At 65.1% G+C, this 57671-nt stretch carries 46 protein-coding genes and 2 pseudogenes (1 of these 48 running past the window's edge); 14 read left to right on the forward strand and 34 right to left on the reverse strand.

Annotated elements, in window-relative coordinates:
• The 4 genes and pseudogenes from CR152_RS23325 to CR152_RS23340 form a co-directional block, all read right to left on the reverse strand.
• Positions 1 to 650: the 5' portion of a DUF4198 domain-containing protein gene (locus tag CR152_RS23325; protein WP_099878966.1), read on the reverse strand. It extends 79 nt beyond the left edge of the window; 650 of the gene's 729 nt are visible here — the first part of the coding sequence; it begins with the start codon at positions 648 to 650; the stop codon falls past the left edge of the window.
• Between the two features lie 18 nt (positions 651 to 668).
• Positions 669 to 1181, reverse strand: coding sequence for a TonB-dependent receptor domain-containing protein (locus CR152_RS34720; RefSeq protein ID WP_099878968.1), 513 nt, complete (start codon positions 1179 to 1181; stop codon positions 669 to 671).
• Positions 1168 to 2865, reverse strand: a pseudogene (locus tag CR152_RS23335) (TonB-dependent siderophore receptor); the annotation flags it as partial. The gene CR152_RS34720 and the pseudogene CR152_RS23335, both read right to left, overlap by 14 nt.
• A gap of 6 nt (positions 2866 to 2871) precedes the next feature.
• On the reverse strand, positions 2872 to 5049 hold the full coding sequence (locus CR152_RS23340) for a TonB-dependent siderophore receptor (protein ID WP_099878972.1): 2178 nt from the start codon (positions 5047 to 5049) through the stop codon (positions 2872 to 2874).
• A gap of 134 nt (positions 5050 to 5183) precedes the next feature.
• On the opposite strand from CR152_RS23340, the gene CR152_RS33205 reads away from it, so the two are divergent.
• Complete coding sequence (locus tag CR152_RS33205) at positions 5184 to 5390, forward strand: hypothetical protein (protein WP_157778684.1); 207 nt, start codon at positions 5184 to 5186, stop codon at positions 5388 to 5390.
• On the opposite strand, the gene CR152_RS23345 is transcribed toward CR152_RS33205, so the two are convergent.
• From CR152_RS23345 to nadB, 4 genes are read right to left on the reverse strand one after another with little or no spacing between them, the layout of a single operon-like run.
• A complete protein-coding gene (locus CR152_RS23345) occupies positions 5380 to 6210 on the reverse strand; it encodes an NAD-dependent protein deacetylase (RefSeq protein WP_099878974.1) in 831 nt (276 codons plus the stop codon). The two genes, CR152_RS33205 and CR152_RS23345, sit on opposite strands and share 11 nt — an antisense overlap.
• Positions 6200 to 6601 carry a PPC domain-containing DNA-binding protein gene (locus CR152_RS23350; RefSeq protein WP_099878976.1) on the reverse strand — a complete coding sequence of 134 codons (402 nt, stop codon included), beginning with the start codon at positions 6599 to 6601 and terminating at the stop codon, positions 6200 to 6202. The genes CR152_RS23345 and CR152_RS23350 overlap by 11 nt, the downstream gene beginning before the upstream one ends.
• 10 nt (positions 6602 to 6611) lie before the next feature.
• Positions 6612 to 7517 carry a DMT family transporter gene (locus tag CR152_RS23355; RefSeq protein WP_099878978.1) on the reverse strand — a complete coding sequence of 302 codons (906 nt, stop codon included), beginning with the start codon at positions 7515 to 7517 and terminating at the stop codon, positions 6612 to 6614.
• Between the two features lie 24 nt (positions 7518 to 7541).
• Positions 7542 to 9158: an L-aspartate oxidase gene (nadB, locus tag CR152_RS23360; protein ID WP_099878980.1), complete on the reverse strand. Its 1617-nt coding sequence runs from the start codon at positions 9156 to 9158 to the stop codon at positions 7542 to 7544.
• 182 nt (positions 9159 to 9340) lie between these two features.
• On the opposite strand from nadB, the gene CR152_RS23365 reads away from it, so the two are divergent.
• Positions 9341 to 10732, forward strand: coding sequence for a TIGR03013 family XrtA/PEP-CTERM system glycosyltransferase (locus CR152_RS23365; protein ID WP_099878981.1), 1392 nt, complete (start codon positions 9341 to 9343; stop codon positions 10730 to 10732).
• Positions 10733 to 10761: 29 nt separating this feature from the next.
• Positions 10762 to 12117 (forward strand): PEP-CTERM-box response regulator transcription factor, encoded by a 1356-nt coding sequence (gene prsR, locus CR152_RS23370; protein WP_099878983.1) that lies wholly within the window; start codon positions 10762 to 10764, stop codon positions 12115 to 12117.
• Here the strand turns inward: prsR and CR152_RS23375 are convergent.
• Complete coding sequence (locus tag CR152_RS23375) at positions 12109 to 12912, reverse strand: hydrolase 1, exosortase A system-associated (protein ID WP_099878985.1); 804 nt, start codon at positions 12910 to 12912, stop codon at positions 12109 to 12111. The genes prsR and CR152_RS23375 overlap by 9 nt on opposite strands.
• Positions 12909 to 13757 carry a hydrolase 2, exosortase A system-associated gene (locus CR152_RS23380; RefSeq protein ID WP_099878987.1) on the reverse strand — a complete coding sequence of 283 codons (849 nt, stop codon included), beginning with the start codon at positions 13755 to 13757 and terminating at the stop codon, positions 12909 to 12911. The genes CR152_RS23375 and CR152_RS23380 overlap by 4 nt, the downstream gene beginning before the upstream one ends.
• A gap of 256 nt (positions 13758 to 14013) precedes the next feature.
• Between CR152_RS23380 and CR152_RS23385 the strand changes: the two genes are divergently transcribed.
• Positions 14014 to 15585, forward strand: coding sequence for an acyl-CoA ligase (AMP-forming), exosortase A system-associated (locus CR152_RS23385; RefSeq protein WP_099878989.1), 1572 nt, complete (start codon positions 14014 to 14016; stop codon positions 15583 to 15585).
• 2 nt (positions 15586 to 15587) lie between these two features.
• On the opposite strand, the gene CR152_RS23390 is transcribed toward CR152_RS23385, so the two are convergent.
• The gene (locus CR152_RS23390; RefSeq protein WP_099878991.1) at positions 15588 to 16484 is read right to left on the reverse strand and encodes a polysaccharide deacetylase family protein; all 897 of its coding nucleotides are present in this window, start codon (positions 16482 to 16484) and stop codon (positions 15588 to 15590) included.
• A gap of 183 nt (positions 16485 to 16667) precedes the next feature.
• Between CR152_RS23390 and CR152_RS23395 the strand changes: the two genes are divergently transcribed.
• A complete protein-coding gene (locus CR152_RS23395) occupies positions 16668 to 17735 on the forward strand; it encodes a glycosyltransferase family 4 protein (protein WP_229413537.1) in 1068 nt (355 codons plus the stop codon).
• Between the two features lie 37 nt (positions 17736 to 17772).
• Here the strand turns inward: CR152_RS23395 and CR152_RS23400 are convergent, their stop codons facing one another.
• From CR152_RS23400 to CR152_RS23415, 4 genes are all read right to left on the reverse strand, one after another.
• A complete protein-coding gene (locus CR152_RS23400; protein WP_099878995.1) occupies positions 17773 to 18957 on the reverse strand; it encodes a TIGR03088 family PEP-CTERM/XrtA system glycosyltransferase in 1185 nt (394 codons plus the stop codon).
• A gap of 120 nt (positions 18958 to 19077) precedes the next feature.
• On the reverse strand, positions 19078 to 19854 hold the full coding sequence (locus CR152_RS23405) for an XrtA-associated tyrosine autokinase (protein ID WP_307718592.1): 777 nt from the start codon (positions 19852 to 19854) through the stop codon (positions 19078 to 19080).
• Between the two features lie 16 nt (positions 19855 to 19870).
• Positions 19871 to 21400: an XrtA system polysaccharide chain length determinant gene (locus CR152_RS23410; protein WP_099878997.1), complete on the reverse strand. Its 1530-nt coding sequence runs from the start codon at positions 21398 to 21400 to the stop codon at positions 19871 to 19873.
• Positions 21401 to 21755: 355 nt separating this feature from the next.
• A complete protein-coding gene (locus tag CR152_RS23415; protein ID WP_099879000.1) occupies positions 21756 to 22697 on the reverse strand; it encodes an EDSAP-1 family PEP-CTERM protein in 942 nt (313 codons plus the stop codon).
• A 306-nt stretch (positions 22698 to 23003) separates the two neighbouring features.
• On the opposite strand from CR152_RS23415, the gene CR152_RS23420 reads away from it, so the two are divergent.
• Both CR152_RS23420 and CR152_RS23425 read left to right on the forward strand, forming a co-directional pair.
• Entirely contained in the window at positions 23004 to 23771 is a 768-nt protein-coding gene (locus CR152_RS23420; RefSeq protein ID WP_099879002.1) for an N-acyl amino acid synthase FeeM domain-containing protein, read from the forward strand.
• Entirely contained in the window at positions 23758 to 25449 is a 1692-nt protein-coding gene (locus CR152_RS23425; RefSeq protein ID WP_099879004.1) for an FAD-binding oxidoreductase, read from the forward strand. The genes CR152_RS23420 and CR152_RS23425 overlap by 14 nt, the downstream gene beginning before the upstream one ends.
• Before the next feature lie 65 nt (positions 25450 to 25514).
• On the opposite strand, the gene prsT is transcribed toward CR152_RS23425, so the two are convergent.
• A complete protein-coding gene (gene prsT, locus CR152_RS23430) occupies positions 25515 to 28298 on the reverse strand; it encodes an XrtA/PEP-CTERM system TPR-repeat protein PrsT (protein WP_099879006.1) in 2784 nt (927 codons plus the stop codon).
• A gap of 364 nt (positions 28299 to 28662) precedes the next feature.
• Between prsT and CR152_RS23435 the strand changes: the two genes are divergently transcribed.
• Positions 28663 to 29721 (forward strand): SDR family oxidoreductase, encoded by a 1059-nt coding sequence (locus CR152_RS23435; protein WP_099879008.1) that lies wholly within the window; start codon positions 28663 to 28665, stop codon positions 29719 to 29721.
• Between the two features lie 156 nt (positions 29722 to 29877).
• Here CR152_RS23435 and CR152_RS23440 read toward each other — a convergent pair whose 3' ends face one another.
• Genes CR152_RS23440 through CR152_RS23450 form a run of 3 tightly spaced genes read right to left on the reverse strand, consistent with a single transcriptional unit; the run spans position 29878 to position 34408 of the window.
• The gene (locus CR152_RS23440; protein WP_099879010.1) at positions 29878 to 31257 is read right to left on the reverse strand and encodes a SpoVR family protein; all 1380 of its coding nucleotides are present in this window, start codon (positions 31255 to 31257) and stop codon (positions 29878 to 29880) included.
• Entirely contained in the window at positions 31254 to 32423 is a 1170-nt protein-coding gene (locus tag CR152_RS23445; protein WP_099879012.1) for a DUF444 family protein, read from the reverse strand. Before CR152_RS23445 ends, CR152_RS23440 begins: the two co-directional genes overlap by 4 nt.
• 20 nt (positions 32424 to 32443) lie before the next feature.
• Complete coding sequence (locus tag CR152_RS23450; RefSeq protein WP_229413539.1) at positions 32444 to 34408, reverse strand: serine protein kinase; 1965 nt, start codon at positions 34406 to 34408, stop codon at positions 32444 to 32446.
• Between the two features lie 235 nt (positions 34409 to 34643).
• Between CR152_RS23450 and CR152_RS23455 the strand changes: the two genes are divergently transcribed.
• Both CR152_RS23455 and CR152_RS23460 read left to right on the forward strand, forming a co-directional pair.
• A complete protein-coding gene (locus CR152_RS23455; RefSeq protein ID WP_099879016.1) occupies positions 34644 to 35147 on the forward strand; it encodes a pyridoxamine 5'-phosphate oxidase family protein in 504 nt (167 codons plus the stop codon).
• A 50-nt stretch (positions 35148 to 35197) separates the two neighbouring features.
• The gene (locus tag CR152_RS23460) at positions 35198 to 36394 is read left to right on the forward strand and encodes a DUF445 domain-containing protein (protein ID WP_099882695.1); all 1197 of its coding nucleotides are present in this window, start codon (positions 35198 to 35200) and stop codon (positions 36392 to 36394) included.
• Positions 36395 to 36426: 32 nt separating this feature from the next.
• Here the strand turns inward: CR152_RS23460 and CR152_RS23465 are convergent, their stop codons facing one another.
• The 5 genes from CR152_RS23465 to CR152_RS23485 form a co-directional block, all read right to left on the reverse strand.
• Complete coding sequence (locus CR152_RS23465; RefSeq protein WP_099879018.1) at positions 36427 to 36735, reverse strand: hypothetical protein; 309 nt, start codon at positions 36733 to 36735, stop codon at positions 36427 to 36429.
• Between the two features lie 3 nt (positions 36736 to 36738).
• Positions 36739 to 39141: a M66 family metalloprotease gene (locus CR152_RS23470; RefSeq protein WP_099879020.1), complete on the reverse strand. Its 2403-nt coding sequence runs from the start codon at positions 39139 to 39141 to the stop codon at positions 36739 to 36741.
• Positions 39142 to 39275: 134 nt separating this feature from the next.
• Complete coding sequence (locus CR152_RS23475) at positions 39276 to 40694, reverse strand: DUF3999 family protein (protein WP_099879022.1); 1419 nt, start codon at positions 40692 to 40694, stop codon at positions 39276 to 39278.
• A gap of 17 nt (positions 40695 to 40711) precedes the next feature.
• Complete coding sequence (locus CR152_RS23480; protein ID WP_099879024.1) at positions 40712 to 43969, reverse strand: DUF2339 domain-containing protein; 3258 nt, start codon at positions 43967 to 43969, stop codon at positions 40712 to 40714.
• 85 nt (positions 43970 to 44054) lie between these two features.
• Positions 44055 to 44579 (reverse strand): arsinothricin resistance N-acetyltransferase ArsN1 family B, encoded by a 525-nt coding sequence (locus CR152_RS23485; protein ID WP_099879026.1) that lies wholly within the window; start codon positions 44577 to 44579, stop codon positions 44055 to 44057.
• Between the two features lie 109 nt (positions 44580 to 44688).
• On the opposite strand from CR152_RS23485, the gene CR152_RS23490 reads away from it, so the two are divergent.
• On the forward strand, positions 44689 to 45462 hold the full coding sequence (locus tag CR152_RS23490) for a glutaminyl-peptide cyclotransferase (protein ID WP_099879028.1): 774 nt from the start codon (positions 44689 to 44691) through the stop codon (positions 45460 to 45462).
• 17 nt (positions 45463 to 45479) lie between these two features.
• Here the strand turns inward: CR152_RS23490 and CR152_RS23495 are convergent, their stop codons facing one another.
• Positions 45480 to 46880, reverse strand: a complete 1401-nt coding sequence (locus tag CR152_RS23495; RefSeq protein ID WP_157778686.1) for an MbnB/TglH/ChrH family RiPP precursor modification enzyme — start codon at positions 46878 to 46880, stop codon at positions 45480 to 45482.
• On the opposite strand from CR152_RS23495, the gene CR152_RS23500 reads away from it, so the two are divergent.
• A complete protein-coding gene (locus tag CR152_RS23500) occupies positions 46879 to 47175 on the forward strand; it encodes a hypothetical protein (protein WP_157778687.1) in 297 nt (98 codons plus the stop codon). The two genes, CR152_RS23495 and CR152_RS23500, sit on opposite strands and share 2 nt — an antisense overlap.
• 227 nt (positions 47176 to 47402) lie before the next feature.
• On the opposite strand, the gene CR152_RS23505 is transcribed toward CR152_RS23500, so the two are convergent.
• The 5 genes and pseudogenes from CR152_RS23505 to CR152_RS23520 form a co-directional block, all read right to left on the reverse strand.
• Entirely contained in the window at positions 47403 to 48134 is a 732-nt protein-coding gene (locus CR152_RS23505; protein ID WP_099879034.1) for an ATP-grasp domain-containing protein, read from the reverse strand.
• Positions 48122 to 48382 carry a DUF8594 domain-containing protein gene (locus CR152_RS35080; RefSeq protein ID WP_157778689.1) on the reverse strand — a complete coding sequence of 87 codons (261 nt, stop codon included), beginning with the start codon at positions 48380 to 48382 and terminating at the stop codon, positions 48122 to 48124. Before CR152_RS35080 ends, CR152_RS23505 begins: the two co-directional genes overlap by 13 nt.
• Positions 48345 to 48947, reverse strand: a pseudogene (locus tag CR152_RS23510) (DUF2310 family Zn-ribbon-containing protein); the annotation flags it as partial. The pseudogene CR152_RS23510 and the gene CR152_RS35080, both read right to left, overlap by 38 nt.
• A 26-nt stretch (positions 48948 to 48973) precedes the next feature.
• Positions 48974 to 50629: a TonB C-terminal domain-containing protein gene (locus CR152_RS23515; protein ID WP_099879038.1), complete on the reverse strand. Its 1656-nt coding sequence runs from the start codon at positions 50627 to 50629 to the stop codon at positions 48974 to 48976.
• A 74-nt stretch (positions 50630 to 50703) separates the two neighbouring features.
• On the reverse strand, positions 50704 to 52428 hold the full coding sequence (locus tag CR152_RS23520; protein WP_099879040.1) for a molecular chaperone HscC: 1725 nt from the start codon (positions 52426 to 52428) through the stop codon (positions 50704 to 50706).
• 163 nt (positions 52429 to 52591) lie between these two features.
• Here CR152_RS23520 and CR152_RS23525 point away from each other — a divergent pair, with 163 nt between their 5' ends.
• Positions 52592 to 53605, forward strand: a complete 1014-nt coding sequence (locus CR152_RS23525; protein WP_167399945.1) for a PAS domain-containing protein — start codon at positions 52592 to 52594, stop codon at positions 53603 to 53605.
• 83 nt (positions 53606 to 53688) lie between these two features.
• Positions 53689 to 54003 (forward strand): response regulator, encoded by a 315-nt coding sequence (locus CR152_RS23535; protein WP_370663861.1) that lies wholly within the window; start codon positions 53689 to 53691, stop codon positions 54001 to 54003.
• A 271-nt stretch (positions 54004 to 54274) separates the two neighbouring features.
• On the opposite strand, the gene CR152_RS23540 is transcribed toward CR152_RS23535, so the two are convergent.
• The 4 genes from CR152_RS23540 to CR152_RS23555 all read right to left on the reverse strand — a co-directional run bounded on the left by CR152_RS23540 (position 54275) and on the right by CR152_RS23555 (position 57501).
• Positions 54275 to 54871 carry a PEP-CTERM sorting domain-containing protein gene (locus tag CR152_RS23540; RefSeq protein WP_099879047.1) on the reverse strand — a complete coding sequence of 199 codons (597 nt, stop codon included), beginning with the start codon at positions 54869 to 54871 and terminating at the stop codon, positions 54275 to 54277.
• A gap of 304 nt (positions 54872 to 55175) precedes the next feature.
• A complete protein-coding gene (locus CR152_RS33215) occupies positions 55176 to 55652 on the reverse strand; it encodes a barstar family protein (RefSeq protein WP_157778691.1) in 477 nt (158 codons plus the stop codon).
• Between the two features lie 41 nt (positions 55653 to 55693).
• The gene (locus CR152_RS23550; protein ID WP_099879052.1) at positions 55694 to 56257 is read right to left on the reverse strand and encodes a cytochrome b; all 564 of its coding nucleotides are present in this window, start codon (positions 56255 to 56257) and stop codon (positions 55694 to 55696) included.
• 2 nt (positions 56258 to 56259) lie between these two features.
• Entirely contained in the window at positions 56260 to 57501 is a 1242-nt protein-coding gene (locus CR152_RS23555; RefSeq protein ID WP_157778693.1) for an erythromycin esterase family protein, read from the reverse strand.
• Between the last annotated feature and the right edge of the window lie 170 nt (positions 57502 to 57671).

Raw genomic sequence — 57671 nt, forward strand, 5'->3', positions numbered from 1 at the left:
GTGGTCACGTAGGTGGCCACGTCGTACGGTTTGCCGTCGCGCTGGCCCGCGGTTTTGTCGGTGTGGTGCGCTTCGAGCACATAGGTGCCTTTCCATGGCATGCTGAAGTTGACCATGCCTTCTTCATCGCTTTTCGCTTCCTTGGCCCAACCCGATTGCGCCACCGCGGCGACCTTGGTTTTCGCCAGCGGCTTGCCCTGGTAGCTCAGCTGGAACTGGCCGGCTTTGCCGGTCGGGATGATGTCGAGCGTCAGGCGCGCCTGCTGCGCGGCGCTGCCGTTGACCAGCCGCGCGGCCGGGGTCCAGATCGAACGCACCACGGTGTCGCCGGTCTTTTTTTCAATGGCCGGGTAGCTCGCTTCTTCGGCCACGATGCTCTGGCCTTCGGCGGCGCGCGCCGACAGCACGAACGCACCGGCGGTTTTGTCCAGTTTCAGCTTGCGGTCGGCGCCGGCGCCGATCAGCGTGGCGGTCGGCGCGACAAACTTGTCGAGCAGGCCGGGCGAGGCTTCGCGCAGGTTGTCGCCAAATTCGCCGAAGTAGACGGCGGCGGTCTTGCCATCCTGTTCGATCCAGATCTGGTGCGCATTCGCGCTGGCAAAGGCGCCGCACAGCAGCGTGGCGAGGAGGGTGGTTGCGAGGTTTTTCATGGAGTGTCCTTGTTGTGATTAATATTGATAGCGCAGATTCGCCGATACCGAACGCGGCTCGCCGTAATAGCCGCCGTTGTAGAACCCCACCTTGCGGTAGTAGGTCTTGTCGAGCAGGTTGTTGATATTGACGCTGGCCGAAAGCTGGCTCGTGATCTGGTAGCGGCCCATCAGGTTAAGCAGCGTGTACGCGGCCTGGCTGGTGCGCACCTTGCCGGCCGGCCCGGTGGCCGTGGTGTAGATTTCGCTCTGCCAGTTCACGCCACCGCCCACGGTCACATCGCGCCATTCGCCCGGCAGGCGCCAGGTGGTGCTGATGCGTACCATGTCGCGCGGCTGGATCGTATTGATCACTACACCCTTGGCGTTGCGCGACGTGCTGCGCGTGGCGCCGGCCGAAAGCTGCCAGCCCGGCATCGGCGTGCCCGATACTTCGGCTTCCACGCCCCGGCTTTTGGTGCCTTTGCCGGTCGAGACGTACGGGCGGGTGCCGTCGGGCAGGGAGCACGCCCAGTGGCACCGAGCTGTCATCCTCGCCAAGATTGTCCTGTTTGGCCTCGAACACGGCGACGGCGGCGTTCAGGCGGCCGCCGAAAAATTCGGCCTTGACGCCGGCTTCCACGTTGCTGCCGGTGACCGGGTCGAGGAAGTTGTTGTCCTTGTCCTTGTAGTTCTGCGGCTTGAACAAATCGCTGTAGCTGGCGTACAGCGAGGCAGTCGGCGCCAGGTCGAACACCACGCCGGCGTACGGGGTGAGCACGTCCTTCGACGCGTAGCGCCCGGTGGCGTTCACGAAGTCGCCGCTGGTGTTGAAGTTGTCGGTGCGGGTCTTCCAGGTGCTCAGGCGCGCGCCGGCGATCACCTGCAGCGGGTCGGCCAGGCGCAGGCGCGCCGCCAGGTAGGCGCCCGACTGCTCCGTGACCGCCGCCGCGCTGGCGCCCGTGCGCCAGCTGACCGGCTGCGGCACCTTGCCGGTCCAGTTGCGGAAGTCGGGAATCACCAGCGGGAACGGCAGCGGGGTTTCGGTGGCGATGGCCGGGGTCACGTCTTCGCGGCGCCAGCCGTTCCAGCCGGCCACCAGCTCGTGCTTGCGCCCGAACAGATTGAAGGCGCCGGTCGCGTACAGGTCCAGGTTCTCCTGCGTTTCTTCGTACGGGAAGGTGCCGTTCCACACGGCCAGCCCCGTACCGTCGCGGTTCGGGTAGCCGCTGCCGCCGTAGAACAGCGCGCCTTCGGAGGTCGAATCGAGCCGGTTGTACGAAACCTTCACCTTCCAGTCGTCGTTGATGCGATGTTCGAGGTTGGCGTACACATTGCGGTAGGTGCGTTCCCAGCTGCTCCATTCGGCCGCCGCGTTGAAGGAACGGGGCAGGTTGGCCGGCGTGCCGTCGCTGAAGAACAGCGGCGTGGTGCCCCAGGTCGTGCCTTTCGGCGTGTTGTGCTGGTAGTCGGCGCCCACGGTCAGCAGACTGTCCTTGCCCAGGTCCGCTTCGACCAGCACGCCGCCGACGATCTTGCGCTCCTTGTACAGGTCCAGGTGCGAATGGCGGTTCTGCACAACGCCGATGGCGCGTCCGCGCACGCTGCCCGATGCGTTCAGGGCCGCTGAAATATCGGCCTCCACGCGCCGCATGTCCCATGAACCGACACCGACCGAGGCCGAGCCGCTCAATTCGCGCGTGGGGCGCTTGTGCACCATGTTGATCGTGGCCGACGGGTCGCCCGCGCCGGTCACCAGGCCCGTGGCGCCGCGCACCACTTCGATGCGGTCGTACAGGGCGGTGTCGAACAGGGCGCTGTTGCCCGAGCTGTAGTTGGCGGCCACGCCGTCGACCTGGAAGTTACTGACCGTGAAACCGCGCGACGAAAAGCTGGTGCGTTCGCTGTCGTTTTCCTGCACCGTGATGCCGGGCGTTTGCACCAGCACATCGGCGATGCTGGTCAGGTTCATGTCTTCCATGCGCTGGCGCGTGATGACGGTGACCGACTGCGGCGTTTCGCGCAGCGACAGCTTGAAGCGCGTGGCGGTACTGACGGCGCGCGCGCCGTAGGATGTGCTGTCGTCCTGCTTGTCGGCGCGGATTTCGACCACGCTCACCGGTGCCGCTTCGTCGAGCGGGGCGTCGGGGGCGCGGCGCGGGCCACGCCCGCCATCGAGAAAAGCAGTGCCGAGCGGACGGCCAGCGCGAGGGGATGTAAGGTCATGTTCATTCACGGGTACTTAAAAAGTGTAGCGGGCGGTCAGGGCGACGGCGCGGCGTTGGCCATAGAAGCAGTCGCCGCGGGCCAGGCAGGTCGAAATCTGGACCTTGTCGGTCAGGTTGGTGACGTTGAGCGCCACGCGCAGCGGTCCGCTGCTGTAAGAGAGCATGGCGTCGAGCAGGGTGATGTCCGGCGTTTCGAGTTGATCGAGGCCGTCCATCGAGGAGCCCAGGTAGCGCACGCCGGCACCGGCACTGAAGCCATCCTGCTGCGCGATCGAGAAGCGATGCGTCAGCCAGGCCGACACGTTGTGCTTGGGGATGCCGCTCAGGCGCTTGCCGTTGTCGGCGCCATTGCTACGCGAGACGGTGGCGTCGGTGTAGGCATAGCCGGCGGTCCAGTCCCAGTCGCGGCCCAGCTTACCGGCGCTTTCCAGTTCGAGCCCGCGCACATGCACTTCGCCGATCTGGATGCTGTTGAGTGGATTGGCCGGATCGGCGGTTTTGCGGTTGGTGTCGCGCAGGTCGTACACGGCCAGGGTGGTCATCAGGGTGCGGCCGGGCGGTTGCCATTTCAGGCCAGCTTCCCACTGTTCGCCGCGCTGCGGCTGGAAAGCCTGGTCGTTCAAGTCGACGCCGCCCAGCGGCAGGAACGATTCGGCATAGCTGACATACGGCGACCAGCCGCCGTCGGCCAGGTACAGCAAGCCGACCCGCTTGGTGTTCGCGCTGTCGTCGGTGCGCGCGGCCGCGCGACCTTCGATATCGTTGGTCACGGCATCGTGGCGCAGGCCCAGTACCGCTACCCAGCGCGGGCCGTATTTGATCTGGTCCTGCACGTAGTAGCCGTTCTGGCGCAGATTGGTGGTCGGCAGGTGGGTCAGCGCCTTCGGTACGGTGTAGTTGCCGTAGACTGGGGCATACACGTCCAGCGGTGCGGCCACGCCGCGCCCGTTGGCCTGGCGCGTTTCCACCCGCTGCACGTCGGCGCCCAGCAGGATGGTGTGCTGCAGCGGCCCGGTGGCCAGTTTCGCCTCTAATTGCGTATCGACCAGCAGCGTTTCCAGGTTGTTCAGGTTTTGCACCACGTCGCGGTTGATGGTGCGCTGGTCGGGATTGAACACGGGCCGCGCCGGACGGCCGGTCGCCGCCACGGCGGTGAAGCTGGTGTAGGCGCTGCGGTAATCGACTTCGCTTTTGGTCTTGCGCAGGGTCTGGCGCACGCTCAGCGTATCGTTGAAGCGGTGGCTGAACAGGTAGCCGAGCGCGGTCTGTTCGGTGTCGTAGGCATCCCAGCCTGGCTCGCCGGTGAAGGTGCTGGTCGGGATCTGGCCGAACTTCGACGGCAGCAAAGTGGCCTGCCACGGGAAGAAGCCGATCATCGAGCCGCTGTGGTCCTCCTGGCGCAGTGCCAGCACCGTCAGCGAGGTGTTTGCGTTGGGCGCCCAGGTCAGCGAGGGCGCCAGCAGCTTGCGGTCGTCGTCGACCATATTGACTTGCGTGCCGCTGTCGCGGCCCACGGCCACGAGGCGCGCCAGCCAGTGGCCGTCGGCATCGAGCACCTGGTTGATGTCGAGCGAGAGCTGCTTGCGGCTGTTGCTGCCGATTTGTACCTGGACTTCACGCTGCGAGGACGCCATCGGCCGCTTGGAGACCAGATTGACCACGCCGCCGATGCCGCCCTGGCCGTACAGGACCGACGACGGGCCGCGCAGCACTTCCACGCGCTCCAGGGTGTACGGGTCGGGACGCGTGGTGTTGTAGCTGCCGAAGTTCGATTGCACGCCATCCTGCAGCATGGCCGGATTACCGCCGCGCGAAGTGACCGAATCGGCCCGGCTGTCGAAGTAGCTGGAGACCAGGCCTGCGCTGTAATTGAGCGTCTGGCGCAGCGTTTGCGCGCCTTGCTCCTCGAAGCGCTCGCGCGGGATGACGCTGATCGACTGCGGCGTTTCGATCAGCGGCGTGTCGGTCTTGGTGCCGGCGCCACTGCGTTTGGCGACGTAGCCGTTGTCTTCCCTGTTGCCGTCGACCGTGATCACCGGCATCGCCACGGCATCGTCGGCCACCTCGCTGGCCTGCGCTAGCGCAGCGGCGCCGGCAAGGGCGGCGAAGATGAGTGCCGAACGGACTGCGGCGGTCAAGGGAAGGGGAATGCAGCCGGCGTACGCCGGGCCGAAAGGTGCGTAGTGCGCCATGGAGCCATCCTGAATATGAGTGCAATGGCTGGCTACGGTCGTGCTGGCTGGCTGTTGAATGAGAATTATTCTCAATTATACCGGGAGGCGGGTAATTCGACAAGGCAACATTCATGCTTTAAGCATGATAGATCTTGCGTGTCAATACTCCCGAGTCGCACGGTTTGAGCCTGGAGGCGGAAACAAAACGAATGGAAAAGGCCCGATCCCGGCTCAACGCTTTCAGCGACCGGGCCGATTACGAGTGGTTGAGTGCCGATATCGAGCTCCGTCAGCAAACCATCGCATCACTTGCAGACTTTATGGCCGAGCGTGAACGGGAACGCGCGCTCAATCGCTAGCAAACTGCCTGAGCAGCGCTGGGAGGACATCTTCAGCGCTGGCTTCGACCTTCAACGATATCAACTCGTCAGCGCGGGTTTTGCCCAGATTGATCGCGGCGATCGGCTTGTCTGAGTCGGCAGCCATGCGGCAAAAGCGAAAGCCCGAATACACCACCAGCGACGAGCCGATCACCAGCAGGGCGTCGGCCTCCATCATGCGTGCCAGCGCTTCGCGGGTGCAGTCGGCCGGCACACCGTCGCCGAAGAACACCACGTCCGGTTTCAGCGTACCGCCGCAGTGCACGCAGTAAGGCAGGTGGAATTCGGCCAGCGCGTCCGGCTCCAGATGGGCGTCGCCGTCCGGCGCGGGCGTGGCCACGGCGCCGGCCAGCGCCGGATTGGCTTCGACCAGCTGACCCTGCACGAAGGCGCGTGGAAAACTGGCGTGGCAGTCGAGGCATACCACCTTGTGGATATTGCCGTGCAGTTCGAGTAACTCGGTGCTGCCGGCGCGCTGGTGCAGGCCATCGACATTCTGCGTCATGAGGGCGCCGAGCCGTCCCGCCGCTTGCAGCCCGGCCAGCGCGACATGACCGGCGTTCGGCGCGGCGGCCGACAACGTCGGATAGCCGACCATGCTGCGCGCCCAATAGCGCCGCCGCACCGCTTCGAGCTTGCGGAAATCCGGCCCTTGCACCGGCGTTTTACCGCGCCGTACGCCATCACGGTCGCGATAGTCGGGAATGCCCGAGGCGGTACTCATGCCGGCGCCGGTCAGCACCAGGATACGCCGGTGGCGTTCCACAAAATCGGCCAGGGCGTCGCTGTCAGCAGTCATGGGAATGCACCACCAGCTCGTCGAAACCGGACGCCGCGTCAAGCTCGCGCGCGAAGCGGTGGTCGGGCAGCAGGGCGATGAGGATTTCGGCCGTGGTGCGGATGGTGCAGCCGGCCAGTACGTGGCCGCCCAGCACGCGGCCGGAGGCATCGGCCACGGACATGTGCAGATGCGGGCCGTCCGGCGAGAGCGAGCCGGCCAGGGTAAGTATTTCGATGTCGCCTTCGACGTCGGTGGCCTGGGCGGCGCCGGCCAGGCGCAAACGCGCGCCACGCAGGCTGCCGATCCCCTGCAGCACAAAACCGGCCGCAGTGCCATGCGCGGCCAGCACGTCGGCCAGGGCAGCGCGCAGGTCCTGCCCCGGAACCAGCCTGAGTGGAAGTGTCTTCATGTGCCTGATTTTACCCGGCCTTGCGGCGCGACGAGAACACGATCCCGCCGACGATCAGCGCAAACGCCACGCCGTGGTACAGGTGCGGCAGTTCGCCCAAAAACGCCGACGACATCATGGCCGCGAACAGCGGGGTCAGATTGCTGAAAAACGCGCCCACGCTGGGCCCCGCGCGCTGCACGCCGGCGCCCCAGCAACGGAAGGCGATGATGGCCGGGCCGATGGCGACGTACAGCAGCGCCGCCGCGACGGTCCAGCTCCAGTGGACCGCGACTGCACCGCCGGCCCATTCTACGCCGGCAAAGGCGCCCGACCACAGCACGCCGTAGATGACCTGGGCCAGCAGGAAGGCGGCCCAGTCGGCCCGCACGGCGGGCGGATCGTTTTGCCGGGTCAGCAGCCAGCTGTAAAACGACCAGGCGATGGTGGCCAGGATCATGTACAGATCGCCGGCGACCAGGCGCATCGCGGCCAGCTGGCTCCACTCGCCGCGGCACAGCACCACCAGCACCCCGACGATCGACATGGCCGCGCCGATGACTTGCTGGCGGCCGACCTTCACGCCGAAAAACAGCGCGCCGATCAGCAGCATCCAGACCGGCATGCCGGCTGCCACCAGCGTAACGTTGATCGGGGTGGAGCTTTGCAGCGCCAGGTACTGAAGGGAGTTATACAGGCCGATGCCGAGCAGGCCGAGAAGGGCGAAGCGGCGCCAGTTGCTGCGCAGCGCATCGCTGGCGAACAGGCGCCGTCCCAGCGGCAGCAGGATCAGCATGGCGATCGACCAGCGCAGCAGGTTGAGCGTCATCGGCGGCACCGCGTCGCGCACCAGCCGGCCGACGATGGCGTTGCCTGCCCACAGAAGCGGGGGCAGGGTCAGTAAACCAATGGTCGCGGGCGTGAGCTTCTGGTTCATATCCGCGTCGTGGCGCGACCTGCGTTAGCGGCGCGGCGGTGTCAGCACGCTTGGCAAGGCTTTCGGCAAGGTGTTCGGATAGTCGCGGCTGAAATGCAGGCCGCGGCTTTCGCGCCGTGTCAGCGCGCTGTTGACAATCAGCGAGGCCACGTCGACCAGATTGCGCAGCTCCAGCAAGTCGTGGGTGATGCGGAAGTTGCGGTAGTACTCGTCGATTTCTTCCTTGAGCAGGGCGATGCGGTGCTGCGCGCGTTCGAGGCGCTTGGTGGTGCGCACGATGCCGACGTAGTTCCACATGAAGCGGCGCAGTTCATCCCAGTTGTGGGCGATGACGACTTCCTCGTCGGCGTTGGTGACGCGGCTTTCATCCCAGGCCGGCAGGTCGCGCGTTTCGCCTTTCGGCATGGCCGCGATTTCGTGCGCGCAGGCGCGTCCCACCACCAGGCATTCGAGCAGCGAATTGCTGGCCAGGCGGTTGGCGCCGTGCAGGCCGGTGCAGGCGGTTTCGCCGACCGCGTACAGGCCCGGCACGTCGGTGCGTCCGGCCAGGTCGGTGACGATGCCGCCGCAGGTGAAGTGAACCGCCGGCACCACCGGAATCGGTTCCTTGGTGATGTCGATGCCCAGCTCCAGGCAGCGCGCGTAAATGGTCGGGAAGTGCTCCTTGAGGAACTCGGGGCTCTGGTGGCTGATGTCCAGGTTGACGTAATCGAGGCCGCGCTTTTTCATCTCGAAGTCGATGGCGCGCGCCACCACGTCGCGCGGGGCCAGTTCGCCGCGCTCGTCGTACATCGGCATGAAGCGCGTGCCGGCCGCGGCGCCGGCTTCCGGCGGCAGTTTGAGCAAGCCGCCTTCGCCGCGGATCGCTTCGGTGATCAGGAACGACTTGGCGTACGGGTGGTACAGGCAGGTCGGGTGGAACTGGATGAATTCCATGTTCGAGACGCGGCAGCCGGCGCGCCAGGCCATCGCAATGCCATCGCCGGTGGCGGTGTCGGGGTTGGTGGTATACAAATACACCTTGCCGGCGCCGCCGGTGGCCAGCACCGTGTGCTCGGCTTCGAACGTGAGCACCTGGCCGGTTTTCTCGTCCTGCACGTACACGCCGTAGCAGTGCGGCTGGCCGGCGCTGGCGGCGGCAGGCTTGGGACCCAATTTGTCGGACGTGATGACGTCAATCGCGCAGTGCTGCTCGAACAGCGAAATGTTCGGATGGGCGCGCACCTTCTGCTCCAGTGTGACCTGGACCGCGTGGCCGGTGGCGTCGGCCGCGTGGATGATGCGGCGCTGGCTGTGGCCACCTTCGCGGGTCAGGTGAAAGCCCATTTCGGCGGTCGGGTCGCGCGTGAACGGCACGCCCTGGTCGATCAGCCATTCGATCGCTTCGCGCCCATGTTCGACGATGAAGCGGGTGGCCGCCTCGTCGCACAGGCCGCCGCCGGCCGCCAGGGTGTCGTCGATGTGCTGGGCGTGGCTGTCGCCCGAGTCCAGCACCGCGGCGATGCCGCCCTGGGCCCAGTTGCTGGCTCCGTCGAGCAGCGCCCGCTTGGAGATGATGGCAACGGTGCGCGTTTGCGCAAGATGCAGGGCAACCGACAGACCGGCCAGTCCGCTGCCGACAATAGCGACGTCAAATTTCATGTTGGGCGAGTAATTAGTGCAGAAGCATCACTATAGTCTATTTGGCTGCACTGTGTCTGGCCTTCAGGAAATGCCCGAAAATGCTTGTTCGTAGTCAATACCTCTTGTGAGTCTGTAAGCGATTATTTACCACGCCGTGCAGCGGGCACGGACGCGACGAGTATCGCTGGCATGGAGGGATCGTGATCCGGATTTTCAGTCACTACGTATCCAAGATGGCGTTCGTGCTGCTGCTGCTCGAACTGCTCATGCTGCTCACCTCGGCCAGCGTGGCCTCGGTCCTGTGGTTTTCGGACCAGAACGGCCAGTTCCGCGCCGATAACCTGTATCTGTCGTCGCTGACGTTCGCGCTGGTGATCATCTTCAGCATGAGCGCGCTGGGGATGTACCAGCACGGCTCGCGCGAGGGCATCCGCACCACCTTGATCCGCATCATGCCCTCGTTCGCGCTCGGTTTCGCGCTGCTCAGCGCCATGATCGCGGTGCGCCCCGAGATCTATTTCGGGCGCGGGATCAGCAGCGTGATTTTCGCCATCGGCGCCACCGCCGTGGTGCTTACGCGCCTGGTGGTGTTCAAGTCGGCCGAGTCGGCGCTGCTCGAAGCACGCCTGATTTTTGTCGGCAGCGGGCCGCTGGCGCGCGAGTGCATGGATCTGGCGCACAGCAAGAACGGCCTGCACCAGTTCAGCGTGGTCGGCTGCGTGCCCATCGCCGGCGAAGAAAGCTGCGTGCCCAGCGCCGCGCTGCTGCCGGTGGGCGAGTCGCTGCTCGAGATGGCGCGCCGCTACGAGGCGCGCGAACTGGTGGTGACGGTGACGAACCGGCGCAGCAAGGAGTTCCCGGTGCGCGACCTGCTGGCCTGCGCGCTGGGCGGGGTGCGCGTGATCGACGCCGCCACCTTTTTCGAGCGCGAGGCATGTCAGATCCGGCTCGATTCGCTGCAGCCGAGCTACCTGATTTTCGGCGGCGGCTTCGACCAGAGCTTTTGGCGCGCCAGCGTGAAGCGCTGCTTCGACCTGGTGGCCAGCGGCTGCATCACGGTGGTGTCGCTGCCGGTGATGCTGCTGGCCGCGGCGGCCATCAGGTTCGACGACGGTGGGCCGGTGTTCTATCAGCAGGAACGGGTCGGCAAAGATGGCCGCATCTTCAATGTGCTCAAGTTTCGCAGCATGCGCATCAATGCCGAGGCGCCCGGCGTGCCCACCTGGGCGTCGGCCAACGATCCGCGCGTCACCCGCGTGGGCCGCTTTTTGCGCATGCTGCGCATCGACGAGCTGCCGCAGATGCTCAATGTGTTCAAGGGCGAGATGAGCTTCGTCGGACCGCGCCCGGAACGCGCGTTTTTCGTCGACCAGCTGGCGCGCGATATCCCTTACTACAACGTCCGCCATAGCATCAAACCCGGCGTGACGGGCCTGGCCCAGGTGCGCTACCAGTACGGCGCCTCGGTCGACGACGCCGTCCAGAAACTGCAGTACGACCTCTATTACGTCAAGAACAACAGCCTGTTCCTCGATCTGCTGATCCTGATCGATACGGTGCAGGTGGTTTTGCTGGGCAAGGGAAGCCGTTGAACGTGAACCCTCTTTCAAGGAGCTGCACAATGGGCAAAAAGAAGCTGTTGGTGGTCGAAGACGACAAAGGCTTGCAGAAGCAGCTGCGCTGGAGTTTCGATGGCTATGATGTGCTCATCGCCGAAGACCGCGAGAGCGCCCTGGCGCAGCTGCACCGCCATCGCCCGGCCGTGGTGACGCTCGACCTGGGCTTGCCGCCCAATCCGGACGGCGCCACCGAGGGCCTGGCCACCCTGAAGCAGATACTGGCCGAAGCGCCGGGCACCAAGGTCATCGTCTTATCCGGCAACCAGGACCGCGCCCATGCGCTCAAGGCGATCAGCATGGGCGCCTACGACTTTCACCAGAAGCCGTTCGACGCCGATACCCTGGGCCTGGTGGTGGAGCGGGCGTTTTATCTGCACGCGATGCAGGAAGAGAACCAGCGCATGCTGCAGATCGGCGCCGACTCGCCGCTGGCGCGCATCGTCACGCGCGACCCCGGCATGCTGCGCCTGTGCCGCAGCGTCGAAAAACTCGCGCCGTCGTCGGCCACGGTGATGCTGCTGGGCGACTCGGGCGCCGGCAAGGAACTGTTCGCGCGCGGCCTGCACGACCTGTCGGCGCGCCACGAAAAGCGCTTCGTGGCGATCAACTGCGCGGCCATTCCGGCCGACCTGCTCGAGAGCGAATTGTTCGGCCACGAAAAGGGCGCCTTCACTGGCGCCGGCCAGCAAACCCTGGGCAAGATCGAAATGGCGCAGGGCGGCACCTTCTTCCTCGATGAAATCGGCGATATGGCGATGGCCCTGCAGGCCAAGCTGCTGCGTTTCGTGCAGGAGCGCGTGATCGAGCGTATCGGCGGACGCAGCGAAATCGCCATCGATGCGCGCATCGTGTGCGCCACCCACCAGGATTTGCCCAAGCTGGTGCGCGAAGGGCGCTTTCGCGAGGATTTGTACTACCGCCTGAGCGAAGTGGTGCTGGCCATTCCGCCGCTGCGCGAGCGGGTAGGCGACGCGGTGCTGCTGGCGCACCACTTCAAGCACCAGGCTTGCCTGACCGAACGGCGCAGCGTGCCGGCGTTCACCGACGACGCGGTGCTGGCGATCGAGCAGTATGGCTGGCCGGGCAACGTGCGCGAGCTGGAAAACTGCATCCGGCGCGCGGTGATCATGTCGGAAGGGCCGCAGATCAGCGCGCGCGACCTGGGCCTGGCCGAGGTGCCGCAGTCAGGCACGCCCGTCAATCTGCGCCAGGTGCGCGACGCCGCCGAGTACAAGGTGATGGTGACGGCGCTGGCGCGCACCAACGGGTCGATCGTCAAGGCGGCCGAGCTGCTCGGCGTGAGCCGCCCGACCCTGTACGACCTGATGCACCATCACGGCATCAGGATTTCACCATGACGCAATCCAGTTTGCGCTGACCTCCGCCACCGCGTCGCGCCAGGCGCGGCTGGCGAAGGTGCGGTCGGCGCCGGCGATGGTGACGCACTTGCAGCGCACCTCGTGGCGCTTGAGCAGGGCGTCCACGTGCTGCGCGCCCGGTTCGTCGCCACCGAGGATCACCAGCGCCGCGCCGTCGAAGCCCGACAGGCTGGCCAGCACGCGCTGCGGCAGCGGCAGACTGGCGTCGGCAGCGGCGGCGCGCATGTTCTGGCGCCGCGCGGCCACGCTGGCCTGGCCGTCGCCGCTGTCGCTGGCCACGCGCTTCCAGAAATCGAGTTCACCGAGACGCGCCAGCAGTTGCGGCAAGCCGTCCGCGCGCGGCGCGCTGCCGGGCGTGTGCATCCAGGGATTGAGCAGCACCACGCCCGAGACGCGCGCGTCGGCCTGGGCATACAGCACGGCGGCCGTGGCGGCGTCGCCCAGGCCCCACAGCACCACGTCCTGCATGCCGGGCATCTGGGCGAAGAAGGCGCGCATGGCGGCCTGCGTGTCTTCACCCAGCGCGTCGATGGTGCGCGCCTCGCCTTCGCTGTCGCCCATGCCGCGGTGGTCGAAGCGCATCACCGGGATGCCGCGCGCGGCCAGCAGGCGCGCCAGCAGCGTGAAATGGCGATGGTTGCCGATGCGGTATTGCGGCGCGCTGGTGACGACCAGCACGCCGCGCGACAGCGGCCGTTCGGGCAGGTCGAGGATGCCGACCAGCGAACTGCCGCCGCAGTTGAATTGCAGTGCGCGTTGGGTGGCTTCCATCATGCCTCCGGTGCGAAGACGGCACTGGTGGCGGCCAGTAGCGCCGGGCACTCGACGATGTCGTTGGCGCCCCAGAACGGCTCTCCTTCGACGGCATGAAAATGCAGGGTGGCCCCGCGCGCGCTCCAGCGGTGGGCGATGCGGGCGGCGCTGGCGGCCAGCCGCGACGGGGCCGGCGAGGCGCTGGCGAACCAGTGCACCTGGCAGGGCGGCAGCGGCAGCGCCGCCGCGTCGCAGGCGTCGATGGCCTGGATCAGCGGCGCGGCCAGTTCGTAGCCGCCCACTTCGATCATGCCGCGCGTGAGCAGGTCGGCGCGCAGCTGGCTGGTGGTGCCGAACAGCGCCGGGTCGCCGGCCCGCATGCGCGCCGCCAGGCCCTGGCGCAGGAACTGGTTGATGCAGGTGCGCCCGTTCAGGAAAGGCTGCCACAGGATGACGCCGTCGACCGGCGCGTTGCAGGCGAAATCGAGCGCCAGCAGGCCGCCCAGGCGGATGCCCCACAGGTGCATCGGCCCGCCGCCGGCACGCTCGGCGAGCCAGGCGCGCGCGATCTCGAGATCGCGCTTCCACAGTTCCCAGCGCGCCGAGCTGAAATCGCCGCAGCTGTCGCCGCAGCCGAACATGTCGATCTGCAGCACCGCGTAGCCGGCGGCGGCGAAGCGGCGCGCCTGCAAGGTGGCCATGCGGCGCGATTTGTTCAGTTCATCGGCAAACGGGTGCACATACAGGATGGCGCCGCGCGTGCGCACCTGCGGCGCCGGCGCGTGATACAGGCTGAAACGGGTGCCCGGCTCGGCGTCGAAGAAAAACGGCAGCACGCGCGGAAGGGACAGCAGGGGAGCATTCATGGTGTTCTTATCTCCTGTACGCACCCCGGGCTGGCCGGGACGCAAGATTGCGGGCGCACTGATGAAGGAATGGTCGGTTCCCTCGCCCCTGTCCTGTCCGCGGAACCGGTTTCATTAAACACCCCGCAAATTGCGGGCTTATTGAGCGCGCACAAGAGGAAGAGTGCCGTCGCATTGCTTGATTCCCGTCAATGCCGAGTAGGCCGTTTTTCTCAATCATGAATGCCATTGGGAAACAATTTACTCAGAGGAAAATATGGCCCAGCTCTTGCACGATCTGATCAACGAGGCTGCCTGGCGCACGCCGCATGCGCCGGCCTTGCGCTATCTCGACAATAGCCTCAGCTATGAAGAACTGGCCTGCTGCGTCGAGGTGGCCGCGCAGGGCTTGCTGGGCCTGGGGCTGGCGCGCGGCGAGCGCGTGGCGGTGTTTCTCGACAAGTGCGAGGAAGCGGTGCTGGCCCTGTTCGGCGCGGCCGCGGCCGGCCTGGTGCTGGTGCCGGTCAATCCCTTGCTCAAGCCGGCCCAGGTCGGTCATATCCTGCGCGACTGCGGCGCCCGCGTGCTGCTGACCTCGCCCGGGCGGCTGGCCACGCTCGACCTGGAGCTGGCCCGCTGTCCGGAGCTGTACTGCGTGCTGCAGACCGGGGCCGAGGATGGCATGCTGCCGGGCCTGGGCGTGCTGGCCTGGGATGGCTGGATGAAGCGCGCCGGTACCGGTCCGGCGCGCGACGCCCATCGCTGCATCGACAGCGACATGGCGGCGCTGCTGTACACCTCGGGCAGCAGCGGCGCGCCGAAAGGCGTGGTGTTATCGCACCGCAATCTGGTGGCGGGCGCCTGCAGCGTGGCCGCTTACCTGGGACACACGGCGCACGACCGCATCCTGGCGCTGCTGCCGCTCAGCATCGACTACGGCCTGAGCCAGCTGACCAGCGCCTTTGCCGCCGGCGCCGCCGTGGTGCTGATGAATCCGTTGCTGACGCGCGACATCCCGGTCATGGTGGCGCGCGAGCGCATCACGGCGCTGGCGGCGCTGCCGCCGCTGTGGATCCAGCTGGTCGAGCTGCACTGGGACACGCCGCACAACTTGCGCTACATCACCAGTTCCGGGGGCGCCATGCCGCGCGCGGCCTTGGACGCGCTGCGCCGGCGCCTGCCCGACACCCGGGTGTACCTGATGTACGGGCTGACCGAAGCGTTCCGCGCGACCTGCCTGGGCCCCGAGCAGCTCGACACCCGGCCCGACTCGATCGGCAAAGCCATTCCCAACGCCGACGTGCTGGTCCTGCGGCCCGACGGCCAGCCGTGCGCGCCGGGTGAGCCGGGCGAACTGGTGTACCGCGGGCCGCTGGTGGCGCTCGGCTACTGGAACGATGCGGCGCGCACGGCCGAGCGCTTCCGGCCGCTGCCGGCCCAGCCCGGGCTGCCGTTCACCGAGACCGGGGTGTGGTCGGGCGACACCGTGCGGATCGATGAGGACGGCTATCTGTATTTCATCGGCCGCAGCGACGAGATGATCACCACCGGCGGCTACCGGGTCAGCCCGACCGAAATCGAAGAGGTGCTGTACGCGACCGGGCTGGTGGCCGAGGCGGCGGCGCTGGGGCTGGCTCACCCGGTGCTGGGGCAGTCGATCGCACTGGCCGTCACGCCGCAGCGCGGCTGCCTGCTGGAGCCGGCCGTGCTGCTGGCCGCCTGCCGCGCCAAGTTGCCCGGCTACATGCTGCCGCTGCTGGCCCAGGTGCGCCAGGCGGCGCTGCCGCGCGGCCCCAACGGCAAGTTCGACCGGCGCCTGCTGGCCGCCCAGATGGCGGCCGGGATCTGATGTCAGGCGCGCGTGAACAGGTTGCCGGCGAGGCGCAGCAGGAAGGCGCCACCGCCGGCGTGCTCGCACGGGGCGATGCGCGGCAGCGCGAACAGGTCGCTGCCGCTGCGGGCCGCGCCACGGCCCATGCCGACGGCCGCTTCGAAGCCCTGGGCGCGCAGCATGAGGCCGTGACGGTGCTCGAAATCCTGGCCCGGCTTGCCGCTCGGATAGGCGAACAGCCGCACCGGCGCTTGCAGGATGTCTTCGATGCGCCCGCGCCCCTCGGCGATCTCGGCGCGGGCGGCGGCGTTGGACAGGCTGGCCAGCGCCGTGTGGTGCAGCGGATGGGCGCCGATCTCCATGCCGGCCCGGTGCAGGGCCAGCAGCTGGTCGGAACTGAGCATGGTCGGGGTGACGCGGCGCGCCATCGAGCGCGCGCGCGCCAGCCGTTCGTGCGGGGGCAGCAGGCGCAGGGCGGCCAGCAGCATCTCGATCACGGCGCGGCGGCGCTGCGGGCAGCCGATGTCGTAGCTGGCAAAGCCGCTGCGCGCCAGGTTCAGGCGCTCGCCGGGCGCATTGCGCACCACCTCGGTGACGATGTCGCTCCAGGTGCAGCCGCCGTCGAGGTAGCTGGCGGCGACGAAAAACGTGGCCGGCACGCCGTAGCGCTGCAGCAGGGGCAGGGCCACGGAGGCGTGCTCGGCGTAGCCGTGGTCGAAGGTGAGGCAGGCGCTGCGTGGCGGCAGGGTGCCGTCGGCCAGGTGCGCCACCGCGCGCGCGAGCGGCATCAGGCGGAACCAGCGGGTCAGCAGGCGCAGGTGCTGCTCAAAGCGGCGCCCGTGCAGGCACTCGGGAAACAGCGGATCGGGCGCGGCCAGCACGCGCTGGTAGATCAGGATGGAAAGCGGTGCGCGCATGTGATTTTCTTTGGCGAAACTAATTGACTTCCATCAATGAAGCGCCTGTGCCCATCGGTACACTGGACTTTTAAGCTGAGGCAATACTAAATCAGCGCACGTGGCGGCTTGTTGAGCATTCTCATGCCGCCCGCGTTGCTGATGCACTGGGGCCCGGCCCATGTTTGACAAACGGAGGCGTGCATGCGTATCGGTATCTTGTCTTATCCCATGCTGTTCGAACGCGACGATGGCGTTCAGCAACAGGTCCGCGAAACCATCCGCGCGCTGGTGCAGCTGGGCGCCCAGGCTGACGCGTCGGTCGAGGTGGAGGTGATCAATCCGCACGCCACGCGGCTCGACGACTTCGACCTGATCCATGTGTTTTCGGCCACCCAGGGCAACCACCGGCTGGTGGACGCGGCCGCGGAGCAGGGCGTGCCGGTGGTGCTCACCCCGCTGATCTCGCCCGGCTGGGACCGCGCCAGCGGCACCAGCGCGCGCGCCGGCGACCACCGCCTGGGCAACCTGACAGCGTGGAATGTGCAGACCGGCTATGCCCGCACCCGGCGCGCGCTGCAGCAGGCCAGCCTGATCGTGGCGCTGGGCGAGGCCGAGAAACAGGCCATTGGGGCCGGATTCCTGATCGATGGCGGGAAGGTGCGGGTGCTGCCGAACGGGGTCAATTCAGCCCTGCTGGAGGCCGATGGCGAGCTGTTTCGCAAGCGCACCGGGATCAGCGGGCCGTATGCGCTGATGGCCGGCCCCATTTCTCCGTACCAGAATCAGCTGGCGATGGCGCAGGCGATGGGCGCGCTGTCGCTGCCGCTGGTGCTGGTGGGCGAGGCGGGCGAACGCGATCAGGATTACCTGCGCCAATTGCGCGCCGTGCGCGGGGTGACTTGCTTGGGCGCGCTGCGCCAGGATGGGCCGATGCTGGCCAGTACGTATGCGGGGGCGTCGGTGTTCCTGCCGCCGGGCGAGGGGCAGGGCGCGCCGCTGGCGGTGCTCGATGCGCTGGCGGCCGGCACGCCGGTGCTGATGGCGCAGGATACGCCCTTCAGCCTGGCCGGCGGCGATTTCGCGCTGGTGCGGGTCGACTGGAACGATACCGATGCGCAGCAGCGCGCGGTGCTGCGCCTCTTGGTGTCGCCGCCGCCGCGCGAACAGGTGCGCGCGCTGGTGCGCGGCTGCACCTGGGAGCGGGTGGCGCGCCAGCTGGCCGCCTGCTACGCGGACGCGGGCGCGCTGCGCCAGGCGGCGCTGGTCTAGGCCGGGGCGGCAAACCGAGGCGGCAAGCCGAGGCGCGCTAGGAATGCGGCGCCGGCCCCGGGCACGGTCCGTGCGGATGGGTCAGCGCGTCGTACACGCGCAGGTAGCCGCGCGCCATTTCCGGCAGGCTATGGTCGGCGATGACGTGGCTGCGCGCGCGCATGCCGTGGCGCGCGCCCATGTCGGGGATGCGGCAATAGTCGGCGATGGCGGCCGCCATCAGCTCGGGCGAACGGGGCGGCACCAGAATGCCGGTGAAGCCCGGATGCACCAGCACCGGATTGCCGCCCACGGCGGTGGCCACCACCGGCAGGCCGCTGGCCATGGCTTCGAGGATGGTGTTGGAACTGCCTTCGGCCAGCGAGGGCAGCACGAACAGGTCCATGGCGCGCAGCAGCTGGGCGATGTCGGTACGCTCGCCCGGCAGCCAGGCACGGTGGGCGGCGCCGGCGCGGGTGAGCGTGTCGAGACAGGCGGCGCGCTGCGGGCCGTCGCCCACGATCAGGAGGCGCATGCGCTGGTGCGCCGGGTGCGGCGAGGCGATCAGGCGCAGGAAGGCTTCGACCAGGGTGCCGTAATCCTTGACTTCATCCATGCGGCCGACGCTGCCGATGACGAAGGCGTTATCCTGCATGAAGCCGGCCGGTCCGACCGCGGCCGGCGGGCCCAGGCGCGGGTGGAACTGGATGCTGTCGACCCCGTTGGCGATCTGCGAAACCTTTTGCGGCTCGGCGCCGACACTGTCGATCAGCCAGTGCTCGAGGTCGGCGCTGACGGCGATGAAGTGGCCGATCAGCGGGCGCAGCAGGCGGCGCAGCAGCTTGTACTTGAGGCGCTTGCCGTACAGGTCGCTCATGTCGCGGCCATGCTCGCCGTGCACACGCAGCTTGACCCCGGCCAGGGCGGCCACCAGCTGGCCTTCGATGCCGCACAGGTTGCGCGTATGGATCAGGTCCGGCTGCAGGGCGCGCAGGGCGCGGAACAGGCGCAGGTAATGGCCCCAGTCCTTGCCTTCGCGCTTGTTCAGGCTGATGATCTCGACCCCGCGCGTCTTGATGTGGGCGTGATACTCCGAATAATCCTTGAGGCAGACGATGGCGTGCCGGTAGCGGTCCGGCGGCATGTGCTTGATCAGATTGATCAAGCCGTTTTCGAGGCCGCCGATGTCGAGCTGGTGGATCAGGTGCACCACGAGACGGGGTGGTTCGAGGAAAGTTGTCATGGTCGACTCCGCAAAAGTTGATCGGGCGAACGGGGAGAATCGGGACGGGCGCGCTGCCAGGCCGCACGGTACCGGCCTGGTCCGGATGCCAGCGCCGGCAACGGCTGGCGCCACCGGCTGCTAGTCGTAATAGCCGTGGTAGTGCTCGCCCGGGAAGGCGCGTGCCTTGTTGCAAATGAGGTCGACGCGGGCGCAATTGTCGAGCCGGGCCAGCGCATCCTTGACCTGGCGCTGGGTGGTGGTTTCCGACTCGACCACCATCACCACCTGGCCCATTTGCGACGCCAGCACCCCCGCCTCGGTGGTCAGCAGCAAGGGCGGCGAATCGAAGATGACGATCCGGTCCGGATAGCGGCTGGCGATTTCGGAGAGCAGCTTGCTCATCGCATGGCTGGCCAGCAGTTCGGTGGCGTGCTTGTTGTTGCGGCCCGCCGGCAGCAGGCTCAAGGTCGGGATATTGGTCTTGAGGATCACTTCCGACAGGCTCAGGTCGTTTCCCAGCAAAATATCCATCAAGCCCAGTCCGGGCGCCAGACCCAGCACCCGCAGCACCGAGGGCCGCGCCACGTCGGCGTCGATCAGCAGCACCGTGTGGTCTTTTTCCATGGCGATGCTCATCGCCAGGTTGATCGCGCAGTAGGTCTTGCCTTCGCCGGGCAGGGCGCTGGTGACGACGATCAGGTTGCCGTGCCGCACGCCGCCGGAGACCGCCGCGCGCGCGTTGCGCAGCAAGGGCCGCTTGATGATGCGGAAATCCTCGGCCACGCTGGTGCGCCCGCCATCGTGGGTGACCATGCCCATCTGGTGCAGGCGCGCCAGGTTGATGTCGACGTCGCGCGCCGGCTCCGCAGGATGGCCGTCGGCCGGCGCGGCGGCCGCAATGAGGGAACTGTCCACGTTGTACTCCCTGAGGTTAACCCGTAAGAAATCCGGATAGCATGACCGCGCCGTACACGCTCAGCAGGCCAGCGAAGGCCAGCCCGAGCAGGTACTGGCCGCGCCGCAGCTTGCGCCGTTCGGTATCGGTCCAGCTCATCGAGACCGTGCCGATCACATTGAGCCCGGTGATTTCGCGCAGCGCGCTCGGGCTGACGAAGGTCGGACGGACCTGGCTGATCAGGAACGCCACGCCCAGCCCGGCGCACAGGGCGATGACCAGCACGCCGCTGTAGAACAGGCGGCGGTTGGGACCGACCGGGGCGACCGGCATGGTGGGCGGATCGATGATGCGGAAGGTCATCATTTCGGTCGAGGAACTCAGGTCGCCCGACAGCTTGGCCGACTCGCGCCGCGCGATCAGTTTTTCGTAGTTATCTTTGTTGATTTCATAGTCGCGGTTGAGCTGGGCCAGCTGCGATTCGACTTCGGGCACGGCGTTGCTCTGCTCCTGCAGGCGGTCGTGGCGCACGCTGTATTCGTGCACGCGCACGCGCATGGCGGCCACCTTGGCATCCGCTTCGGTCAGGGCCACCTTGAGCTGCTGCAGCATGGGGCTGTAGAAACGGCCGGGGTCGCCGTCGCGCTCGGCCAGCTTGCTTTCCTCGATCTTGCGCGCTTCGAGCTGGGCCAGCAGGCGGCGCGCGGCGATCACGTCGGGGTGCAGGTCGGTGTACTGCAGGCGCAGGGTGTCGAGATTTTTGTTGATCGCGGCCATGCGCGCATCGATGTCGGGATTGACGATGGTGCGCGCACGCGCGGCGGCGCCGGCCGGCTGCGGATCGCCATTGATGCGGGCCTGGATCGCCAGGCGCGCCTGTTCGGCTTCGAGCAGGTCGATGCGCGCGGTACTGAGCGCGTCGCTGGCGATGGCCAGCTGGGCGCTGTAATCGACGCCCTGGCGCGGCAGCAGGGCGCTGTTGCGCAGCTTGAATTCCTTGACCGTGTTTTCGGCCGCTACCAGGCGCTGCTCGTAGTTCTTGATCTGGTCGTCGATGAACCGGATGGCTTGCTGCGAATCGCCCTTCTTGCCCTTGAAGCTGCCTTCGAGGAAGATGGTCAGCAGCGATTGCACCACGTCGTGCACCTGCTTGGGATTATCGCCGCCGTACGTGATCGAATAGATATCGTTGGTGCTGGTGCCGGTGATTTTCAGGCGCGCGGCCAGCTCCTCGACCTGGCTTTCGCGCTGGCGCGGCGTGGTGGCGTCAACGTCGAGGTCGACCATGCGCAGCACGCGCTCCAGGTTCGGGCGGCTGAGCAGGGTGCGGCTCATGATCGAGACCTGCTGCTGCACGTTCGGGATGCTAGTCATGCCCGCCATCAGCGGCTTGAGGATGCTTTGGGTGTCGACGAACACGCGCGCCGAACTCTGGTAGTCGTTCGGCAGGCGCAGTACGACCACCCAGCCCGCGCCCGCCACCACCCACATGACGCCCACGGCGAGCCAGCGATATTTCCAGATGCCCCTTGCATGCAGCAGCATCTGGCTGATGAAGTCCTCCATATCGTGTGGGTCTCCGTAAGTCGGGCAGCGATCGGAAGGGCACCTGCCAGCTTCACTACGCGTTCGATTATATGTCTGAGGAAACAGTAAGATTCTGCTGATCACGGCCGCGTTGATTCGCGTCAACGGCGGCAAAAGCGGATGTCCGCGCCACCCTCGTGCAAGAAAAAACAGCCCGGCCAGGAGCGCTCCTGACCGGAAAAATGCAGGCTGCCAACGAGCCGTGCATCAGGGTCCCCGCCGGGCATCCGGCGCCCGCATCCCAGGCCGGCGCGGACGGCGCAGCAGCGGTTGCGGACCCTGCGATGGCTTCGGACCACCAAGCCATCTTCTTCTTGTTTGCATCGTGTCCGGCTTACTTGCGGCGGCGTGCCAGCAGCGACATGCCCAGCAGGCCGAGGCCGAAAATCGCCAGGCTGCCCGGTTCGGGCACCGCCACCGTGTCCTGCAGCGCATTGGCCAGGGTGGTCTGGTTGATCGTCAGCTGGTAGGTATCGACCTTGTTGAGCCAGGGCGTGACCGCCGAGAAGCTCATCTTGCCCGGGTTATAGGTCGACATGCCGGGGAAGCTGTCGGTGCGGCTGACATTCCCAAAGCTGTTCAGTTCGCCCGGCTGATAGGCGAACACGACCTGGCCGGTACTCATGTTCATGATGTTCATGCTCCACGACAGGCGCGCGATGGCATTGGTCTCCATGCCGGCGCCGGTGCTGGCATAGGCCTGGGTGAAAGGGGTGCCGTCGAAGGCGATGGTCATGGTTTCGCCCACGCCGAGGGTGAAGTTGAACGAGGTCGAGGTGCCCACGTCGGAGTCGCCGGCGGCCTCGCCATCGGTAGCCAGGGAAGCGTCGGCGCGCGTTTCGGCGCGCACGCCGGCTTCTTTCGTGCCGATGGTCATGGCGCTGCCGGTCATGTTCTGGTCGGCGTAGCCGAAGGTGCCGGGCACTGGCGGGGGGCCGGAAAAGGCGGTGAAGTTGTTTTCGGCGCGGGGCGGATTGGGCAGTCCGACAAACTGATGGGCGACGTCGGGTGAGGTGCCGCTGAGGATGCCGCGGTTTTGCGGTTTTGCGGCCAACACCACGCCGTCGAGGGAGGCGGTGGCATGGGCCGAATTGGTGCCGTCGAGCATAGTGAAATCCGTCGACTTGAAGGCAGCACCGCTGGAATGGAGCAGGCGGAAATTGTCGACAACGAGGACGGCCTGGGCAAATGCATCGGCGCGCGCACCGTTCATGGCGGCCAGGCAAAGGCCGGCAATCGCCGCGTTTTTCAACAGTGATGTCGGGACTAGTTTCATAGTGAACTCTCCGGTGGGGATGAAGTGGGGAAGCGTCGACAGCTTGCGGCGCCGCCGTGCCTACCCTGTATGCAGCAAGCGTGCCAGCTCGATTTCACTCATCAAATCAACGACTTGCGATTCCGAGCTCGGCAGTTACGGCGGTTCCGGGCGGGCCTGCAAAAATTCCCGACGTCGCGCGTTTGTTGCAGAACAATGGCGCGCGGGACAGCGTGAACTTCCGTACGGATGGCCCTGTCTGACCTACACAACTTTGCGCGCGGGCCGGCAGGCGGCACGCACGATCACGTGGAAGGAAAGAGAGCCATGTTTCAAGACGAGCTACCGATTGCAACGTTCGAGATGCCGGCGGGCTTACGCGAGCCGGACGGGGGCGTCGCCACGGCGACCGAGCCCGATCCGGGCCAGGCGATGCAGGAATTTCATATCCGCCTGGCCAACTCGGCGGGACGGCGCGAAGCCGCAAGCCTGCTGATCCGCAAGATGTACGGCTGGCGCGGCTATGCCTTCGAGCCCAGCCTGCATCACGACCCGCACAAGGTCACCCTGTATGCGGAGACGGGCGGGGTGCTGGTCGGCACCATGAGCCTGTGCCTGGACAGCGAATTCCGGCTGCCGGCCGATGACAATTTTCGCGACAAGCTCGACCTGCTGCGCAGCCAGGGACGGCGCCTGTGCGAGCCGTCGCGCCTGGCAATCGACAAGGGCGTGACCAAGCGCGTATTCGCCTCGCTGATCCACATCTCTTATCTGTACTCGCACAAGCTGCACGGGTTCACCGATTACGTGATCGAGGTCAATCCGCGCCACGTGATGTTCTACAAGCGCATGCTGGGCTTTAGCGACTTCGGCAGCGAGCGTCCGTGCCACCGGGTCGGCGCGCCCGCCGTGCTGCTGCGCCTGCCGCTGGCGGAGATGGGCGAGCAGATCCGCAAATGGGGCGGCCTGATGGAGCAGCATGGCGAGGAGCGCTCCTTCTATCCGTACTTCTTTCCGCAGCATGACGAGCCCGGCATTACCGCGCGCCTGAACGGCGGGTATCGCGCCAACGGAGGCCGCGATGCGTATTATTGAGGAGCAAAAATTCCGACACGAGCAGCCTGATTCCGGGTGGAAGCGCGGCGTGCTGGCGGCGCTGCGCCTCATCGTCGGCGCCGAGCACGCCAGCGACGACCCGGCCGCGCTGCGGCGCTACACCTGCAGCACGGCCGCGCGCAGCACCGTGCCGCTGGCGGTGGTGCGCCCGGGCTCGCAGGCCGAGGTGGTGGCGCTGGTGCGGCTGGCGGGGGCGCGCGCGCTGCCGCTGTATCCGCTCAGCACCGGGTGCAACTGGGGCTACGGCGATGCCTGCGCGGTAGGCGACGCCCAGCTCATCGTCGACCTGGGCAGGATGAACCGCATCGTCGAGGTTGACGCCGAACTCGGCTACGCGGTGATCGAACCGGGCGTGACCCAGCAACAGTTGTCGGATTATTTGCACAGCGAAAAGCTGAACTGGTGGATCGATTGCACCGGTGCCGGCCCCGACACCAGCTTCATGGGCAATATCCTGGAACGCGGCTTCGGTCACTCGCCGTACGGCAACCGGCTGCAGCACGTATCCGGCATGCACATCGTGCTGGCCAGCGGCGAGGTGCTGGCGACCGGCTTCGGCCACTATCCGCAGGCGCGTGCGGCCCATCTGTTTCCTTATGGTGTAGGGCCGTTTCTGGACGGGATGTTCACGCAATCGAATTTCGGCATCGTCACGCGCATCGGCATCTGGCTGCAGCCCGCCGCCGACTGCGTGAACCATTTTCTGTGCACGATGTCTGAACATGAAGATATCGGTCCTGTGGTCGATGCATTGCGCCCCCTGCGCATGAACGGCACGCTGCGCAGCATTGTTCATATTGGCAATGACTTGCGCGTGATCTCGGGCGGCCGCGTGTTTCCCCGATCGCTGGCGCCGGACCAGTCCAGCCTGCCGCCGGCGGTGCGTGGCAGCTTGCGCGAGGCGGCGGCGGTGGGCGCATGGACGGTGTCGGGGGCGCTGTACGGAAGTGCCGCGCAGGTGGCGGCTGCCCGCGCGGCAATCAAGGTGGCCTTGCGCGGCACGCGCGCGCGGACAGCGTTCTTGAGCGAACGCAAACTGCGCTGGGGCGCTGCCATGGCGCGGCTACTCGGATCGTCGCGGGCGGGCTTGCGCCTGCGCGCACAGGTCGGCCTGGGCGAGGCGCTGTTTGCCATGAATCGCGGCAAGCCGAACGGACGCTTTCTCGCCGGCGCTTACTGGCGTCGGCGCCAAGCGCTGCCGGCCGGCTTTCCGCACAAGGCCGATCCGGCACTGGATAACTGCGGCATGCTCTGGATTTCGCCGGTGCTGCCGATGCGCGGGAAGGATGTGCTGGACTTGCACGCGCTGGTCGAGCCGCTGTTCGCCGCGCACGGGTTTGATTTGTTCGTCACGTTCAGCATGATTAACGAACGCGCGCTGGGCGCGGTATTAACGATTGCCTATGACAAGGAGGATGCAGCCGAGGTGGCGCGCGCGAAGGAGTGTTACCGGGCAGTGTTCGAGAGCGTGATGGAGGCTGGCTATATCCCTTATCGGGTCGGCAACCAGTCAATGGCTGCGCTCGATCCGGGCGGCGATGTGTATTGGAACACCGTGGCCCGGATCAAGGCAGCGCTTGACCCGGAAGGGCTGATCGCCCCCGGACGCTACGAGCCGGGCCGCGCGAAGGGGCTGGTGGCGGGCGGCGCCGGCTGAACGGATAGCTTGCCGGTCCTTGTAAGGTCGCACCACGGACATGCCCGGCTGCGCATGGCCCGCGACTACAGCGTGCGCAGCAGCGCGGCTGCCTGTTCGTGATGCGCTGAACGCTGCGGTTGCGCCAGCAAGCGCTCCAACTCGCGCCGCGCAGCCCGTTTGTCGCCCGAGCGCGCCAGAGCCGTGCTGAAATGGAAGTGGATATTCCCGGCGGCGGGCGCCAGCGCGCTGGCCTTCTGCAACAGGGGAAGGGCGCGCGCCAGATCGCCGCGTTCGGTGTAGATCCAGCCCAGGGTGTCGAGCACGGCAGGGTTTCCCGGCGCCAGCGCGTGAGCCCGCTCGGCGAAGGCTTGCGCGCGGCTGTCGCCGCTCTGCTGACAAGCCCAGGCGAGGTCGTTGAGCGCGATGACATTGTCCGGCTCGACCTTGAGCACGGCTTCCAGATGGCCGATGGCGGCCTTGTAGTTGCCCGCGACGAGCTTGCTGCTGGCATAGTACAGCCGCGCCGGAACATCGGACGGCCGGTCGCGGAACCAGTTGGCCATGCGCACATCGGCGTCGGCGGCGCGGCCGAGTTTGTTCAGTGCACCGTGTATCTGGATCAGCAGAGCGCCATCGGGCTTGCGTTCGAACGCGCGCTCCCAGGCAGCGAGCGCGGCGGCGTGCTGGCCCTGGGCGGCGAGCGCGTCGCCTTCGAGCTTGTAGCCGTTGGCCGATTCCGGTTTGCGCTGCTGGACATCACGGGCCAGCGCGCGCGCTTCGGAAAATTTTTGTTGCCTGACCAAGATATTGAGCATGGTCATCTGGGCATCGAACAGGTTCGGGTCGATGGTGAGCGACTGGCGCAGGGAGGTGAGGGCGGCGTCATCCTCGCCCCGTTCCAGTTGCAGGCTTGCCATACGGACCAGCGGCACGGGCGAGGCCGGTACCAGTGCGGCGAGACGCGAGTAAGCGTCGAGGGCTGCGCCCAGATCCTGGTTGAGCACGTAAATCTGCGCCAGCATGGCAGTGGCTTCGGGGCTGGAGGGATTGGCAGTTTCCAGCGTGCGCGCCAGCTGCAGCGCTTTGGCCTTGTTGCCCGCCCGCGCATACAGATCGGCAAGGCGCAATCCGAGTGGCAGGGCGTCGGGTTCGATCTGGCGGGCGCGTACGAGCCAGGCGACGGCATCGGCGGTTTTTCCCTCGCGTTGCGCCAGTCCGGCCAGCGCTTCAAGCAGCGCGCGGTTGCGCGGCGCTTTGGCGAGTGCCGCTTCGTAGCGCCTGCGGGCGTCGGCCGGTTTGCGCTCGGTCAAGTCGAGCTGCGCCAAGTTGGCCAGCGCGGGCAGATACAGAGGTTCGAGCGCCAGCGCGCGGTTGAAGCTGGCGCGTGCCAGGGTGGCTTCGCGGCGGGCCAGATAAACGCCGCCTTTCAAGTTCTGGACCAGCGGATTGTCGTCGCGCCGTTCCATTTCCTGCGCGCTGGCAAGTGCTTTGTCCGTGTTCTTCGCCCGCAGATGCGCCATGACCAGCAGGATGCCGACGCGGGGCGCGTTGGCGTCGAGCGCGGCGGCGCGTTCCAGCTCGGCGACGGCGCGGCCGGTGTCGCCGCTGCCCAGACGGCTGAGCGCGAGCGAGGTCCGCAAACCGGCGACCTTGGGCTGCAGGGCGCTGGCCTGTTCGAACAGGGTGGTCGCGGCGCCGAACTCGCGCGCGCGCAGCCTCGCTTCGCCGGCCAGGGTCAGCAGTTCGACGTCGTTTGGATGATCGGCAAGCAGTGGCATGAGCAGGTCGAGCGCGGCGTGGGGCGCGTTCGCGCGCACTTGCAGTGAGCTCATCAGCTTGGTGGCATACACATGGCGCGGATACGCCGCAAGAAACTTCTGCAGATGCTGTTCAGCCTGGCCGGTCGCGCCCAAGGCCGACTGCACCGCGCCGGCCAGCAGAATTGCCGGGTAGTGGTCGGGCGCAACGCGCAAAACTTGCTGCACCGATTGCAGCGACGCCGCCAGTTTCTGCTCGCGGAAGTCGACCATGGCTTGTGCGTAAGTGACCGCCAGGGATGCGCCGGCCACCTTGCGCGCCGCGGCAATGGCTTCGCGCGCTGCACTGAAGCGGCCGGCATCGAGGTGCAGATTGGCCACGTCCAGCCGGGCTTGTACGTGGTGCGGCCGTTTTGCCAGAATGCGCTCGTGCGCCGCCAGGGCCTGATCGGGTTTGCCGGCAGCGCGCAGCAAGTCGGCGTGAAAGCGCAGGCAATCGATATTGTCGGGATTGGCGGCAAGCGCGCGTCGCATCAGCCGCGCCGCTTCGTCATGCTGGTTACCGGCCACGGCCAAGCGCGCCATGCCGAGCAGGGCGTCCGGCAAGTCGGGATGCAGCGACAGCGCTTGTGCGAACAGCGCCGTGGCTTTGGCGGGATCGTCGGTGCCCAGCAGGGCATGGCCGCGCAAGGCCAGGATCGCGGGACGCTGGGCCGGCGGCGCTGCCGGATCGACATCGCTCAGCAGGCGCTCATACTGGCCCTGCATCAACAGCGTCTGGCCGATGAGCAGGGGAAGTTCGGGAAGGGCCGCACCGAGGTCGCGCGCGCGCCGCAACTCTTTTTCGGCAGACGGGGCGTCAGCTTGCTCCAGGTAGACCTCGCCCAGCAGCAGGCGCGCGTCGCGGTCGGCGCTATTTTTCTGGATTGCATTCTTGAGCACGATGACCGCCGCCCGCGCATCGCCCTTGGCGCGAAGCTCCTTGGCCTGCTTCAGCATGGCGGCAGGGTCGGTCTCTTTGCAGCCACCGAGAAGGGTGGCGAACAGCAAGGCAAGGGCGACGGCGGTGGCGGCCAAGGGGCGTGGCCACCTGGATAAAGAGTGGGACATAACATTCTCCTGACGGGCCAGGGCACTGGCATCCCTCACAGGGTAGGGTGTCGGTACGGCAAGTCCTTGTGTGGTATCAACGTTTTTCGTTTGTGCAAATGACGGCCTGATCCGCGTGAAGTTGCTGTAAATCAAAAGTTGACAGGCGGTGCTCCGTAGAATTTCTTTGGACGCCGTTTTGTTGCGACCGGGCACTGCATTGCAAGGTCCGATTGTGCAAACGTGAGTGCCGCTGTTGCCGGCGTGGTTGGCCGGTTTCCCGATTATTGGCGTCGTGCCGGCCCCGGCCCCGGGGCCGATGCGATGCCGCAGTACGCCGCAGGCCGCGCCGCGATGGCGCGGTCTGCTCAGTCTGGAGACGTTGATGCCGAGCACCCCTGTAAATAGCCGCTACCAGCATGCCCTCGCCAGTCTGCGCGAGACGCCGCACCACTGGCTCATCACCGGCGTGGCCGGTTTCGTTGGGTCCAATCTGCTGGAAACGCTGCTCCGGCATGGCCAGCGGGTCACCGGGCTCGACAACCTGATGACCGGCTATCGCGCCAACCTCGCCCAGGTGCGCGCCGTCGTGCCGGCCGAAGCGTGGGCGCGTTTCGACTTCATCGAGGGCGACATCCGCTGTCTGGACAGTTGCCGGCGCGCCTGCCAGGGCGTCGATATCGTGCTGCATCAGGCGGCGCTCGGTTCGGTTGGCCGCTCGATCGCCGATCCGATCCTCACCAGCGACGTCAACCTGATCGGGTTCCTGAACATGCTGGTGGCCGCGCGCGACGCCGGCGTGCGGCGCATCGTGTATGCGGCGTCGAGCGCGACCTATGGCGACCATCCCGGCTTGCCCAAGGTGGAAGACCATATCGGCCGCCCGCTGTCCCCGTATGCGCTCACCAAGCACGTCAATGAAGTGTATGCGGAGATGTTTGCCCGCTGCTACGGTACCGATGCGATCGGCCTGCGCTACTTCAATGTGTTCGGCCCGCGCCAGGACCCGCGAGGCGAGTACGCAGCCGTCATTCCCCAGTGGTTCGATGCGATGATCCATAACCGCCCGCTGCGCATCAACGGCGATGGCGACAGCAGCCGGGATTTTTGCTTTGTCGACAATGCGGTGCAGGCGAACCTGCTCGCCGGCCTGGTGGACGATCCGGCGGCCGTGAATCAGGTGTACAACGTGGCGGTGAACGCGCGCACCAGCCTGAATGAACTGTTCGCCATGATGCGTGCGCTGCTGGCCGAGCGATTTGCGCACATGGAGGGCTACCAGCCGGAATATGGCGCCTTCAGGGCGGGCGATGTGCGCCACTCGCAGGCCGATATCTCAAAAGCTGCGCGCCTGCTTGGCTACCAACCGACGCACCGTCTGGAAGACGGCTTGCATGAGGCGCTCGAATGGTATGTTGCCCATACAGGTGCGCCAACACCATGAACGCAATGTCACCCCAGCCCACCCGCAGTGGACGCGCGTAGCCGGATCACAGATGGACGATACGCCAGGAACTGTCGACTCGGTACACATCTTGTGCTCGGCCGGCGTCTCGGGCCGCACCCCAATTGCGGCGCGCTCACTGCGGCCCGTTCATCGTCAAAGTTTTCGTGCCGGCAGCACACGCACCACCCCGCGGAAGTCGACGGTGTGCAAGGTCACCGGCTGGCGCCATACCCTTTTCACGTAGTCCATCACTTTTTCCGCCTGCGGCAGCTCGAGGCCACGCCCGTCGCGCAGGTAATCGTGGTGCAGCGCCAGGGCGCCGTCGGGCCCGACCTGGCTGACCGCGATGCACGGCGCGCCATAGTTGAATTTTGGCGCCAGAATCGCTTCGCGGATCTGGTGAATGTCGCGGCTGGCAATCCTGGTGTCGCCATCCTGGCGCGTTTCATAGACGAACAGGTCGAGCTTGTCGGCCAGTTCCTTGTCCAGGTAATTGCGCACGAAGCCAAAGTCATCTTCCTCGCGGCAAATCCGGCGCGCCTGTTCCAGGCCGTGCTTGTCGATGATGTGTTCCCACAATGAGAAACCGAGGTGGTACGGATTGAGCGACAACGCCAGCTGCTGGCCGCTGGCGAACGGGCGCACCACGTCCGAATGCGATTTGATCGCCGATACGTACAGATCGTGCGGCAGGAACGTTGCCTCGCGCAGCAGCCGGGCGTGCCAGTACGAGGCCCAGCCCTCATTCATGATCTGGCAGGCATGGATCGGGTGGAAGTAATAGGCTTCCTCGCGCACCGCCAGGAAAATGTCGCGTTCCCAGTCTTCCATCTCGGGCGCATACTGGGCGATGAACCACAGCAGGTCGTATTCGGGCTGGGGCGGCAGTGGCGTTCGCTGGGGCGGATCGTTGCGTGCGGGTTCGACATGCTCGCCGGGCAGGCGCGCGAAGCGGTCGTGGAAGTGATTGACCTCGGGACCGGTGCGCGGAGTGACGAATTCGGGATAGCGTGGCCGGTGCAGCGCTTGATTGATGTCGATATGCGTTTCGAGCGCGAGCGCGGCATCGAGCACCGCTTCGACCCGATCCTGCCCATGCGCGCCAAGCGCCCGTTCGAGGCGATGCGCCCGGGCCGCGCTTTGCTCGAGAATCTGACCGCCCGCCATCGCCATAAAGCGCGAAAACAATTGATTATTCTTGGCGAAATCGGCGTGGCCCAGCACGTGCGCGGTGACCAGCGTGTTCTCGGCCAGGGAGTTTTGTTCAAGCATGAACGCATGGCAGGGGTCGCCGGGGAACATGACTTCAAATATTTTCGAGTGGCCCATGTGCTGGCGCACCAGCTGGTGAATGTAGCGCACGCCAAAGGACCAGTGCCGCATGCGAACAGGCAAACCATAAACAGCAATCTCGACCATAAAATTGCTGGGCACCAGATCGAAGTTGACCGGATAGAAATCCATGCCGAGTTCGATCGCCAGCGCTTCCAGGCGCGCGGAGTAGTCGGCAAGAATGGCGCTGGCGTCGCTCATGGCGCCGCCTCCTTTGCCGCGTGCTCGCCTTCGCTGACAAAGAACTTGCGCAGCGCGCTCCAGACATCGTCCGGATTGCTGAGGACGGTGCTGCCGATGGCGACGCCGCGCCGTTGCAACTCATTGCACAGGCGCCGCATCTCGGTTTCCAGCGTGCGCGGCGCGCCAGGCAGCGTTTCGATGTAGCCGGTGTAGTTCAACAGCTTGCCCAGTTCGGTCAGGGCGGTGCTGGTCGCGGTCCGGTCTTCGGTAAAATTTTCACCATCGGACGCGTAGAACATGTAGAGATTGTTCTGGGCGGGATCGAGCTCGGTGCGAATCAGTTCCAGCACCAGGCGGAAGGCACTCGACGCCATCGTGCCGCCGGTGCCGGTGACTTGGAAGAACTCGCTCTCGGTAAATTCCCAGGCGTGGGTGGTATGGGCGATGAAGCGCGTCTCGACCCGGGCATACTGGCGCCGGATGCCTTGCAGCGCGAAGAAAAAGAAGGACTTGGCGAGCTTGCGCTCGTGTTCGCTCATGCTGGCCGAAACATCGATGACGAACAGGATGGTCGCGCCGGTACTCGGACGCTGCCGGGACACCAGTTGCCGGAAGCGCAGGTCGTCGTTCGTGAAGGGCACCGGATCGGCCTGCACGGCACGCCGCTTGATGGCTTCCTTGACGGTACGGCGCCGGTCCAGGCGCGAGCGGGCGCCGCGCTTGTCCCAGCCCTCGCGCACCAGTTCCACCTCGTCGATGCGCGCGCTGTTCCTCGGCTTGAGCTCGGGCAGTTTCAGTTCTTCCCACACCCAGTCCATGACGTCGTCGATCGGCAATTCGAGCAGCAGCCGCACGTCGCCTTCCTGGTTGCCGCCTTCGCCCGGCGTGCCGCCATCGTCCGCCTGCTCCGGCAAACCGGGCTGCAGCACATCGCCGGGCTGGCCCACGCCCTGGCCGGCGCCGGTCTGGCTGCGGCTGTCGGCGAGGCGGAAGCGGGCGTGTTCGAGCAAGCGCACGGGCACCTGGACGGTGCGGTCCTGCGGACCGGTGATCAGGTCGGGGCCGGCAATGAGCTCGGGCAGGTGGCTGTGCACGGCGTCACGCACCTTGTCGTTATGGCGCAGCCAGTCGCGCGCTCCGCGCGAGAACAGGTCGTACCACGCCGTGTTGATTGTCGCCGTCACGCCATATCTCCAGGACCCGGCTATTCTTGTGCCAGCAAGGTCGTTACGTAGTTGAGCGCTTCGCGCGCGCTGTGGCTGTCGTAGCCGTATTCATCGACCAGCCGCTTCTCGACGGCGGAAATCTTGGTGCGGATATCGTCATCGGGACGCTTGGCCGAGCTGACCAGCCGCAACACATCGCGTCGCTGTTCGAACAGATATTGTTGTACCGCGTCATTCAGTTGAAGATGGCTCTCCAGGCTGAACCTGGTGCCGCGCTTGTAGGCGCCCATCGCCTTGCGCACGACTTCCTGCCGGAACGATTGCTTGCCCGACTCCGAAATATGGATCTTTTCCTCGACCGCGCGCAAAAACCGTTCGTCGGGCCGCCGCTCTTCATTGGTGATCGGGTCCTTGATCTGGCGGTTGTCGAGCATGGCTTCAACCTCATCGAGATACTTGTTGAGCAAATCCTGGGCTTCCTGCTCGAACGATACGAACAGCGCCTTGTGGACGTCTTCCTTGACCCAGCGGTTGTAAAAATCCTTGCGCGTCAGCACCAGGTAGTCGACCCATTTGCGTTTTTTCTTGGGATCGATGCGGGCATCGCTCTCGATGCCATCTTTCAATGCCAGCAGTACGTCCATGGTCGACAGGCTCTTGCGGTTGGACTGAATGATCGCGTTCGACAGTGCATTGATCACGAAGCGAGGCGAGACTCCGGCCAGGCCCTCGTCCGGCGCCTTGTCCTTTTCTTTGACACGCCGGACATCGGCGCGGTTCACTCCTTCGACTTCTTCGTTGGCGTGAATGCGCACTTTCTTGACCAGCTCCACGTCTTTCTCGTCGCCGTCCTGGATGCGGCTCAGAATGGCGAACACGGCCGCCGCGTGCAGCACATGCGGGTCGAGGTGCACGTCGCGAAACGCCGGGGCCGCCGAAGAAATGAGTTTTTTGTAGATGCGCGCTTCCTCCTTGTAGTTGAGCGTGTAGGGAACCTGGATGATGACCATGCGGTCGAGCAGCGCTTCGTTTTCGCTCTCTTGCAGGAATTTGCGGAACTCGGCCAGGTTGGTGTGCGCCAGAATGGTTTCGTCGAGGTAGATGAGCGGAAAGCGCGACACCTTGACGTTCTTTTCCTGGGTGAGGGTGAGCAGCAGGTACAGGAATTCGCGCTTGACCTTGAGGATTTCGATCATTTCCAGCACGCCGCGGCTGGCCGCGTACACGGCGCCCGACCACGACCACGCGCGCGGATCGCCCTCGTCGCCGTACTGCGCCACCTTGGACAGGTCGACCGAGCCGACCAGATCGGCCAGATCGGCCGTGGTGGGGTCGTGCGGGGCATACGTGCCGATGCCGCTGCGCCCGGATTCGGACACGAAAAAGCGTTCGACCGGCATCTGCATGAAGTCGCCGGCGTACTGGTCTTCCAGCCGCGCGCGGCAATGCGGACAGACTTCGCCGCTGATCTCGATGCCGTAGGTGTTGCGGCAACTGGCGCGCATGGTGTGCGGCACCAGGTGCAGGGGCGATTCGTGCACCGGGCAGCCGCCGATGCCGTACAGCGCGCCGTCGTCGGTGTAGCTGTACTCTTCCAGCCCGCGCTTGAGCAGGATCACCAGGGTCGACTTGCCGCCCGAGGGCGGTCCGAGCAGCAAGAGCAGGCGGCGCCCGACCTCGGAACCGGCGGCGGCCGCCTTGAAGTAGTCGACCACCCGGTCGATGGCGTCGTCGATGCCGAACAGGTCTTCGCCGAACAGGCGGCAGCGGAAATGGCCGTCGCCCGCTTCGGTACAGGTGGCGCGGATCATGTCCCAGATGTATTGGTGCGAGCTGCGCGTAACCTGATGCGGCGCGCGCGGCAGCACCTGGTCCATGAACTGGGCAAACGTGCCCGACCAGTGGCCAGCCCGGTGCTGGCGCGTGAAGACGCCCAGGCTCTCGATGAATGAGGCATGTGGGTCTTGCACGGTCGTCACTGGATCATCGCCGGAAATACTCACGTTGGCTCCTTGTTGGTCTTTTTTCAGTATCAGCGCGCGCTCAATGCGCAGACTGATACACATCAATGTGCGTAATTGAACCTATGGGAAGTTTTTCGAGCTGATGTGTTGAACCGCTTCTGACCCGTGGATGCCGCCAGCGTGCGGGGTAAGTTCGCTTGCGCACAGAAGCGCATGACTATTGCGATTACGATATAGTTTCTTAATAACCTAGAACAGCGTGAAGGAAAAGCCCATGTCAGCATTTACCCATTCCGATCAAGTGGCTGAACTCAGGTCCAAGATCAAGTCGATTCGCTTCGCCATGTTCACCACCGTCAATGAACAGGGCCGCCTCATCAGCCGCCCGATGACCAATCAGGAAACCGACAACGACGGCAACCTGTGGTTCTACACGTCCACCGATACCGAACTGTGGGAAGACATCGTGTCGCGCCCGGAAGTGAACGTCAGCTTCGCCGAGCCGGAAGACCATGTGTATGTCTCGGTCAGCGGCCGCGCCGAGCGCATCGTCGACCGCGCCAAGATCAAGGCCATGTGGAACCCGGCGGTCCAGGCCTGGTACCCGCACGGTCCGGATGATCCGCATGTCGTGCTGGTGCGCGTCGTTTCCAGCAGCGCCGAGTACTGGGATTCCAGCGCCGGCAAGGTGGTCAGCCTGTTCGAGATGGCCAAGGCCGTACTGACCGGCACGACTCCCGACGTCGATCCGGGCGAACACGGGAAGATCAACCTCTGAGCCAGTTCCACTCCGTGCACGAAAGCGAGCAGCAAGCCAGGCTGACGCGCATGCGTCTGATCGCCACCGGCCTGCTGGTGGCGATGGCCGTGCTGTTCGTCGTCGCGCGCCTGCTGGAGCCGCGCCACGCGGCTTTCGCCTTCGTGGGCGCGTTCGCGGAAGCGGCGATGGTCGGCGCGATTGCCGACTGGTTCGCCGTCACCGCCTTGTTCCGCCATCCGCTGGGCTTGCCCATTCCGCATACCGCCATCATTCCCACGAATAAGGAAAAGATCGGCGAGAATCTGGGCAATTTTCTCGAAACGAATTTCATGAGCTATGACGTCGTGCATGCCGAACTGGTGCGCATTGACTTCGCCGGCTCGGCCGCGCACTGGCTGGCGCAGCCCGCCAACAGCCGCGCCGTGGCAGACCAGGCGGTCAGCGCGGTGCCGGTGCTGCTGCGCATGATCGACGACAAGGACGCCGCCGGCTTCCTGCGCGAAGCCCTGTCCGGCGCGCTGGAAGACGTCAAGCTCGCGCCCATCCTGTCGCAGGTATTGTCGGTGCTGGTAGCCGGGCGCCAGCACCATGTGCTGCTGGAGCGTTTGCTCGGGATCGTCTCCGGCGCGCTCGAAGCGCACCGTCCGTACATCCGCCAGAAAGTGCACGAGCACAGCCCGCGCTGGCTGCCACGGGCGATCGACGAGAAATTCTACGAACGCCTGATGGAAGGGGTGCAAAATACGCTGGAAGAAATCCAGGGCGAAGACAGCGAATGGCGCGTGCGTTTCCAGGCTGCCACCGAAGAGCTGATCGACAACCTGGCCCATTCACCCGAGTACGAAGCCAAATTGCGCGGCTTGCTGGAAAGTAGCCTGAGCCATCCCTTGTTCCGCACCTACGTCGGCCAGGTGTGGGAAGACGTGCGCGACCGCTTGCTGGCCGATGCCGAATCGGAAAATTCGCAGCTCTCCGCGCACTTGCAATCAGCGCTGCAAGCCTTCAGCCGCGCGCTGGAGCGCAATCCGGCGATCCAGCAGCGCATCAACGACTGGCTGCGCACCTTCGCCGCCGAGACCATCGTGGCCAAGCGCGAGCTGATCATCGCCCTGGTGCGGCGCGTGATCCGCAGCTGGGATGCGGAAACGATCGCGCGCAAGTTCGAGCTGCATGTCGGGCGCGATCTGCAATATATCCGCATCAACGGCACCATCGTCGGCGGGCTGGTGGGCCTGGCGCTGCATAGCGTGTCGCTGCTGTTTTAAGACTGGCGCGCGGCGCCTTGGCCGCGCGCCGCTTACTCCGCCACCACGCTGAAGAACACTTCCCCCTCGTAATGATCGTCCCAGTCGCCCGACCAGTCGCGCAGGCCGAACACGGCGTGCACGTTAACCCGGCGCGGCGCCAGAGGATCGATCTCCGTTTCCAGGCGTATTTCCAGATTGCCGAAATGATGGTCGTCGCGCGGCGAAAACGCCGCATCGAAGCCGATCAGCAAGGCCGTGGCCTGCGTGACCGCCGTCGGAAAAACAACTTCCGTACTTTCGCGCCGTGGGCCTTCGTTGCGCCTGCGGTTGAACGCGATATTGCCGTTGAGGATTTGCATGGCTTACTCCTTTGCGTCGTGAGAGGAAGGCTGCTTCAGATGCAGCAGGAATTGCCCGCCGCGCCGTACTTCGATGTCCCAGTCATGGCTGCCCGCTCCCTGGCCGGCGTCGAGCACGACCGTACTGATCGTGTGAAAACCCGGACTGAGCGCACGCAGGTCGAGCGTGCCGCCGCGTCCGATTTCGGTACCGCGATGGTCGTACCAGAACACCTGGGAGGCGGGCAGGGCCGCCCCGCGTTCGGTTCGGACGTTCGCGCGCAGCAAGGCCGGAATCGCGACCGTGCCACCGGCCGCCGAGGAAATGCCGGCCAGTCCGATCGTCACCCGCGCGGCGCGCAGGATGGGCGGCGGCGCCAACTGGCCTTCCCAGCGCACTTCGCCCGTGGCAATGCCGCTGCTGGCCAGCACCCGGATACCAACCGCCTGCTGGCGCCCGAACACCCATTTCGGCACCGTCAGCGAGCTCGCCGTGGTGCGCGGCGCCAGCCCGCGCCAGGTGCCAACGGCGTCGCGCCACTGCACCAGATACCAGAGCGGATGATCGGCGGCGGCGCTCCAGCGCAGGCTCAGCGATGGCGCCAGGGCATCCGCAGCGCCATCGACGACGAGTTCCAGCGGCGGCGCTTCGCCGATCGGGCACTCGAACACCGGCTCGCCGCATTCGTAGATCACCAGCCGCGTGGCGGCCGGATCGAAGCCGATCGCTTGCCGTATGCGCAGCGGAAATGCGTCACGCGCGCAGGCGCAGGCGTCCGCATGCGCAGACGCATACAGGCAGGCATGCTTGAGCATATTGCCCTTGTCGTCCTGCAATTCCACCTCGAAGCTGGTCGGCATCGTCCCCAGCGGTTGCGGATAGGCGGGAAAATGAAAGGCCGGCCCCATCCGAACCACGCGCTTGCGGGTGATGCTCATGACCAGGAACAGCTGCGGCGTCTTGATCTTGATCCAGTCGCCGCGGTCCTGGCCGATGCGGCTGGCGGCGGCCGGCGATGGGCCGGCGACGGCCGGTATGCGGCTCAGCAGGGCCTTGTAGGTGTACGGGCTGATCCATTTGTTGCCGGAGTAACCCATGATGTCGTGCGCGCTGGCGGGATCCTTGATGCTGCCGTCGGCGGTATCGACGCCGAACTCGCCGATGCTGTCGGAGTCAAATCCGCTGTAGCGCGGATAATCGTCGTCGGTATTGTGCGGCGTGGCGCAGCGCGTCACGTTGTCGCAGGGGGCGTGGTCGCGTCCGAGTGCGTGGCCGAGCTCGTGGGCCACCGTGCCGCCGCGTCCAGTGCGCGCGACGGCCGCGCCACCGCCGCCGCAGCCGCCCACCGAGCCGGTGCGCACGCCCGTGTTGTACAGGCCGAGCACGATGTCTTCCGAATCGCCGCGCAGCTCGGCCACGGCGTCGAGCAGGTCGTCGAATTTGTCGCAGCCCTCGTTAATGTCGGACTCGATTTCTTCATCGTAATCCATGGTCACGAAGCTGGTGATGTTCACTTGCGGAATCGGGAACAGCTTTTCGGTCGTCATCACCGTATTGACGAAGTCGGCCAGGCCGGGCGCGGCCAGGGAGGCCGGGGTGGCGCCATCGTTCACGTCCGGTCCGGTGTAATTGATGCCGACCGCCATCACCGGCAGCGCCGGAATGGCCTCGAAGGCCAGGGTGCGCTCGAACGTGGCGGAGAACTGGGTCGGGTCGAACGCGGAAAACACCCTGGCGCGCAGGGTCACCGTGCCCACCGAGCGTTCCTGCGGAATGATGAACGTCAAGGTATGGCCGGCCTGGCCGCGCGCAATCTGCGCATCGCGCCGAGGCACGATGGGGGCCAGCGGCGTGAGCGTGACCGTGCCGCCGGGGCCCGCCACGTCGAGCGTGCCGGTCAGGCTGGGGATGGGCGCCAGGCCGGAGCTGGCATCGTAGTCGACGTACAGGCGCACAGCGGTCGGCTTGTCGGCCACCAGCCGGATCGAGTTGTCCGGGAACACGTTCGCGCTGTTCAGATGGGCGCTGCTGCGAAAGTGCTGGATGACCTGGCTGATCTCGGCATCGGCGATGATCAGGTCGCCGCGCGGATTGCCCGGCGTCGGCGGCGTGACCCGTTCAAGCTCGGCCAGCACCACGAACTGCAGGTTGCCGCTGTAATCGTCATCCCACTCGTTGGACCAGTCGCGCAGGCCGAAGCTTGCGCCGACCAGCACGCGCGTGGCGTCGGCCGGATCGATGGTGGCGCTCAGTTCGACGGTCAGGCGCCCGATGTGGTGATCGCCGCCTTCGAACGTGGCCGAGTAGCCGGCCATGCCGGCGGTGGCGCGCAGCACCCGCCGCGGAAACACCACGGCCGTTTCCGCCGGAAGCGGTCCTTTGTCGGATGTGCGCGGAAAGTTAAATGAACCAGGACGGATTTCCATGCCGATTTCCTCCGAATGACTGACAGCCGTTGAACTCCCTGTCAGTCAGCGTAGGCGGCAAAGCCGGGGCCGGCACTGTCGCGGCGCAAGCGCGCGGCGCAAGCGCGTCGCGTAAGCGCTGCGGCACGTGATTCTTATTTCATTTGCCTGATCAGGCGCCACGCCATGAAGGAAAGCACGCCCACGCCGGCCAGCAAGGCGGCCCACAGGCCGAACATGCGGGTCCGGGCGGCAGCGGCTGCCTTCTCCGCAGCGCCGGGACCGTCGGCGGCGGCTGCCTTGGCCGATTCCAGCGGCCCGGCCACGGCGCTTTCGAGCGCGACAATTTCCGCCGGCGTGAATCCTGGTGCCACTTGCGCCAGCGAACTGGCGCCCGGTTTGGCGTCGGCCCGGCCGAAAGCGAGCCGGTACGGCGGCTTGCCGTTGGCCAGGAACACCACAGTGGCCGGCGACCATGCCAGGCGCAGCGCCGGTGCCGCCGCACCCGCTGTTTCGGTACGCAAAACCCACTCGGCCTGATGCGCTGGCGTAATGCTGATGTCGCCCGAGGCGCGCCGCTTGCCGCCCTGCGTCAGCTGATAAAAGGTGGCGGCCGCCAGCGGCTCGAAATGCCAGGTCGTCGTCCGGCCGCCCTGGCGGTCGGGCAATTCCACGTAACGGCCCAGCTGGGCCGGCATCACCACGTTCTGCTCGCCCAGGTCGAGCCCGATGCGCTGCACGGGAATGGCCAGCGAGGACGGATAGACATGGTCGTTGGGAAAACGGCCCGGCTTGGGCTGGATAACGAGGCGCTCCACGGCCGGCGCCAGCGCCGTATTCAAAGGCGATTCGGCGCTGATGGCGGCAAACTGCAGCGGCTTGCCCTGGCGCCAGCTCAGGCGCGCGTAGCGGAACGAGCGTGCCTCGAAGTCCATGCGGTCGCTGGCCAGGGTTTCGGTGCGCTCGTTGACCAGCCAGGAAAGATCGGTCTCGCCGACCGTATCCCAGCGCTTGAGATCGTCGCTCACTTCCAGCAGCACGCGCGCGCTGTAGCTGCTCACCCCGGCCGGCAGGGTGAAGCGCAGGGCATCGATGGTGACCGACGTTGCCGGCGCGCCCAGGTCGAGCACCAGGGTATCGAGGCTGGAAGCGGCCGCCGCAGGGCGCGAACGCGTGCTGACTGACAGCACCGAGCCGTCGCCGGAGCGCTGCACGTCGATGTCGATATCCGCAGTGGAACCGGCGGGCCGCGCCGTCTGCACCCCGAACAGGCGCACCGGCAGGTCGCGCCGCGAACGTTCGGCGCGCGCGGCCGGCTCCTGCAGGCTGAACGCCAGCTTGTTGCCCTGCGCATCGAACAGGCGCAGGTCGCGCAGGTCCGCCGTGCGGGCATGCAAGTAGACGTCTTTCGGCAGGCGCAGCTGCACCACCGATTCCTTGCCGCTCACGCTCAGCGGCAGCGCGTGGCGGTAGTCGTCCGGCCTGTCGCTGGCCGGCGCCTCGGCCGCAGCCAGCGGAGCGGCCGAGGCAGCCAGGGCGGCCACGCAGAGAAAGGCCAGTGGTTTATTCAGCATGGAGTCGGATCCTTGGTTCATGTTGCCGCCGCTTCCGGCGGCGGTTCGTGTTGGGTTGGAAACGGTGCAATATAGCCGATCACGACCATCAGCAAGCCGACGCCGACAAAACTGATGATGCGCGCCACCCCGCCCACGTTCGACAGGTCGAACAGGAACAGCTTGCCGACCACCAGGCCGAGCAGCACCGCGCCGACGATCCACTGCCTGCGCGATTCCTGCTTTGCCGCGCGCCACATCAGCAGCAGCGCCGACACGCTCCACACCAGCGACAGCATGGCCTGAACGAACTGCGACGCGAACAAGGTGTCAAAGTTGTACGGGATGCCCAGATAATGCGCCGCCGTGCGCAGCAGCATCAGGTTGAACCAGGCGTAGCCGGCCCAGGCCAGCGCCGTGGGTACGCGCGCAAGGAATATCTGTTCGCTCTCGCCGGGCTGGTCCGCCAGGCGCATGCGGTAGCACACCAACGCCAGCAGCACGGCGAAGCCGCTGGTCAGGTCGAGCGGATTGAGCACCGGCAGATAGGGCAGGGGAGCCATGGCGCCGTCCTGGGTCAGGTTCCACACGGCGGCCAGCAGCAGCGACCAGCCGGTCGCCAGCGGGATCAGCACGGCCCGGTGCCAGCTTGCCACGGGCGCTGTCGGCCACTTGCCGGCGCGCGCGCAGGCGCTCACCCAGACGATGGCCAGCATCATCAGCCAGGCCGGGATGAAATTCGCCCAGCTGCCGCTGGTTTGCCAGCCCGCCTGGCTCAGCAGGACTGCGTCGGCGTCGTCGACACCGTACAGCCAGCGCGATACCGCGATCGCGGCGGCCGGCCAGATCATCAGCCACGGGCCGGCGGTACGCAGCGTGTGCAGGGCCTTGAGCCACGGCGCGGGAATGATCCAGCCATTGAGCGGCCAGCGCTTGAGCAGGTATTCCGACGCCAGCCACAGGCTGGCCAGCGCAATCCCGGCTTCGAGCGCGATGGCGTAGCCTTCGTACAGTTCCACCAGGATGGTCACGGTCGCCACCAGCAGCCCGGCCCAGCCGGCAACGCTGAGCCAGCGCAGCGCGTGCCACGCCAGCCGGCGTGCCGCGGCGGCAAACGCCAGCGCCGACAGCGCCACAGCCACGCCATACACCGACAGCAGGGAAACGCTGGCCGACTCACCGCCGCCGATCAGCTGGTAGCGGCTGTTGAGCCAGGTGCAGAAAAACACCAGCACGGGAGCGAACCACCAGAGCGCCGACCACAGCAGCATGGCCTTGGACAGCCTCGGATACTGTTGCTCCGGCACGCGCTGCATGGCCCAGCTGATGAAGATCGCGCCGGCGAAAATGATCAGCGCGGCCAGGAACGGCGTGCGGAACAGGTCGGCCCGCGGCGAGTACGAGGTAAGCAAGAGGGCCAGCGTGAGCAGCACGAGGACGGCGCCGCCAGCGACTTGCACGCCCAGCGCCAGCTTGCGCGCCAGCGACCATTGCATGCGTTTGGCGATGAGCGCCAGGATGACCGATGCCGCCAGTCCGCTCGCGGCCATGAGCGCGGCCTGCGTGCTGCCGCTGGTGCGCAGCATGACTTCGGTCCACGCGCCGCCCACCAGCCACAGCGCCGCGACCGTGAGAAACGCTCCGGCCAGCCAGGCCGGCAACGGTGCCGGCAGGTCGCCGTCGCGCGAGCGGAAATTGGTGGCCATCAGGAAAGCGGTGCCGGTCAGCAGCAGGAAGCCGAGCCACAGATTGGCATTCGCGGCCTCGGCCTGGCCATCGATACCGCTGATGGCGGCAATAAACGAGATCCACGCACCGGCTTGCACCAGCAGGCCGAAGGCGCAGGTGAGCGCCTGGCGCTGGCGCAGGCCGACCCAGACCACGCCGGCGCCTTCCAGCGCCCATGCGGCCGAGGTCCAGCGGCCATCGAGCGCGAACGGCAGGGCCAGCGTGCCGAACACCAGGCCCAGGGCCAGGAACGATTCGACCAGCAGCCTGAAGTTTTGCGCGCCGCGCCGCCACATGGCCAGCGCCGCCGTGGTGTAGAACAGGCCCAGGCCGAGCGCCGAGAACGCCACGCCGAACCGGGTATCCTTGACCAGCCCGTACTGCAGGCCGAAGGCGACCAGCGGCACGCCGAACACCAGCGTGGCGTCGACGTAGTTTTTCAGCGCCGGCGCCTGGCGCGCGGCGTAAGCGATCGCAATGGCCACGTAAAAGAGCACGAAGACGATCAGGAACAGCTGGGTGGACAGGTAATTTTCCGGCGTGTAGCGCAGCACGCCCCAGGCCGTGCCGATCACGAAGGTGAAGGCGAAGCCGATCAGGTTCAGCGTGCGCCACGAGCGCTTGAGCGCAATGCCCAGGATGCCGGCATTTAACAGTGCGTAATACGAGAACAGCGCGATATGGCTGCCCTGGCCGGTGGAGGTCATGATCGGCGCCAGGAAGCCGCCGGAAATGCCGAACACGGCCAGCCAGAAGGCATTTTGCAGCACCGCCAGCAGGCAGGTGAAGAAGGTCAGCGCGAACAGCAGGGCGAACGCCATGCCGCTTGGAATGAGCTGGTACAGGCGGAACGCGCCGAAGGTCACCAGCATCAGGATACCCAGCGCGGCGCCCTGCACAGGCAGGCTGATGCCACGGCGCGTCTCGCGGATGCGCCAGCCCCAGACCAGCAGGGCGATATCGGCAATGACGATGCCAGCCAGGCGCAGTTCGATCGGCACCGTGGTGCGCTCGGCCGCATACTTGAGGAGGAAACTGACGCCGATAAACAGGATCAGCAGGCCGAGCTTGGCGACCAGATTGCCCGTGAACAGCCATTTCTTCGCTGCCAGCATCCAGGCCGGGGTCGGCGCCAGAGGCGGATCGACACGCTCCGGACGGCGCATCGCTTGCGCGGGCGCGGCGGGCTCCGGCGCAGGCAGGGGATCGGCAGGCTTAAACGGCGCAGCCGGAACAGGACGCGGCGCGGGCGCGCTGACCGGCGGTGGCGCCACCGGCATATAAGGTACCCTGGCTTCGTCGGAAGCGGCCCGCGCGGGCACGGGCGGCGCTGCGGGACGAGGAGCAAGCGGCGGCGCGGCAACCGACGCGGCCTCGGGCATGGCAGCCGTCGCGGTAGCCGACGCCACGGATGGACCCCGCGACCTGTCTTCCTTGAGCGCGATCACCTCGGCGGTCAATGCCGCGACGGTTTTCTCCAGCTCATCGGCCCGTCGCCTCGCCGCCTTGCGAAAGCGCAGGAAGTGATAATAGAACGCGAACGGCAGCAAAAACAGAATTACGTCCATCAATTTTCCTTGGGTTGCAAACTATGCAATTTTGCATGTTAGCATTCCAAGCGGAAATTGCTACCTTTCGATCGTTAGTCGCCTTTTACGCGCCTTGCAGTTTCAGTTCCCAGTACGCGACGTCGATCCAGCGCCCGAACTTGAAGCCGACTTCGCTGAAATGCGCGACCTTCTTGAAGCCGAGTTTTTCGTGCAGCGCAACGCTGGCCTCGTTCGGCTGCGCAACCCCGCCGATCACCATGTGCACCTCACCCTGTGCCAGGCGCGCCAGCAATGCCTTGTACAGCGTGGCGCCATGGCCTTTGCCGCCCAGCTCCGGCGCCAGGTAGATCGAGCTCTCGACCGCGAAGCGGTAGGCACGGCGCACCCGCCACTTGGTGGCGTAGGCGTAGCCGATGACGGTGTCGCCTTCTGTCATGGCAAGGAAGGGCAAGCCGGCTTGCTGGATATCGCTGATGCGGCCGGCCATTACCTCCTCGCTGACGCTCTCTTCCTCGAACGAGATGCTGGTGGTCAGGATATAGTGGTTATAGATGGCGACGATTGCGGCGGCGTCGTCAGCTCCGGCATCACGAATGTTCAATACAGACTCCCGCTGTTGGCTGTTCATTTTTATGGCAGCTCCGCGCTGGCGGCGCCGTCCCGCTACAATTGTATTAGTATTCATGTCTTGATGCAGGGCATGACTTCCGTTTCAGCGATTCGACCTGAGGTGTTATTTGAAGAGATTTCCAATTGCGGCACTGAGTTTGCTGCTGGCCTGTGCCGGCGCGGCGCAGGCTGCCATCCCCGTGTACGGCTTTGTGGTCAAGAACACGTATCCGCACGACCCGGACGCCTTTACCCAGGGGCTGTTCTACGCCGATGGCATTTTGTACGAGAGCACCGGCCTGAACGGAAAGTCGTCGGTCCGTAAAACCGACCTGAAAACCGGCAAGGTGCTGATGAAAACGGACATCGCGTCCGATTACTTCGGCGAGGGCATCACCGACATCGGCAACAACATCGTGGGCCTGACCTGGACCTCGCACGTCGGTTTCGTGTTCGATAAAACGACCCTGAAAATGAAGCAGACCTTTTCCTACCCCGGCGAAGGCTGGGGATTGGCGAACAATGGCAGCGACATTTTCATGAGCGACGGCACCGCCGCCATCCGCGTGCTCAATCCCAAAACGCTGGCCGAGGTGCGGCGCATCCAGGTTACGGCCGAAGGCAAGCCGGTCGACCGCCTCAACGAAATGGAATGGGTCGACGGCGAGCTGTTTGCCAATGTGTGGGGTTCCGACGTGATTGCGCGCATCGACCCTGCCAGCGGCAAGGTCGTCGGCTGGATCGACCTGGCCGGACTGCTGGACGAGAAAAGCCGGGCCGCCGGAACGGTCGATGTCTTGAACGGCATCGCTTACGACAGCAAGAAGCGGCGTCTGTTTGTCACCGGCAAGCTGTGGCCCAAGCTGTTCGAAATCGAACTGGTGCGGCGCCAGGGGCGCTGAGCGTCAGGACGGGGCGCTCAGGGGCCGATGGTCAGGGCGAATTCCCCCCGGTCGGTAAAGTCGGGCATGCGCGCGGTGCGCAGCGCCATCAGCAGCGGCAAGGGCGAACAGGTAAAGCGCACGGTTTTCGGCTGCCCGTACATGCGCACCTGGTGCGTGGCCAGTTCGAACGCCAGCACCTCGTCCAGGTGCGGAATGTGGAGCGCCTGCGTACGCAGGAATTCGGCGAAATTGAGCGCTTCTTCGGTGGCAAACGGCTCCGGCGGCCGGGTTTTCCAGAATGCCTGCAACAGCGCGAGAAACGCCGTTTCGCCGACCGTGAGCGAAATCAGGCGGTAACTGAGCGTGATCGAATCGACGATGGTCCCGCTGCGTACCGCCGCCACCAGCTGGCGCAGCACACGAATGCCTTCATCGGCATCAAGCGGCAGCGTGCAAGGCTCGTCCGCGGCGACTCCCAGCACTTTGCGAGCCAGTGCGCGTTCCCATTGCGGCGGTGACGGCAAGGCGCTATCGACTGGCGCCGCCTGGTGGAGAACGCCGCGCGGCGCCGCGGCTGCCACTTGCAGGGTGGTCTTGCGCTCATCCCAGAGGCGGTGCAACTCGTGCAGTTGCGCCGTCAGGTGGCGATGCGCGATCTCGCGCGCGGGCATGTACGCCGGCATAATTTCAAACATCAGTGCCTTGAGATTGGGCAGCCGTGGCAGCACCGCGTGGGCCAGCTGCATCAGGTCGGCCGGCACCAGTCCGGAATGCGCATCGAGATAATACCCGTCGAGATAATCGCCGCCCGCCAGATGGACTTCGCACACGCGTTCGAGCGGCATATCGGCGAGCGCCGCCAGCACGCTCTGGCGGCCATTGCGCTCGTTGCACCAGAGGTTATGCAGGTCGAGCAGGATGGCGCAGTCGGCTTCCTCGGCAATGGCGCCGAAAAACGCGCCGTCCGACATTTCGCCAGGCACCGGCTGCAGGTAATTGACGCCGGTCTCGAACGCAAACGGCACCGGTAATTGGCCGCTCAGGGTCCGGATATTGGCCGCGGCCAGCGCCACCGTTTGCGCGCTTTGCAGCGGCGGCAGCAAAAAGCCGGTATTGAAGACGCCGTCCGGCCCGCTGGCGCGCGAAAAACTCAGATGCTCGCTGGCCCATGCCGCATCGAGTGCCTTGACCACATCGACAAACAGCGCGACTTGCTCAGGCTCGGGCGGCACGCTGCCGCCAATCGGAAAACCGACGCCATGCACCAGTTTGGGATGAGGATCGGCGCGCAATTGCGCCAATACGTCGGTATTGATTGCGTATGGCACCCCGGCGGCCGCGGATTTGAACCACGGCGGCTGGGGCTCGATTTCGATGACGTCGATCAGGTCCTTATTGGCATCGATAAACGCTTCCAGGCCGGGAAGAGAGACCATGCCAACGCCAGATTCCGGTAAATCCCGCATGGTAAGGGCTCAGTTGCTCTGGCGGAGAATCGATTGCCTGTACCGCGAGATGGGTGTTGACGCGGAAGCGGCGCTGGAATTCGTCGCCGATATCGCATCCCGACGGGCAGGCCGGGCAGCAGGGTTGCCCCGGCAGTTCTTTCCGTACGCGTCGGAACCGGCCCAGGTCGGCATACTGCTGGGTCGGCAGGGGCGCATTGACAGTGCGGTTGACGGGTTGTGCAGCCAGGGTGGATCGCAGATCGTATTGGTATCCATTGCGTGACGCTCCGTGTGATGTCGGCAGTAACGTGTACTCTCGGGAAATGCGGCGCATGGTCCCGGCAGCACTGCCTTCATCATTAATGCTGAGGCTGGCTGCGGATTAAAGTATAGGCATCACCCACCGTGCATCCGGCGTCAAGTGCACCGACTTTGCGCGGCATCAAAGGCGGGCGCGGAACGTCCTTGATTTGCGACACTCAGCTGGCGGCGTTTTCGGCATCACCATTGTCAACGCTTGACCGAGGCACGCTCCAGCACGGCGAGAACACGTTCGGCATCGCAGCCGTAGATGCCCGCGCCCCAGGCCGCGTTTTGCTCCACGCAGGCCCAGCCGAGATCCGCGATGACGCCGACGTCGACCACGGTGGCGGCGGGAAGATCGACGGCCGGGTCGGCCAGCAGCCGGGCAATGAACGCCTCCAGTTGCGCATCCTCTTCAGGGGTGCTGTGAAAGCCGGCATCGCGTTGCAGCTCGCCCCAGCGCGAATAGATTGAATAGGTGCACAGGGTCCGGTCGAGAATAAAGCAGCGAAATTCCATTTCCCATGTGACCACGCCGGAAACGAGGACCGGCATGGCGTCGTCATATTCGGCAGGCAGTTCCGATCCGCGATAGACGGCCGCCGGAAAGCTCTTGTCATTGGGCGGCTTGATGAATGCCGGCGCCGCAAGCTGACGCGCGGCGCCCAGCGTGGAGAGGGTAATGTCGCGTTTGCGGTAGTCGAAGGGAAGCTGCACCAGCCAGTCTTCCTCCGGATTGAGCAAGGCCAGGCCGAGTTGCTCCGCGAGGGTCGGACCCAACAGTGCTTCACCGTACAGCACCGGATCGGCCAGCGATTGCAGCGCCGGCGGCACGCGCCACGCGGCCAGCCGCTCCACCTGCCAGCCGAGGCGCGCCGCCGCCTTCCACAGTATGTGCGAATCGTCGGTATGGCGCGGGGTCAGGATCAGGGTGGGCATGGGGCAACCGGGTCGGAAAAGTTATCGGGGTCTGCCATCATATAGCCGGCGCCCAGGTTAAAGGCAAGGTTCGACAATAGCCGGCACCGGTCGCACCGGAAATCGAACATTCCATGCGGTGTCGCGGGCGAATGCCATGATGCATCGCAACCCGGACAGCGTCGCCGCGCTTCCTGGGCAGCGCGGCGGCTTGCCCCGGTACAGATAATAATAGAATGGTTTCCCGGCCCGTTCGGACAAGGTGGCACAGCATGAACGGCCCGCTGCCGACAGTGCGCTATCGACCGCCGACATCTGGCGAGTGGCCGCTTGTTCCAGTACCGTGCAATTCATTTGCAACTGATCGCATGATTGATAGTTGGACTGCCACGACATCACGTCGTAAAAATCGGCATCGGGCGGCGCCGTGAAGCGATAGAGCGGCACCACACCGAAGCAGTCCATGCACTGCACTGGCGACTCCACCGTCAGATAGGTGGTGAACAAGAGGAAAGCGCTGGGATCGGCACAGCCGCATGCCTGAGCGGAGTCAGACTGCTCCCCGATCACCGACCAGGCAAAGGTGATGCCTGCCTGCTGCGCTTCAGCGATACGCTGCCTGACATGGGTGCCGTGATACCGCTCATCGAGCGAATCGGCCGCGGGCGCCAGGACGGTCGCGACGCAACAGCCATTTTCAATGACGATCGGCCAATCGCTGCCGCAGACCTGGCCGTTCATGCTCAGCGCGCCCAGGTACAGATTCATGTGCACCGCCGGGCCGTCAGCGGGCCGCTGCCCGGCGAAGCGCATGTCAACTCGTAGTACGTGCATGGTCGTCCCTCCGTGTGCGGCCGTGCTTACTGCGTGGTCAGCGGGTCTTCATTGGCCTCGTCGGGCGGAGGCGGCGCGGGACGCGGCTTGGTGTCCGCCGGCTCGGGTGCCGACGGCGCCTGCCCGAGTTCCCGCGAGGGCGGTGGAAACACCGGCACTGGCGGGGAAACGAACTGGGGTGGGCGAAGCACGCGTGTGATCCGGACCGAATGCGTCACGCTGAAGAAGCGCGTGGTCGACGCCGGAAACGGTTTCGTTTCCCTCATCGCCTTGGCGACGGCGTCCTCGTAGCGCTGATCGCCCGATCCGCTCAATTTTTTCAGCGACTTGACCTTGCCCTTGGCATCGAGAAGAACTTCAAACTCGACCGATCGAAGGCCGGGCGCGGCATCCTTGTCGACCTTGTAGTCGATGCGCGAGCCGATCTCGTCGAGCTGGGCACGCGTCAGCGGCTCGCCCTGGGGGCGCGCTGTCCCGGGCGCGGTTCGGGGATTCTTGTTCATCGCGGTGAGCAGGGGGGCGTAATCCTGTTCCTGGCCGAGCTTCGGAGTAGACGGCCTCCACGGAGCCTCGCTGAGCGACTCCAACGTGGGTGGCGGCGCGATCGGGATACTGGGGGATTTCGACCTCATCGTGTTGAACAGGGTGGAAAGCAATATCATCACGCCAATAATCCAACCGTACGACGCGCCTGACTTTTCCGTTTCGCCCGCTGCTGCCCATTCGCTCTCCTTGACGGTTAGCGGCGCGCCGCTCTTGGCAGTCAAGCCGGCATATGCCTCTTGCCAACGGCCGATCGCCTCCTCGTCGGCGACGATCCTCATCAACACCGGGAAACGCGCCATCATCGTCTGCAAATGCGGCATCATGCGGCGCACTTCGCCAAGCCGGGGCAGGGCCGGCCTGCGCAAGGCGGACAGCACTTCTTGCTGCCCGACACGATCGGCCTGGTCCTGGACGTGGAACATATTACGCTCGTCGATGGCGCGATTGACGATGGCGCCGGGATGGCCGAACCTTTCGAGGCGATGGCGGTCTGACATCCATCCAAACACACTGAGGGCGGCGAAGAACAGGGTTTCGTGACCGAGCTGGCGCGTACCGGCCAGGAAATAGGTAATGCGCGCCTCGAATACCATGCGGGCGGCAATATTGAGCAGGCGGTCGTCGTTCAGGCAGCGCTGCAGTTCGTCGGCCCAAAGGCCGTCGTCATAGAGCATGCGGCCTGCGCGCAGATTGGTCAGCGCGTCCAGGAACTGCTGGAAAACGGCGTCGGCCAACTGCTCGGGATCGGTTTCCATGCCAGCGTCGCGGGCGGACGGCGCTACGTCCGCATCGGCCCGGTAGGTAGGAACGTTGTATGCCACCGGGGCCTGGGACGGCGCGTACGATGGCTGTTGTGGTTCGGGTCCGCCATCGTTGGCGCGGCCGGCGTCGGCACTGGCGCTGCTGTTCTCGCCGCCGTCGTCGATGCCGTCATCGCCATCGTCCTCGTCCTCGTAGCTGGCCCATGAAAGCCATGCCAGGGCCGATTCGTAATCCGTGCGCAGGATCTGGAAGCGGTACGCTTCGGTTTCCTGGTCGATTTGCTTGAGCTGGCGGGCGTAGGCGCGCCGAATCGCGCGTTCGTCCGCGCTCCGGTCGAGGCCCAGGCGGGCGAGAAAAGGGGGTATGTGGGGCATTGGTCAGAAAAAAAGGTGCGCAGGAGCAGGCAAAGGGTGAAGCCGGGGCGCCGCCCGGAGGCGGCGCCGGAGCGTCACAGGTCGGCATCGCCGAAAGGGTTGCCGGCGTGCTGGTGTTCGACGTAATCGAGCACTTCCACGAAACGCTTGGCCGCAGCGTCGATGATGCGCTTGTCCTGGGTTTCCAGGTTGCCTTCGAAACGCGTCATTTCCACCGACAGCTGATCGCGCACGCTGCCGCGCAATTGCTGATAAAGGCGCTCGCCACGGGCCAGCAGCGTGCGCATTTCGATGCGGTCGCGCGGGTGGATTTTCAGCTGCGACAATGACGCCAGGCGCTCCTTGATTTCCTGCGGCGACATCATGCCCGGATTGCCTTCGATAATCAGGACGGCGCTCTCGGCACCCTTGCGGGCGCTCGCCTCGACCTGCAGCAGGCCGTTCACGTCGTAAGTAAAGCGCACCTCAACCGACCTGTCGTCGCGCGTGCCGGGTGGAACCGGAACGCTCAGGGTGCCCAGCTTGATGTTATCGGCCACCATGCGCGCTTCGCCCTGGTAGACATTGATTTCGATAACGCTTTGCTGATCGTGAATCGGCGAGTAGGTCTTGACGCGGCTGACCGGCACCACGGTATTGCGCTCGATTACGGGGTCGAAGTGGCCGCTGGAGTGACCGCCCGATTCGTAGTGCATGGCGATTTCGACGCCCAGGGAGTAGGGCGAGACATCGGTCATGACGACTTCGTCGAGGGCGGCATCCTTGCTTTTCAGGCCGGCCTGGACCGCCGCGCCGAGCGCGACGACTTCGTCCGGATTGATGTCGCAGGCTGGGAAGCGGCCAAACATGCGCGCCACCATGCGCCGCACCACCGGCATGCGGGTGGCGCCGCCGGCCAGCACGATATTGTCGAGCTGGGCGCCGACCAGGTTGGCGTCGCGCAGGGCCCGTTCGACCGGGTGGCGCAGGCGCGCCAGCAAGGGCGCGCACAGGGTCTCGAAGGTGGGCTCGTCGAGTTCCATCGAAAAATTGTCGCTGCCTTCGGTCACGCGGATGAGCGCGCGCGGGGACGTGCTCAGCTCGCGCTTGGCCAGTTCCACCTGGGCACCGAGACGCTGCATGAAGTGGGCGTTCTCGCGATAGTTCTTGTTGAGTTTGTTGTGCTCGAAGAAACGGTCGACCAGCGCGGTGACGAAATCTTCGCCGCCCAGGAAATTATCGCCCGCCGAAGCGCGCACTTCCATCACGTTCTCGAACAGGTCGAGCACCGAGACATCGAAGGTGCCGCCGCCGAGGTCGAACACGAGGAACCTGCTTTCGCTGTCGCGCAGGTGGATGCCGTAGGCGAGGGCGGCCGCGGTCGGCTCGTTGAGCAGGCGGTCGACCTTGAGCCCGGCAAGCTGGCCGGCGGCGCGGGTGGCCTTGCGCTGGGCGTCGGAGAAATAAGCCGGAACGGTGATGATAGCTTCCGTGACAGGCTGGCCGAGGGCGGCCTCGGCGTCTTCCTTGAGCGCGCGCAGGATCAGGGCCGACAGTTCTTCGGCGCGGAAGGCGCGCTTGCCAAGAGTGATTTTCTTGTCGCTGCCCATGTGGCGCTTGAAGGCGGCGGCACTTTGGGCAGGATGGGTTTGCAGGCGGTCGCGCGCGGCGCGGCCAACCAGGATCGTGCCGTCTTCGTCAACGCTGACGCAGGACGGGGTGAGGACGTCGCCCAGCTGGTTGGGGATGAGGCGGGCGGCGCCGTTCTCCCAGACGGAGATCAGGCTGTTGGTGGTGCCGAGGTCGATTCCTACGATCATGCTAAATCCCATTGAGTAACGTTTAGGCGTCGCCGTGCGGCTAAACCTTTCAGTACAGCAATGATAACCGAAAAGCCGCAGATCGTTGGTATTTGAGCAATCGATAATGCTCAAATTCATCTTGCGACGCAACACTTACCGGCAATGCGATGCGTAGTCCGACTTGGACGTCGACGCGGATGGCTTCTTTCGAGAGGCGACATGTACCAGCGCAAAACGCTGCGTCAAGGGGCCAAACCAGACTGTTGCGCCAACATACGTCAGACAAGCCGGCGCGGGTAATTTCACGCTTTGCAACCCGCAATGGGTTGCATTCTTTGGTCATCCTGGAAATCCGATGCTTCATTTTCCGTCCGCTTCCCGGGCCGCTCCTGTCCCAAGGCTCGCCGCCGAGCATCTGCTTCAGCTTTTCGAACAAGCGCCCAGTTTCATGGCGGTTCTCCTTGGTCCGCATCATGTGTTCCAGTTGGCCAATGGCGCCTACCTCCAGCTGATCGGGCACCGTGACCCTCTCGGAAAGCCCGTGCGCGAGGCGCTTCTCGAAGTGGACGGGGCCTTCGCATCGAACTGCAATGCGAGCCGAACGGTTCAGTCGAGGCGCGCTACCTGCATTTCGTATATCAGCCCATCGTGGATCCATGGTCTTCTGAGCGCCGACGAGTCAGCCTTGGTGCTGGCGGTTCCCTTTGCAAACGACGGACGCCTTGGGCGGTTTCTCGCAATCGCGCCGCTCGAAGCCGCGCCGTGGGAAAAGGAGGATATCGCCTTGGTCAGGGCGATGGCCGAGCGCGTGTGGAGCTCGCTGGACACCTGCCGTGCCCAGTCGGCCTTGCAGGACGAACGCGACGAGCGCCGCCACATCTTTCTGAACATGACCGAGGGCTTCGCGATCATCGGCTCCGATTGGCAAAGGAAGCAGATAAACACCCTCGGCTTGAAGGTGGGCCAAAGGGAGGCGCAAGTCGTCGTTGGCCGCTCCCTTTGGGACGTTTGGCCAGAGATCATCGGCACCGAGGTGGAGACGCGCTATCGGCGGGTCATGGCGTCGCGCAGCGCCGGGAGGTTCGAGGAACTCGTGGCGTTTTCGAACGGGGAAAATGTTTGGCTGGAGCTGCGGCTGCTGCCGATGCCCGACGGCGGCATGGCGGTTCCTCTACCGGGACATTGGCGACCGTAAGAATATCCTTCAAGGGTTGCAGAACGCAGATCGCCGCAAGGACGAGTTCCTCGCCATGCTGGCCCATGAGCTGCGCAATCCGCTTGCCCCGATCGTCTCGGCCGCGCAGATGCTGGCCGTGGTCGCCGAGCTCGGCGAACGCTTTGGAGAAGGCCGCGACCGAGAAATACGACGTGTTCCTGCTCGACATCGGGCTGCCCGGCATGGACGGCAACGAGCTGGCGCGGCGCCTGCGCGCGAGCTCCCAATCGGCCCATGCGACGCTCATCGCCGTCACAGGATATGGCCAGGAGTATGGCAAGGAAAGCGCCATCGCGGCCGGCTTCGATTACTACTTCGTCAAGCCCGCCAATCCCAAGCTATTAGTGGAATTGTTGGCCGGTATCAATCCCGCATAGCGGAGGCAAGCCTTCCCTCGGGCGCCGGACCTCGCCTCACTAAATAGCTTCAACATATCCTGGCGTCTGCCCATCGACGTATTAACGCCGTGTTTTCAGGCAGATGCCAACTGCCCGGCGCAATGCCAGGGCAGAAGCTCGTCCACACGACACCACGATGTCAGCGAGAAACCGAGCCGCATGCAACGTGGGACGCCGCAACGGCAGCTCGCTTCAATCCCACGCTGCGCTAACGACGCCACGGAAGGCCGAACGCAATCGCGTTTCAGCATCAGGACATCGTTCGTGCCTGGCGGCGCCAGGCGGCTGCGCCCAGCAGGGTCAGGCCGCCCAACATCATTCCATAGCTTGACGGCTCCGGAACGGCTGGCAATACGCCCGAGGTCATGGCAAGGCTGACATTGCGGGTGTGGAGTTCCCAACCCAGGTAGTCCCACGCGTTGCTGTACATGCGCACGGTGACGCCGGCGTTCCAGGTAGCATTGTCAAGAGCGGCATTGATGCCGGCAAAGTCCCCGGGATTCGAGGTCAGGGAATAATAATCTGTCTTCCAGGCGTGGTTGGCGCCAGCAACATGCAGCGTGTACAAGGCCGTTTCGCCGGCAAACAGGCCGACGTACACACCGTTGGTCGGATCTTGGCCACCCCATCCCTGATCCATCAGCGTCACCGATGTATTGAGGCCAAGGATGTCGCCGACATTCGATTGAAGGGAGAAACGACCGATTTCGAATTGCCCGCCGTTGACCCAGGCGTGCTGGTCCGTTCCGGGGGAGGTCAGCGTGTACGTACCCGCTGCCGCCGACAGAGGCAAACTCAGTGTTGCAACGGTGAATGCGGTCAATAGCTTGCTCATGTACGACGTCATGACTATCTCCAGGAAAGTGTGCCAAATGGCGATACAAGTATGCAGAGGAATGACGTGATTAATAAACGACTTCATCGTGCGCGCAACACTTTCGCAGATTAAAACCCGTTGCTGCCTAGCAGGCTCGGGAAGTGCGGCGGGGATTGCGAATGCTTATTGCAATTGCCGGGAAGTACCTCGGCCTGCGATCGCCATTTCAGGTAATGCGGAGGTACGTGTACCGGGCGGCCAGCTCGTCTCGCTGCGACAGCGTCAGGTCCACGCCATCGAGCCATAGCTGTTTCAACGATCAGCGATCAAGATGTTAATCAAGAATAATGATAGAAACTTTGATATCAGGATGGCGTTTTTGAAGGACTTGCAGGAAACCGCTGAGCCTCTCTGCTTCTTCCCGTATCGTGATCTCCATATTCGACCAACCTGAAAATACAATTTCCTTCGGCAGAGCGGAAGCGTCGAGGTTGCATATGAGGTCGCGAAGCAGTTCCCAAGTGAACTCCTGGTTAATAGGAATTCCAAAGGCGCGCGCCACAGTCTGCCGCACGAATAGTGGCGACCGTGCATAGGTCAGGTCTATGCGCAATGTTTCGTTTCGCATGCCGGTCCTTAACTTGGTTGGATTGTATGGTAACCGCATGCAGGTATAGGCGCCAATCCAGGTTGCTCTCTTCGCCCAACCATGCCGCTGCAAATTGCCTTCAACTTTTTGGGCCACGAATAGATAAGAAAACTCTGTGGCATGCTCAAGAGCTTGTTTGATTCCTTGGTGCGCGGTTTTCAATCGAGAACGGTCAGTTAGCGACGCTGACGATCATGGCTTCATCATCGTGACTGAATATGCGCACCGACCATCCGGCGTAACGTGCCGTCCCGGGCAACCGCATGGTGTTTCAGCGCCCCGGCGATGTGCAGCGTGATGACTGCGATGAGAAAGTAGCCGAGCCAGGCATGCATCAGTTGGGCTGCCTCGGCCCAGGCGGCGCTGTACGGAATCACCTGGCCGGGATGCACCGGGTCGTGCTGTTCGTGCACGACCGGAATACCGAAGATACCGAAGCCATGTCCGCTTGCTCCGCTAAAGAGCATACCCGTCACTGGCATGGCGAGCGTGCCGATGATCAGCATCCAGTGCACCGCTTTGGCAACGCCTTGCTCGATGCGCGAAGCGGCTCCGAGCGCCGGCAGCCAGCCTTGACGGATGCGCCAGGCGGCGCGCGCCAGCATCAGTGCTAACAGGATGACGCCAGCTGATTTATGCCAGGGGTAGAAGCTCCACGCTTCAAAGCGGACCATATAGAGTCCGACACCGAGCATGGCCAGCATCGCCAGCGCGCATAGCCAGTGCAATGCAATCGTCGTGTAGCTCAAACTGAGTTTCTTGTCCATCGTCAGCGCGTCATCGTGACCGGCGTCACCGCCGGAACAAAGAAAAGTACATCCCAATGCGTGCCGAGCCTTCCCGCGCCGCCGGTGAGATATTCGTAACTGAACTGGGTCAGGTCGACCGGCGCGAGCGGCGTTAAGCCGATGACCGTTTTGGTCTCCCGCGCCAGGCGTTGCTCCAGGCTCTGGGCGGCAGGCGTCGGCACCGCCGTCGGTTTCCCGGAAACATACTCGAAAATCGTACCGCCAGCGGTGCTGAACTGCGCCACCTTGTAGTCGCGTCCCCAGCGCCGGTGCATGACTTCGCCAGCCTGCAGGTTCGTTGGCGAGCGCTGAAACCCCCGTGCCACGTGCACAGTGTGCGCCCAGATCACCACTTTCTTGCCGGCGAAAAGATGATCGGCAAGCCAGATCGCGTTCGCGCCCATCTGGTTGTCACGCTGGTAGTCGCGGTCGGCACTCCAGTAGCTGGTGGCTTGGGCATGGATGCTGCGAACGACGTTGCACCACCAGGTCCGGCCCTTGAACGCGGCGTCGTCCTGCTGGCATAAATGCGATTCGAGCAGCTTGGCGTGGCGTAGAAATGGCTCTCGCTCCGACGTCCGTGGCGTCTTGCGGTCCATCATGAACAGCCCGTTGGCGATCTTCGCATACGCCGTCCAGCCGGCCCCCTCGGCCAAGCCCGGTTGCTGCTTGCGCAGATAGGATTGCAAGTCCCCGATCAGTTCTCTCTGGCTAAGCTCACCAGTATGCTGGCTGTCGATGCCGCCCAGCTGCATGGGTTTCCCGAGCGAGCGCTGGTGGTCCAGGTACTGCAGCATGCCGCGGCCCTCGGCGCTTTTCGCATACATGAAGAAAACATTGCCGGGCGCGCTAGCATCGAGCTTCTCACCGCGTTCCGCACGTTCGGCCAGCCGTCCGATATCGTAAAAGCCGCTTTCAAGCAGTAACACATCAAATCCCATGCGCTGATGCAAGAATTTGAGCAGGCGCGTTTTCAAGAGATACTCTTCGCGCGCGCCGTGAGTCTGCTCGCCCAGCGCGACAACGCGCGCCTTTCCGATGGCGTCGGCGAAAGGCTTCAGATCGCTGAAGTCTTCGTTTTCGGGATCGACATCGGCAATCGGCCATCGCAGCACAGGCAACGGTGTTTTTGCAGGGGAAGTGGGCGCTTGAGCGTATGCCGGCCCGGCCGCAACGCTAAGCAGCAGGGCAGCAATGGGTGCGAGCCGGTATAAATGTGACAAGCTTGTTCCGATCAGTATGGGGAGGAAGCACGACTATATGCATGCCAAATAGGTACCAATTATACTTTTGAGCATGCCTATTAAATACCAATCGCGCAAACTGTTTTATATGGAGGGGTTTGAAAAGACCGCCACCCGGCGTCTCGATAAGACGTCGTCAGCGGTGGAGG

It is taken from the genome of Massilia violaceinigra, from assembly GCF_002752675.1.
Lineage (GTDB): Bacteria > Pseudomonadota > Gammaproteobacteria > Burkholderiales > Burkholderiaceae_D > Telluria_A > Telluria_A violaceinigra.

What these genes read in the sequence shown, in the direction of transcription:
- CR152_RS23485 (WP_099879026.1), bottom strand. Translation starts at nt 44,579, where the DNA reads ATGAACAGCCAACAGCGGGAGTCTGTATTGAACATTCGTGATGCCGGA.
- CR152_RS23455 (WP_099879016.1), top strand. Translation starts at nt 34,644, where the DNA reads ATGTCAGCATTTACCCATTCCGATCAAGTGGCTGAACTCAGGTCCAAG.
- CR152_RS23495 (WP_157778686.1), bottom strand. Translation starts at nt 46,880, where the DNA reads ATGGTCTCTCTTCCCGGCCTGGAAGCGTTTATCGATGCCAATAAGGAC.
- CR152_RS23385 (WP_099878989.1), top strand. Translation starts at nt 14,014, where the DNA reads ATGGCCCAGCTCTTGCACGATCTGATCAACGAGGCTGCCTGGCGCACG.
- CR152_RS23345 (WP_099878974.1), bottom strand. Translation starts at nt 6,210, where the DNA reads ATGACTGCTGACAGCGACGCCCTGGCCGATTTTGTGGAACGCCACCGG.
- CR152_RS23550 (WP_099879052.1), bottom strand. Translation starts at nt 56,257, where the DNA reads ATGGACAAGAAACTCAGTTTGAGCTACACGACGATTGCATTGCACTGG.
- CR152_RS23420 (WP_099879002.1), top strand. Translation starts at nt 23,004, where the DNA reads ATGTTTCAAGACGAGCTACCGATTGCAACGTTCGAGATGCCGGCGGGC.
- CR152_RS23460 (WP_099882695.1), top strand. Translation starts at nt 35,198, where the DNA reads ATGCGTCTGATCGCCACCGGCCTGCTGGTGGCGATGGCCGTGCTGTTC.
- CR152_RS23480 (WP_099879024.1), bottom strand. Translation starts at nt 43,969, where the DNA reads ATGGACGTAATTCTGTTTTTGCTGCCGTTCGCGTTCTATTATCACTTC.
- CR152_RS23355 (WP_099878978.1), bottom strand. Translation starts at nt 7,517, where the DNA reads ATGAACCAGAAGCTCACGCCCGCGACCATTGGTTTACTGACCCTGCCC.
- CR152_RS23340 (WP_099878972.1), bottom strand. Translation starts at nt 5,049, where the DNA reads ATGGCGCACTACGCACCTTTCGGCCCGGCGTACGCCGGCTGCATTCCC.
- CR152_RS23515 (WP_099879038.1), bottom strand. Translation starts at nt 50,629, where the DNA reads ATGCCCCACATACCCCCTTTTCTCGCCCGCCTGGGCCTCGACCGGAGC.
- CR152_RS23395 (WP_229413537.1), top strand. Translation starts at nt 16,668, where the DNA reads ATGCGTATCGGTATCTTGTCTTATCCCATGCTGTTCGAACGCGACGAT.
- CR152_RS34720 (WP_099878968.1), bottom strand. Translation starts at nt 1,181, where the DNA reads ATGACAGCTCGGTGCCACTGGGCGTGCTCCCTGCCCGACGGCACCCGC.
- CR152_RS23390 (WP_099878991.1), bottom strand. Translation starts at nt 16,484, where the DNA reads ATGCGCGCACCGCTTTCCATCCTGATCTACCAGCGCGTGCTGGCCGCG.
- CR152_RS23415 (WP_099879000.1), bottom strand. Translation starts at nt 22,697, where the DNA reads ATGAAACTAGTCCCGACATCACTGTTGAAAAACGCGGCGATTGCCGGC.
- CR152_RS23520 (WP_099879040.1), bottom strand. Translation starts at nt 52,428, where the DNA reads ATGATCGTAGGAATCGACCTCGGCACCACCAACAGCCTGATCTCCGTC.
- CR152_RS23400 (WP_099878995.1), bottom strand. Translation starts at nt 18,957, where the DNA reads ATGACAACTTTCCTCGAACCACCCCGTCTCGTGGTGCACCTGATCCAC.
- CR152_RS23350 (WP_099878976.1), bottom strand. Translation starts at nt 6,601, where the DNA reads ATGAAGACACTTCCACTCAGGCTGGTTCCGGGGCAGGACCTGCGCGCT.
- CR152_RS23440 (WP_099879010.1), bottom strand. Translation starts at nt 31,257, where the DNA reads ATGAGCGACGCCAGCGCCATTCTTGCCGACTACTCCGCGCGCCTGGAA.
- CR152_RS23380 (WP_099878987.1), bottom strand. Translation starts at nt 13,757, where the DNA reads ATGAATGCTCCCCTGCTGTCCCTTCCGCGCGTGCTGCCGTTTTTCTTC.
- prsR (WP_099878983.1), top strand. Translation starts at nt 10,762, where the DNA reads ATGGGCAAAAAGAAGCTGTTGGTGGTCGAAGACGACAAAGGCTTGCAG.
- CR152_RS23470 (WP_099879020.1), bottom strand. Translation starts at nt 39,141, where the DNA reads ATGGAAATCCGTCCTGGTTCATTTAACTTTCCGCGCACATCCGACAAA.
- CR152_RS23465 (WP_099879018.1), bottom strand. Translation starts at nt 36,735, where the DNA reads ATGCAAATCCTCAACGGCAATATCGCGTTCAACCGCAGGCGCAACGAA.
- CR152_RS23375 (WP_099878985.1), bottom strand. Translation starts at nt 12,912, where the DNA reads ATGATGGAAGCCACCCAACGCGCACTGCAATTCAACTGCGGCGGCAGT.
- nadB (WP_099878980.1), bottom strand. Translation starts at nt 9,158, where the DNA reads ATGAAATTTGACGTCGCTATTGTCGGCAGCGGACTGGCCGGTCTGTCG.
- prsT (WP_099879006.1), bottom strand. Translation starts at nt 28,298, where the DNA reads ATGTCCCACTCTTTATCCAGGTGGCCACGCCCCTTGGCCGCCACCGCC.
- CR152_RS23540 (WP_099879047.1), bottom strand. Translation starts at nt 54,871, where the DNA reads ATGACGTCGTACATGAGCAAGCTATTGACCGCATTCACCGTTGCAACA.
- CR152_RS23435 (WP_099879008.1), top strand. Translation starts at nt 28,663, where the DNA reads ATGCCGAGCACCCCTGTAAATAGCCGCTACCAGCATGCCCTCGCCAGT.
- CR152_RS23425 (WP_099879004.1), top strand. Translation starts at nt 23,758, where the DNA reads ATGCGTATTATTGAGGAGCAAAAATTCCGACACGAGCAGCCTGATTCC.
- CR152_RS23475 (WP_099879022.1), bottom strand. Translation starts at nt 40,694, where the DNA reads ATGCTGAATAAACCACTGGCCTTTCTCTGCGTGGCCGCCCTGGCTGCC.
- CR152_RS23505 (WP_099879034.1), bottom strand. Translation starts at nt 48,134, where the DNA reads ATGCCCACCCTGATCCTGACCCCGCGCCATACCGACGATTCGCACATA.
- CR152_RS23410 (WP_099878997.1), bottom strand. Translation starts at nt 21,400, where the DNA reads ATGGAGGACTTCATCAGCCAGATGCTGCTGCATGCAAGGGGCATCTGG.
- CR152_RS23500 (WP_157778687.1), top strand. Translation starts at nt 46,879, where the DNA reads ATGCCAACGCCAGATTCCGGTAAATCCCGCATGGTAAGGGCTCAGTTG.